The sequence below is a fragment of the Roseibium suaedae genome (genome assembly GCF_900142725.1).
GTDB classification, from domain to species: domain Bacteria; phylum Pseudomonadota; class Alphaproteobacteria; order Rhizobiales; family Stappiaceae; genus Roseibium; species Roseibium suaedae.
Genome location: NZ_FRBW01000005.1, coordinates 57672 through 114343, shown reverse-complemented (window position 1 = coordinate 114343; position 56672 = coordinate 57672). Strand labels below are relative to the sequence as shown.

The following is a 56672-nucleotide window of genomic DNA, read 5'->3' as shown; positions in this document are numbered from 1 at the left end:
GATCAGTCCTTTGTCGGCAAGGGCGCGCAGACCTTCGCGGGCCGGGCGATGATCGTTGCAGAGCGGCTCGCGCTGATCCCAGAGCTGGAGTTCACACCCCCAGACGGCGCCTTCTATGCCTTCATCGGCGTCAGAAAACTGCTGGGCTACAAGACTGCTGCAGGCGAGGTTCTGGCAGATGATCCGGCCTTCGCCTCTCATCTTCTGACGGAATTCGGCCTGTCCAGTGTTCCAGGCCTCGCATTCGGAGCGCCCGGCTTCATTCGCCTGTCGATTGCTGCTTCCGACCAGGAGCTGGAGGCGGCCTGTGCCCGGATCGCCCGGATGGTGAACTCTCTCAAGCCCTGATCTCTCACTTCAAGACCAACATCAGCAGTCAGGGCAGCACCTTGTCTGCGCAAAGGAGGATAACTGAAATGAAAACCGAAGATCTGAAACACGCCCTTGGCGCTGGCCTCTTGTCGTTCCCCGTCACGCATTTTGATGCGGAAGGGAACTTCAACGCCAATAGTTACGCTGACCATGTGAACTGGCTGTCCGGCTTCGAGGCCGCGACCTTGTTTGCCGCAGGTGGCACCGGCGAATTCTTTTCCCTTGAACCGCAGGAGATCCCGCAGATCGTCCGCGTTGCAAAGGAAGCTGCTGGCAAGACGCCGATTGTCTCTGGCTGTGGCTATGGCACGCGGACAGCCGTCTCGATCGCAAAGGCCGTCGAGAAGGCTGGGGCGGACGGTATTCTCCTTCTGCCGCACTACCTGATCGATGCGCCGCAGGAAGGCCTTTACCGTCATATCAAGGCAGTGTGTCAGGCAACGGGTATGGGCGTGATGGTCTATAACCGGGATAATTCGGTGCTTCAGGCCGACACTCTGGCAAGGCTGTGCGACGAGTGTCCCAATCTGGTCGGCTTCAAGGACGGAACAGGCGACATCGGGCTGGTGCGGCAGATCACGGCAAAGATGGGCGACCGGCTGACCTATCTGGGCGGCATGCCGACTGCCGAGCTTTTTGCCGAAGCCTATCTCGGTGCAGGCTTCACCACCTATTCCTCTGCCGTGTTCAACTTCGTGCCGGCTCTTGCCGTCGAGTTCTACAAGGCGCTGCGGGCGGGTGAGCGCTCCAGGTGCGAGACGATCCTGAAGGACTTCTTCTATCCCTTCATGGCGATCCGCAACCGGGCCAAGGGCTATGCGGTCTCTGCGATCAAGGCCGGGGTCCGCCTGCAAGGATTTGATGCCGGTCCCGTCCGGTCTCCGCTGCAGGATCTGACCCCGGAAGAAATGAAGATGATGGAAGTGCTCATCGGTGCGCACAAGCGCTGAGCCTGACTTCTTGCCCGCGCGGCTTATGTCGCGTGGGCATGTTCAAAAATGAGGCCGGAGCCCAAAACGCGTATTTGCATAGCATGTTATGAATTGGACGTTTGAGATGACGTTGCGTCCTGCTGCCCGGGCATTTTGCTGCACCTGCGTCATGGATATTTGGTTTCTATGTAATTGAAAAATTTGAAACTTCCAGAATCTAGGTGGTATAAGTATTTTCTTTTGCTTTACACCACAATAATCTCGTTTGCGCACCCATGATTACTGGCGGAATATCGCTAGATAACTCACATAATGAGGGGAAAAATCATGGACTGGATTGCAAAAGGAATTTCTACTGCAATTGTTGGGGTTACCCTTGCTGCCCTGCCGGGTTCTGCCATGGCGAGTGATCAGGAATACAAACTCGTCCTGACTTCCGAAGCCGGAGACCGTGACTCTCCGCTCGGCAAGTCCATGCAGGACTGGGCTGCCCAGATCGAGGAGAAGTCTGGCGGCCGCATGAAGGTGAACGTGTTCTATCAGGGCGAACTGGGTGGCCAGCAGGAACTGTTCGACCAGCTGGTGAAGGGCAATGTTCACATGATGATCACCTGGCCGCAGACGTCCTATGACGAGCGCGTCGGTGTCAATTACATCCCCTATCTGGTTCTCGACTGGGACGACGCTATCCGCTCCTATGGCAAGGACGGCTGGCTGCGTGAAGTTGTCGAGCCGGTCTATACCGACATGGGCCTGAAGTACTTTGGCCCCTATCCGGAAGGTTTCGGCGGCATCGCGACCAAGGGCCGTTATGCGCTGAGCAAGGAAGAAGCTGGCGGCATGAAGGTCCGTTCTCAGCCAATCTTCCCGCTGCCGCAGACCATTCAGGCCATGGGCTTCGAAGCGACCCCGATTGATTGGGCGGAAGTCTATACGGCTCTGCAGGTCGGCGTTGTCGAGGGCGACTCCTCCAACGTGATCTATTGGGACTACGAATATTTCCGAGATCAGCTGGACTACTTCGTCCAGTCCTCTCACAATTTTTCGTCTTATGCTCTGCTGATGAACGGCGGAACCTGGCAAAAGATGGATGAAGAGGATCGTGAGATCATCAGCTCCACGGCTCAGGCAATCATCGACAAGCAGTTCAAGGACGCCAAGTCCGAAGACGACAAGTGGATCGCCGCGGCCAAGGAAGCCGGCATGGAATACATCGTGCCGTCTGCCGAGCAGAAGCTCGCCTGGATCAACGAAGTCCGCGCAACTGTCTGGCCGCAAATTGAAGAGAAGCTCGGCGCAGACATCATGAACAAGGTGCGCGAGAACGCATCCCTCCCGAAGTGACCGCATAGATTTCGGCCGGGTGATCATCACCCGGCCGGGTTCATATTCGGCAACACGGGGAGGCTATGTTGTTTATTCTGAAAACCATCGACCGGATGGTCGTGACACTCTTTCAACCCATCATAATCCTGTCGGGCCTTGCGGTTGCGCTCATTATGGTGGTCGGGGTTTTTTCCCGCGCAATCCTCGGCAAGCCGATCTTCGGTCTCGAGGAAGTAATGCTTCTGGCAGTGATGTGGTTCTACATGCTCGGCGCCGTGATGGCGTCGCGTGACCGGTCCCATCTTGCCGCAGACTTCGTGAATGTGATCACGAGAAGCCCGCGCGTGCATCGCTGGGCCGCGATCCTGTCGACGCTGATTTCACTCTGTGTCGCGCTGATGGTCGTGACCTGGACCTATGATCTTGCCGCCTGGGGCTTCCAGAAGGGCCAGTCGACGCCTGTCTTTGCTGTGCCGTGGGTTGTCTCCCAGTCGAGCCTCTTCGTCGCATCGATCTTCTTCGTGATCTATCTCGTTCGTGACCTTTTCCTTGAGATCAAGGGTCTGGGTGCGTCCGCGAAGTCTGCACCTGTTGACGTGGAGTAATGTAAGATGGGTGCTTTGCTCGCCATTGTTGCTGTTGTTGTGCTGATGATGCTCGGCGTTCCCGTCGTGTTTTCCTTCGCCGCGATGACCCTGATCCTGTCCATTCTCTATGACGTGGACATTTCCTCTCTCATGACGACCGGCTTCTGGTCGGTAAACTCGGTCATTCTCGTTGCGCTGCCGCTGTTCGTGATGACCGGTTATCTGATGCAATCCGGTGGCATCGCTCACCGGCTGGTGGCCTTCGTCGAGGCGCTGGTGGGCAAGTCGCGCAGTGGCATGGGCACTTCCATGGTGGTGGCCTGCGGTGTTTTCGGCGCGATCTCCGGAACGGCGTCTGCAGCGGTCGCCTCGATCGGGTCGATCATGATCGAACCGATGGAACGGCATGGCTACAATCGGGGCTACACCAGTGCGCTGCTCGGGGTGTCCTCTCTGCTTGGCCTTCTGATCCCGCCAAGCATTACGATGATCCTCTACGCCGTGGTCACTCGTCAGTCGGTTGCTGCCTGCTTTCTGGCAACAATCGGCCCGGGCATCCTGCTGATGATCCTGCTGGCCATCCTGAACTCCATCCATGTGCGCCGCCATCTTGGTGGCAATGATGAAAAGATGCCGCTTGGCGAGCGTATGCGGGAAACCGGCAAGACGGGGTTCTATGCCATTCCGGCCCTGATGCTGCCCGTGATCATTCTCGGTGGTATCTATGGCGGTGTCTTCACACCGACGGAAGCGGCAGCGGTTGCCTTCGTCTATGCGGTTCCGGTCGGTCTCTTCGTCTACCGCGAGCTGGACATGGCCAAGATCGCTCGGGCTGTGATTGATGCAGCGACCACGACGGGTGTGATCATGGTGATCCTGGTCTTCTCCTTCGTCGCCAGCCGTATCTTCACCCTGGAGCGCGTGCCTCAGGAGCTGACCGACATTCTCCTGGACACGTTCAAGAGCCCGATCCTGATCCTGCTGATGGTCAACATCTTCCTGATCCTGGTTGGCATGATCATGGATGACGTCAGTGTCATTGCCATCCTGAGCCCGCTGATGGTTCCGGTCATGGCGAAGATTGGCGTTGATCCGATCCACTTCGCGGCCATCATCGGCACCAGCGTGGTGATCGGTGCAAACAGCCCACCCATGGCACCGATCCTGTTCATGGCTTGCCGGGTCGGTAAGGTCGGCATGTCCCAGGTGATCGGACCGGCGCTCTACTTCATGGTCTTCGCCGCTTTCCCGGTGATGCTGGTCACGACCTACTGGTCTCCGCTGGCGCTGTTCCTCCCGCGTCTACTGGGGTTCATGTAGCCGGGTGATGACAAGACGCCCGGCCGGTTGATCCCGCAGGGGCGGGGCAGCCCGCCGGGCCTCCCAAGACAAGAATACATTTCAACAGCGAGACACGAGACATGTCACCTCGGTTCAAATTGGAGGGTATTTATACCCCCGTCGTCACACCCATGACCAACGCTGGTGAGTTTGACCTGGATGCTCTGTCCGACCTGATCGAGCATCTGGTCAGCTCCGGCGTCCATGGTCTCATCTCCGGCGGCTCCACGGGCGAAAACTATGCGCAGACGGTCGAGGAGCGGCTTGCCCTTGCCAAGTTCACCCATGAACGGCTGAATGGCCGTCTGCCGCTTTTCATCGGCACAGGGGCTATGCGTACGCCGGATTCCATTGCGCTTGCCCAAGGGGCGAAGGAGTTGGGGGCGAGCGGCCTTCTGCTTGGCACGCCGCCTTATTCCGTTCCCACGGAACAGGAAAATGCGCTGAACGCGCTGGCCATCGACCGGGCCGCCGACCTGCCGATCATCCTCTACAACTATCCGGGCCGTATGGGCGTGGAGATGGGCGTGGAGTTCCTGAACCGGGTCGGCAAGTCGCGCAATGTCATCGGCATCAAGGAAAGCTCCGGCGATATTAACCGGGTCCATCTGCTCGCCCGTGACTATCCGCACATTCAGATGTCCTGCGGCATGGACGATCAGGCACTCGAGTTCTTTGCCTGGGGCGCACGGAGCTGGATCTGCGCTGGCTCGAACTTCCTGCCGGAAGAGCATGTCTATCTCTATGAGACCTGCGTTCTCAACGGTGATTTTGCCAAGGGCCGCCGGATCATGTCGGCCATGATGCCGCTCATGCGCGTACTGGAACAGGGCGGCAAGTTCATTCAGTGCGTCAAGCACGGGGTTGAAGTGACGGGTCTGCGCACCGGTCCGCTCCGTCCGCCGCTCAAGGGCCTCAACAAAGACGAAAAACGCGAGCTTGAGCAGGTCATCCGCACGCTCAAGACGACCATTTCAGCGATCAAGGCAGGAAACTGAACCATGTCCGATCTTTTGACCCGCGAAGAATATGAAGCGATCGCGGCCAGCCTGGTGCTGCCGCAGAACGCCTTCATCGATGGACGGTTCCGTCCCGCCATGTCCGGCGACACGTTCGAGACGACCAACCCGGCCACCGGCAAGGTTCTGACCACAATTGCGGCCTGCGGCCCGGAGGATGTCGATCTGGCGGTCGAGAAGGCCCGCGAGGCATTTGAAGATGGCCGCTGGTCCAGGTTGCACCCGGGTGAGCGCAAGGAAGTCCTCATCCGTTTCTGCAAGCTGCTGGAGCGCAACAGCCGCGAACTGGCGGTTCTGGAAAGCATCGATTCCGGCAAGACCATCTATGACTGTGAAACCGTCGACGTTCCGGAGACCATTCACTGCATCAAATGGCATGCCGAACTGATCGACAAGATCTACGATCAGGTCGCCCCCGCTTCCGACAACCACATTGCCATGATCGTGCGTGAGCCGGTCGGTGTCGTCGGTCTGGTTCTGCCCTGGAACTTCCCGCTGCTGATGCTGGCCTGGAAGATCGGTCCTTCGCTGGCTGCTGGCTGCTCCCTGGTGATCAAGCCCGCCGCAGAAACCACGTTGACGGCGCTGCGTGTTGCCGAGCTTGCCTCCCAGGCAGGCCTTCCGGACGGCGTGCTCAATATCGTCACTGGCAGCGGCTCCAAGGTGGGCGAACCTCTTGGCCGCCATCCGGACGTTGACATGGTGTCCTTCACCGGTTCCACGGCAACCGGCCGCCGGTTTCTCAACTATTCTTCCGAGACCAATCTCAAGGAAGTGGTCCTGGAAATGGGCGGCAAGAACCCCTGCATTGTCATGGATGATGCCGAGGACCTGGACGTGACGGCTGCTCATGTCGTGAATGGCGCCTTCTGGAACATGGGCGAGAACTGCTCTGCCGCATCGCGTCTGATCGTCCACAAGGACGTCAAGGACGCGCTGCTGGAGCGTGTCATGGCTCATGCGCGGGAATGGAATGTCGGCGATCCGCTGGATCCGTCCATCCGCGTCGGAGCGCTCGTGTCGAAGTCTCATTTCGACAAGGTCAGCAGCTATCTCGAGAAGGTGGATGGCGGCAAGGTCATCCTCGGCGGCAAGACCGTCGAAGGGGCTTTCGTCGAGCCGACCATCGTCGATGTCCCGGGCAACAATCACCTGCTCGCCAAGGAAGAGATCTTCGGTCCGATCCTGACCGTGATCACCGTCTCTTCCTTCGAAGAGGCAATTGCCGTTGCCAATGACACCGAATACGGCCTTGCGGCGTCGATTTTCACCAGCAACGTCAAGCGGGCCATCCGTGGTGCGCGTGCGCTGCGGGCGGGAACCGTCACCGTCAACAGCTTCGGGGAAGGCGATATCTCGACCCCGTTCGGTGGCTACAAGCAGTCCGGTTTCGGCGGCCGCGACAACTCGATCCACGCCCACGATCAATACACCCAGCTGAAGACCATCTGGCTGGATCTGAGCGATCCGGTGGATCAGACCGTCGGCTGAGCCGCTCGACAAAAGCAAAAGACCCAACAGTCTGCGATGCGAAGACAGGCCGGGGCCTATGTGGCTCCGGTCCCCCTCGGCGCACCGCAAGATTGGCTCGAAAACCGCGATCCTGTGTGCATCGCTTTTTAAGGATCTGGCTGCATGAACAAGCACGTAGCCCGGCGTCTTCCTGTGCATCAAGGACCGGCAGGCTGGTCCGCCATTCTTCCCAATTCCCGTGTGCCCCTGCCGATCGATAGGGACACCAACGTGGATATCGCAATCGTAGGCGGCGGCTTCGCCGGTCTGACGGCTGCCCATTGGCTCCATCGCCATGACCCGTCGATCAAGATTGCCGTTTTAGAAGCGGGGCGGGTCGGCGAAGGCTCTGCTGGCCGCAACTCTGGCTTCATGATTGATTTGCCTCATGAACTCACGTCCGAGGATTACGCAGGCGACGAGGCGCAGCGGGACCGTGTGCTAACCACGCTTAACCGCCAGGCAATCGAATTCGCCGGGTCGATTGTGAGCGGCTACGGCATGAGCCCGCATTTCTTCGACCGTTGCGGCAAGATCAACGGCGCGGTTTCCGAAAACGCGCACAAGTCGAACCTGAGCTATGGCGAGCACCTTGCGCATCTCGGCGAGCACAGCGAGCTGCTGGATGCAAAGGCCATGCATGAGCTGACAGGATCGCGCCACTATTTCTCCGGCCTGTACACGCCGGGCACCGTGCTGATCCAGCCGGCAGGCTATGTCCGGGGATTTGCCGCCGGTCTTGAACGGGACGGTGTTCGCATTGCCGAGGAAAGCCCGGTCCGCAGCCTCGAGAAGGAAAGCGGGTCCTGGCGTCTTGAAACCCCGGGCGGCACGGTTCGTGCCGGCAAGGTCATTCTGGCAACCAACGGCCATCTGGAGAGTTTCGGCTTCAAGCGTGGACGCCTGATGCACATCTTCCTCTTTGCCGCCATGAGCGCGGAGATGGATGCGGATGCTTTGGCCCGGCTGGGCGGCAAGCCGCGCTGGGGCATCACGCCAGCCGACCCGATGGGCACGACCATGCGCCGCATCGACAGCGGGCAGGGAGGCAATCGAATGGTCACACGCTCCTTTGCCGTCTATCGGCCGGACATGGAGCCGCTGGAGAGCCAGTTCAACCGCGCCCGTCGCGTCATGCGGCAGAAGTTCGACGAGCGCTATCCGCAACTGACGGGCTTCCCGATGCAGTATGAATGGTCGGGTCATCTGTGCCTGTCGTCCAACGGCGTGTCCGTTGTTCAGGAGCTGGAGCCGGGCCTGTTCTCTGCTTGCGTCCAGAACGGCCTGGGCACGACCCGCGGCACGCTTGCCGGGATCGCGGCGGCAGAAATGGCCATGGACAAGACCAGTGAAGTCACGGCCTTTTTCGCGGCAGAGGCAGAACCGCGCCGTCTGCCGCCGGAGCCTTTCGGCAGCCTCGGCGCCAATGCCTATCTGTGCTGGCGCGAACACAAGGCTTCGCGCGAATAAGAACTCGTAAGATCTTGTTCTCGTGAAGGAAATCTTCGAGATGGCGAACTGGTTTCCGTTCGTCTGGCCAATTGTCCCCGGACGCGTATAGTGGGGTTATTCATCAACCTTCCACCTTGGCGAAGACTTGTAAGGGCGCGATGACTAAGCGTAGACGGCTTCCTTCCTTCGGATCTCTGGCAACCTTCGAGGTTGCGGCAAAGCACTTGAGTTTCACCAAGGCTTCAAGCGAGCTGAATGTCACTCAGGCTGCCGTCAGCCAGCACATCCGGCTGCTGGAGCAGAGCCTGTCCTGCAAGCTGTTTCATCGCAACACCGAAGGCCTGGAACTGACCTGGGAGGGGGAATATCTTCTTCACTCGGTAGCGCAAGGTCTGGATGTCCTCAGCAACTCCATCGAGGCCCTGACCGGCACCCAGTCACGCGACACCATCACGATCTCGGCGACTACCGGTGTTGCTTCCCTCTTCTTGCTGCCGATCATCTCCAGCTTTCAGGAGCAGGCGCCGGAAGTCGAGGTCATAGTTCTGGCTTCGGATGAAGACGACTCCTTGCGCAAATACGAGAACGTTGATTTTGCCTTCGTCTGCGGCAATGAGCGGTCTGAAGTCGGCAGCAAGATCTATTCCCTGTTTCCGGAAATCGTCCAGCCGGTTTGCAGCCCTTCTTATTACGAGCAGAACGGCCCCTTTCCTGAAGCCGCTGATCTGAACCGGGCCCAGCTTATCCACCTCCACGAAAAACACTGGAGTTCCAAGGCAATCGGCTGGTTGCCCTTGGCTTGGGGCAACTGGTTCAAGGCCAATGGAGCAGAGCTTGAGCGCCAGGCTGGCGGCATGCAGTCGAACAGCTATCCGCTGCTTGTGGATGCAGCCGTTTCCGGCAAAGGCGTTATTCTCGGCTGGAAGCACCTGGTGGCAGGGCATTTGAAGGACGGGTCCCTTTGCTATGCAAGTCCACATGCCTTGCGGGTTGACCGCATGAACTATGTGGAACTCGGAAGCCGCGAAGTTGCGCGCCCCTGGCTGCAACTTTTCCTCGATCTTGTGCTTGCCGAAGCCGAAAAGATCAATGACGGTGAGCCGGGAAGGCCCCCTGTTGGCGCCTCCGGCACGGTCCTTCATACCTATAATCTGACCGGGAAATCCTGATTTCCTCGGTGCCGAAGCTTGATCGCCCTAATCGGCGTCCTGCGAAGTGCTGCGCCTGGCCGCTCTGTAGGCCGCAGGTGCCATTCCCTCCAGTTTTGAAAAGGTCCGGCTGAAATGAGCGGCATCGCTGAAGCCGGTCGTGTGGGCGATATCGGTGATGGTCCGGTCTGTTCTCTCGATCAGGGATTTGGCCCGGGCAAGCCGGATCCGTTGAGCCGTTGCAGAGGGTGACAGTTTCAGGGCTGACTGGAAATGCCGCTCGAGACTGCGGCTGCTGACCCCGAGGGATTTTGCCAATTCGCTGGTTGAATAGGGGTTCTGGAGACGCTGTTGAATCCGGAGCAAAGCCTTGCGCACGATCGGATCCTGGGTGCGCAACTCAAGCGGAAGTCCTGGCTGCGGGTTCTCGGCAACCTGAGCCTCATCGATGATCATGATATGCAGGCTTTTTTGCGCTGCCGCCCGGCCGAGATGCCGGTCGACAAGAAAGGCTGCCAGATGGGAGGAACTGGCTCCTCCGGCGCAGGTCAGCCTGTCTCTGTCGGCGACGAAGATCTGGTCCGAGATTGGTGTAAGCCCCTCGAATTGCTCCAGAAAATCTTCATGATGGAACCAGCTCACGCAGCACTTGTAGCCATCCAGGAGACCTGCTTCGTGCAGCAGGAAGACGCCGGTGCACAGACCGACGAGCGGAACACCGCTTTCGGCAGCCAATCTGAGGAAATCCATGTATTCCGGGCCGATCCGGGATTGCTCGTTCAGGAGGCCGCCAACCAGAACGATGTAATCGTAGTCTTTCGGGCGGCTCAAAGGGGCGTCTGGGCGTATCTCGATCCCCGAGCTGGAGCGGGCCGGATGGCCAGTATCGGACAGGACCTGCCATTGGCATCTGATCGGCCGCGACCTGTCATCATCGTCTGCCGCCAGGCGCAGAATATCGACAAAATTGGCGAAGGCCGAGAGCGTGAATCTCGGGGCAAGAATGAAACCGACGCGAAGCTTGGGTATCCTTGGGGCCTTCATGGTCTGCATTCTCTGCCGATGGCGCAAAATTACAAGATGAATGACGCATATATACAATAGGTTTTTCTGGAAAGATTTTTAATGGGCTAAAGAAGACATCTTGTGGGGTCGCGTGCCATGACGCATTTTTCCGCCTGGTCCTTGTTGAAGAACGCCCTCTCCGGGCACAAAAACTGGTCTGAGCAATGGCCCGACAGTGAGCCCAAGGCCGAGTATGACGTGATCATTGTCGGTGCGGGCGGACATGGCCTGGGGGCCGCGCATTATCTGGCCAAGGAACATGGGATCACCAATGTTGCGGTCATCGACAAGGGATGGCTGGGCGGCGGCAATACGGGCCGCAACACCACCATCATCCGCTCCAACTATCTTTATGACGAGAGCGCGCGGCTCTACGACCATGCTTTGGATCTGTGGGAAGACCTCAGCCAGGAGTTGAACTACAACGTCATGTATTCCCGTCGTGGCGTCATGATGCTGGCGCATACGGTTCATGACGTTCAGAGCTTCCAGCGGCATATCCATGCCAACCGGCTGAACGGCGTCGACAACAAGTGGCTGACCAAGGAAGAAGCCAAGGAATTCTGTCCGCCGCTGAATATCTCCCCGGAAGCACGCTATCCGGTAATGGGTGCCGCACTTCAGATGCGTGCTGGCACGGCCCGTCATGATGCGGTGGCCTGGGGCTTTGCCCGCTCCGCTGCCAAGCGCGGCGTGGACATCATTCAGAACTGCCCGGTTCTCGCGATCCGCCGTGGTCCTGACGGGGCGGTCGAAGGTGTTGAAACCGCCAAGGGGTTCATCCGCGCCAAGAAGGTGGCGGTGTCTGCGGCCGGCCACACCAGCGTGGTGATGGAAACGGCGGGCCTGCGCATGCCGCTGGAAAGCTATCCGTTGCAGGCGCTTGTGTCCGAACCGGTCAAGCCGATCTTCCCTTGCGTCGTCATGTCCAACTCGGTGCATGCCTATATCAGCCAGTCCGACAAGGGCGAGCTGGTGATCGGCTCCGGCACTGACCAGTACACGAGCTATTCCCAGCGGGGTGGTTTGCCCCTGATTGAGCATACTGTGGCGGCCATCACCGAGATCTTCCCGATCTTCAACCGCATGCGGATGCTGCGCAAGTGGGGCGGCATCGTGGATGTGACCCCGGATCGCTCGGCCATTCTCGGCAAGACCCCGGTCAAGGGGCTCTATGTGAACTGCGGATGGGGGACCGGCGGCTTCAAGGTAACACCTGGTGCGGCCCACACTCTTGCCTGGACCATCGCCAAAGACGAGCCGCACCCGATCAACGCGCCTTTCACGCTGGATAGGTTCACGACCGGCCGGCTGATTGACGAAGCGGCTGCCGCCGCCGTTGCGCACTGAGGAGGAACCGATGCTTCTCATCCGATGCCCTTACTGTGAAGAAACCTTGCCCGAAATGGAATTCACCTATGCCGGTGAAGCTCATATCGTGCGGCCGGAAAACCCCTCGGACATGTCCGACGAAGCCTGGCGGGATTTTCTGTTCATCCGCAGCAACGTGAAGGGACCGCATTTCGAGCGCTGGCGCCACAGCCATGGCTGCGCGCGCTTCTTCAACGCAGTGCGCGACACTGTGTCGGATCGTTTCCTGACGACCTACAAGGCCGGTGAGCCTCGTCCGGATCTTGCTTCCCTGCTCAGCGCGGCTGGCCAGTCGGAGTCTGAAAAATGACCAATTTCCGCGTTCCGGGCCGTGGCCGGGTTCAGCACGGCAAGCCCGTGACCTTCACCTTCGACAGCAAAACCTTCCGCGGTCTTGAAGGGGATACGGTCGCCTCTGCACTGCTGGCCAACGGCGTTCACCTGATGGGCCGCTCGTTCAAGTATCACCGTCCGCGTGGTCCCGTCTCTGCCGGATCCGAAGAGCCGAACGCGCTCGTTGGCACGCGCCGTGGCAAGGGGCAGTTCGAGCCGAACACCCGTGCGACCGTGCAGGAGATCTGGAACGGTCTTCAGGTCAACAGCCAGAATAAGTATCCCAGCCTCAAGTTCGACATTGGCGCGGTCAATGACCGGGCGTATATGCTCTTTTCCGCAGGCTTCTACTACAAGACCTTCATGTGGCCGAAGTCCTTCTGGGACAAGGTCTATGAGCCGTTCATCCGCTCTGCGGCAGGCCTTGGCGTGTCTCCGAGCGAGCCGGATCCGGATCATTATGCCTCCCGCTACCTGCACACGGATGTGCTGGTCGTCGGCGCGGGCCCTGCCGGACTTGCTGCGGCCCGCAGCGCGGCATCTGCCGGTCTGCGTGTGACCCTCGTGGATGAGAACGCCGAAGCCGGTGGCACGCTGCTCAGCGAGCCGCAGGTCGAGATCAATGGTCAGCCGGCCTGGACCTGGCTTGCAAGTGAACTGGCGGAGCTGGAAAAGCTCGGCGTTCGGATCATGACGCGCACCACGGCCATCGGCTATTACCATCAGAACATGGTCGGCCTGTGCCAGAAGCTCACCGATCATCTGAAGACGCCTGATGCGGCCACGCCGCGCGAGCGCCTGTGGCGGGTTCGCGCCGGTCAGGTCATCCTGGCTCAGGGCGCATTGGAAAAGCCGCTGGTGTTCGATGGCAACGACCGTCCGGGCGTCATGCTTGCAGGGGCTGCACAGACCTATCTCAACCGCTACGGCGTGCGTGTCGGCAGCCGTGCAGTCGTCGCGACCAGCCACGACAGCGCCTGGTACGCCGCATTTGATCTGGCGGAAGCGGGCACATTTGTCGAAGCGATCGTCGACACACGGCAGGAACCGCGCAGCGATCTGGTGACTGAAGCCAAGCGGCGTGGCATCACGGTGCTTGCCGGTTATACTGTGACCGGAACCTCAGGCCGTCTGCGCGTCAGCAGCGTAAGGGTCAACAAGGTTCAGAACGGCAAGGTGCTGGAAGCGGAAACGCTGACCTGTGATTGCCTGCTGATGTGCGGCGGCTGGACACCCTCCCTGCATCTCTTCTCCCATACCAAGGGCAGCCTGCAGTGGGATCCGGAAGCACAGACCTTCCTGCCGGACCGCAAGACCGAAGACTGCCAGATTGCCGGTGCTGGCCGCGGGCTCTGGGGCATTGAGGCGGCTCTGACCGACGGCCGGGACATGGGCGCTGCCTGTGCCAAGGCGCTCGGCAAGTCCCCGGCGGTGGCCTCCGTTTCTGTCGGCAACGACCGTCCGGGTACGGGTGTCAGCCATACCGAACTGCCGACCGACCTGAACCCGGGCAAGGCCCGCGCCTTTGTCGACTATCAGAATGATGTCACCGCGAAGGATCTGCGTCTCGCCGTGCGCGAAGGCATGCGGTCGATAGAGCATGTGAAGCGCTACACCACCAATGGTATGGCGACCGATCAGGGCAAGATGTCCAACATCAACGGTCTGAACATTGCCGCCGATGCCCTCGGAAAGCCTCAGCCGCAGGTGGGTCTGACGACCTTCCGTCCGCCCTACACGCCGACGACTTTCGGGGCTCTGGCCGGATATCACCGCGGCGATCATTTCGAGGTAACCCGCAAGACGCCGATCGATGGCTGGGCTGAGGCCCATGGCGCGGTCTTCGAGCCGGTCTCCCAGTGGCGCCGTGCCTGGTACTTCCCGAAGCCCGGTGAAGACATGGAAGAGGCGGTTTCCCGCGAATGCCGCGCCACCCGTGCGTCGCTCGGCATCTTTGATGCTTCCACCCTCGGCAAGATCGAAGTGGTTGGTCCGGATGCGGTCGAGTTCATGAACCGCATGTACACCAACCCCTGGACAAAGCTGGCACCGGGCCGGACCCGCTATGGCCTGCTTCTGGGCGATGACGGTTTCATCCGCGATGACGGTGTCATCGGCCGCCTGACCAATGACCGTTTCCACATCACCACGACGACCGGCGGTGCCGCGCGCGTGCTGAACATGATGGAAGACTATCTGCAGACGGAATGGCCGGATCTGAAGGTCTGGCTGACCTCTACCACTGAACAGTGGTCGACCATTGCGCTCAATGGCCCGAACGCCCGCAATCTTCTGGAGCCTTTCGTGGAAGGTCTGGATCTGTCGGACGAAGCCTTCCCGCACATGTCGATCGCCGAATGCACGGTGGCAGGCTTCCCGTCCCGTCTGTTCCGTGTCAGCTTCACCGGCGAGCTTGGCTTCGAAGTCAACGTTCCGGCCCGCTATGGCCGGGCGCTCTGGGAAAAGCTGTTCGAGGCAGGCCAGAAATACGACATCTGCCCTTATGGCACGGAAACCATGCACGTTCTGCGCGCCGAAAAGGGATACATTATTGTCGGCCAGGACACGGACGGCACGGTGACCCCCTATGACGCCGGCCAGGGCTGGGCAGTCGGCAAGACCAAGCCGGACTTTGTCGGCAAGCGCGGTCTGGCCCGTCCGGATCTTGCCGCCGAAGGCCGCAAGCAGCTGGTTGGCCTTCTGACCAAGGATGGCAAGACCAAGCTTGAGGAAGGGGCTCAGATCGTCTTCGATCCGAACCAGCCCATTCCGATGAAGATGGTCGGTCACGTCACGTCCTCCTATCACAGCGTTGCGGCAGGACGGCCGATTGCCATGGCGCTCGTTGAGGGCGGCTATAGCCGGATGGGCGAGACCGTCTACATCCCGATGCCTTTCGGCACCGTCGAAGCGACCATCACCGGGACCGTGTTCTACGATCCTGAAGGTGAACGCCTGAAACTCTGACCTTAGCTGCGGAAACACTGCGATGACTGCACATATCAACCTGTCACAGGCTGGAGTTCTGGCAAAAAGTCTGGCCGCTTCCGTGACGCTTCTCGAGCCTGTGGCGCGGTTTTCCCTGCGCACCGGGGCCGCCGGCCAGGCAAAGCTCTCCGCGGCGCTTGGGCTGACCCTTCCCACGAAGGTTGGCCAGCGTACACAGGCTGGCCAGACTGAAGTTCTGTGTCTGGGGCCAGATGAATGGATGCTTCACACCAGCGAAAGCCTGGCGGGAACCATTCTGCAAGCCTGTGAGAGCGTCTATGCGGACGCTCCCCACAGTCTGACCGAGATTTCCGACCGGGAAGTGACCGTCCGGATCGAAGGCCCGAAGGCGTCAGAATTGCTGACGCTCGGCTGCCCGAGGGATCTGGACAAATTGCCGGTCGGTGAAGCGCGCCGGACCGTCTTTGATGGGGCAACCATCATTCTGTGGCGCGACGCGGCTGAGACCTACCGCATCGATGTCTGGCGCTCCTTTGCGCCGCACCTGATTTCGCTACTTCAGACCGGTTGCGGAGAACTTGCAGCCGAATGATGTGACCGGATAGCTCGAGCCGGCCCTGACTGCCGGGCTCCATTTAGGGACTTATGTTGCATGACTGATCGTATTTCTTCTTCAGCCATCTCCGACGCCGCAGTCGCCAAGGCCGTGGCTCTCGAACTGGAGCGCCAGCAGAACCAGATCGAGCTGATCGCCTCTGAAAACATCGTCTCCAAGGACGTGCTTCTGGCTCAAGGCTCGGTCTTGACCAACAAATATGCCGAAGGCTATCCGGGCCGCCGCTACTATGGTGGCTGCGAGCATGTCGATGAAGTCGAGACGATTGCCATCGAGCGGCTGAAGGAGCTGTTCGGCGCGGGCTTTGCCAATGTGCAGCCCCATTCCGGCGCACAGGCAAACCAGGCGGTTTTCCTGGCTCTGCTGCAGCCGGGCGACCGCATCATGGGCATGTCGCTGGCACACGGTGGCCATCTCACCCACGGATCTCCGGTCACCATGTCGGGTAAGTGGTTTGACGTGGTCTCCTATGAAGTGCGTGAAGACAACCACCTGATCGACATGGAAGCTGTCCGCAAGGTGGCGCTGGAAACCAAGCCGAAGCTGATCGTTGCAGGGGCTTCTGCCTACCCGCGTCACATCGACTTCGCCGGGTTCCGTGCGATTGCCGATGAAGTTGGTGCCTATCTGATGGTCGACATGGCCCACTATGCCGGCCTGGTGGCAGCGGGTCACTATCCGAACCCGGTTCCGCATGCCCATGTGGTGACCTCCACGACCCACAAGACCCTGCGTGGTCCGCGCGGCGGCATCATTCTCACCAATGATGAAGCCCTCGCAAAGAAGTTCAATTCCGCTGTCTTCCCGGGCAACCAGGGCGGACCGCTGATGCATGTGATTGCCGCCAAGGCTGTCGCCTTTGGGGAAGCCCTGCAGCCCTCCTTCAAGGACTACGCTGCCCAGGTCATCACCAATGCCCGTGCGCTTTCCGCTGTCCTGATCGAAGGCGGTCTCGGCATTGTTTCCGGTGGCACCGACTGCCACATGGTTCTGGTCGATCTGCGCCCGAAGGGCGTGACCGGCAAGGCTGCGGAAGCGGCTCTTGAGCGGGCTGGACTGACCTGCAACAAGAACGCCATTCCGTTTGACCCGGAAAAGCCGTTCGTGACCTCCGGCATCCGTCTCGGCACCTCTGCCGGCACGACCCGCGGCTTTGGTGAAGCTGAATTCCGCAAGGTCGGGGAACTGGTTCTGCGGGTGATCGATGCCTTGTCTGCGGATGCGGACGGCAATGCAGATGTCGAGGCAGCCGTACTCGGTGAAGTGCGCGCCCTGTGCGCCGCTCATCCGATCTACGCCTGATCACGCCCATGTTCCTGTCGGTTTTCGACATATTCAAGATCGGCATTGGCCCGTCATCTTCCCATACCATGGGGCCGATGACGGCTGCTGCCCGCTTCCTTGATGCATTGCGGAGCGGGACACAAGGCTATCCGGAGGCCGGGGAACCGGCGTCGGTTACAGTTTCGCTCCATGGCTCCCTTGCCTTCACGGGCAAGGGGCACGCCACGGACCGGGCTGTCATTCTGGGCCTGATCGGCCTGCTGCCGGACACGCTTGATCCGGACGAGGCCGAGCGGCTGGAGTCAGAAGTGCATGCCCGTTGCACCATCGCGCCTCAGGGGCTTGGAACCCTGCAGTTCAATCCGGCAACCGACCTGATTTTCGACTATGGCCCGCCTCTGGAACTCCATGCCAACGGTATGATCTTCCGGGCCTTCGATGCGGCAGGAACCCTCTGCCACGAGGAAACCTATTATTCGATTGGCGGTGGCTTCGTGCTGTCCCATGCTGAGCTTCTCAGTGACCGGGAGGGGAGGCCTAACTCTCTACGGGATGAAAAGGAAGCCAAGCAGTTTCCTTTCCCATTCGGCACGGCGAAGGAAATGCTGGAGATGGGCGCTGCCTCTGGCAAGTCCATCGCAGAGATGAAGCGCGCCAATGAGCAGGTCATTCATGGCGAGGATCTGGAAGCCAAGCTGAAGCTGGTTCTGGAGGCCATGGACGGATGTGTCGAGCGCGGCCTGCGCTGTGACGGCATTCTGCCCGGCGGTCTCAAGGTGCGCCGGCGCGCCAAGGCCATCTTCGCGCAACTGACCGACGAGCGCGGTCATAATTTCGGTCAGCCGCATGTGGTCAATGATTGGCTGAGCGTTTACGCCATGGCGGTCAACGAGGAAAACGCGGCTGGCGGCCGGGTTGTCACCTCGCCGACCAATGGCGCCGCCGGGGTCGTGCCTGCTGTGCTCCGCTATTACCGCGACCATTGCAGGGGGGCGAATTCAGCCGGGGAGCGGGATCTTCTGCTCGTTGCTGCCGCCGTCGGGGGGCTGATCAAGCACAATGCCTCGATTTCAGGAGCCGAAGTTGGCTGCCAGGGGGAGGTAGGGTCGGCCTCAGCCATGGCAGCGGCCGGGCTTTGCGCTGCTCTCGGTGGATCCAATGAGCAGATTGAAAATGCGGCGGAAATTGCTCTCGAACATCACCTGGGCATGACCTGCGATCCGGCAGCGGGCCTCGTTCAGGTTCCCTGTATCGAACGCAATGCGCTTGGCGCCATCAAGGCCGTATCTGCGGCGAGCCTGGCGCTGCGCGGTGACGGGCAGCATTTCATGCCGCTGGACAATTGCATCGAGGTGATGCGCCAGACCGGCCATGACATGAACCTGAAATACAAGGAAACCTCGACCGGCGGCATAGCGGTCAACATTCCGGAGTGCTGACGCGTGATCTCAGATTGGTTCGAAAGGCCCTGGAGGAGCATCCTCCAGGGCCTTTTGCGTTTGGGCGAGATCCATCCGGGCCAAACTCACGTCTTTGGGTTGCGCGGGCGCGGAGCACGTTGCTGTCACCAAACATTCATGGCTGATTTAAGAAACTGTCGCTTCAAATTGCTAAGTCGATCTCGTTGCAATTTTGTTTGCAAAGGAGATGCAGATGTCCCGGAAATTCCAGAGCGCGATTGCAGCCAGCGTTCTTTCTCTCGTCGCCAGCGTGGGCGCGGCCGATGCCGCGACGACGGTCAAGTTCTGGCACAGCTTCAACAAGACGAATGGCGCGGCAATCGACAAGATCATTGCCAATTTCGAAGCCGCCAATCCCGATATCGACATCGAAGCCGAGTTCATCGGCAACTACAACGATATCATCGCAAAGCTGCAGGCCGCCATTCCGGCTCGCCGGGCACCGGATGCGGTCATTCTGGAAGTCACCCGTTATGGCCTCTTTGCCAACAACGGCATTCTCACGGATCTGACGCCCTATTTCGATGCGGATCCGCTAAAGGACGACCTCTACGACTATGCCAAGGAAGTCGGGGTGATCGACGGCAAGAACTATATCGTGCCGTTCAACTCTTCCACGCCGGTCCTTTATTTCAACAAGGACATTTTCACCCGCGCCGGGCTGTCCGAAGACACGCCGCTCGTCACGTTTGACGAGATCCTGAGCGCTGCCAAGACCATCAACGGCAAGCTGGGCGCGGAAGGTATTTCCGGTATTGCTGCCCCCGGTCAGTTTGCCCGCTGGGGCCTGGTCATGGCCAATGACAGCGAGTTGGTCGATCCGATGTCCGGTGAGATCCTGCTCGACAAGCCGAACACCATTGAAGCCTACCAGTGGATGGCGTCCCTGGTACATGCGGAGAAGGTTGCATCTCCCGATGGCGTAACCGACGAGGATGCAGGCCGCGATGCGTTCCTGGCCGGCAAGGTTGGCATTCAGATGAATTCCACCGGCGGCTATGGTTCGACCAAGAAGGCTCTCGGCGACAATCTGGCTGTTCGTCCGATGCCGTGCAACAAGGCCTGCTCGGTGCCGATCGGCGGCGCAGGGATCGGCATCATGGCCTCTTCCCCCAAGGACGTTCAGGATGCTGCCTACAAGTTCGTGAGCTACGCCTCTTCTCCGGAAGCCAATGCAATCTGGTTTGCTGCCACCGGCTACCTGCCAATCAACAAGAAGAGTGCCGATCTTCCGGTCGCCAAGGAAGCTCTGGCCACCAAGCCGGGCATTGATGTTGCCATCGAGTCCCTGCCGAATGCCCATGGCCGTGCCCGCACCACCGTCGTGACCTGGATGCGGACCACGGAATACAAGATGTGGCAGGCCATGGCTCTGGGCCAGCGCGATGCCGCAGAGACCCTGAAAGACTTCGCCGAGCAGACCCGCTCCGAAGAAACGCGTCTCAGCAACTGATCCTTTTCAAAGGGTGCCGGCGGGCGGGTTTGCGCCCGCACCGCCGGTACGATCCACGGTCATGCTTCGCAAACTCACCCCCTATTTCTTCGTGGCGCCGTTGATGATCTCCATCGCGGTGTTCACCTACATCCCCATTCTGTCGAGTCTCAACCTGAGTGTTCGCGAATGGAATTTCCTGTCGCCGGACATGCCTTTCGTCGGCTTGCGCAATTATGAGCAATTGCTGGCTTCGCACGACTTCTGGAACTCGCTTTGGGTCACCACCGTTTTTGCAGTTCTGTCCGTGCCGCTCAGGCTCGGCCTTGCCCTGGTGATCGCGAGTTACCTGACCCGCGAAACCCTCCATTCACGGCTCTTGCGCGGCGCGCTGTTTCTGCCTTCGGTGACGTCTGCCGTTTCGATTGCGGTTGTCTTCTCCTGGATCTTCTCGACCGACTACGGCATGGTCAACGCGTTGTTTGCTGCCGTCGGCATCGGCAAGGTGCATTGGCTGCAGGACCCGTTTCTGGCGCTCTGGGTTCTGATCTTCGTCAACACCTGGAAGCAGCTCGGCTATGACATCGTGATCTATATCGCGGGTCTGCAGGCCATTCCGGGCGAGCTTTATGACGCGGCTTCCGTCGACGGTGGCCGCCGCCTGCATGTGTTCCGGCGCGTTACGCTGCCTCTGGTGATGCCGACGACCTATTTCCTGCTCGTCATTTCCGTCATCGAGGCCTTTCAGGTCTTCACCATCGTCAATGTCATGACCCGCGGCGGCCCGGCCGGGGCAACGGACATGCTGGTCAATCAGCTCTACGAGATCGGCTTCGTGCTGTTCGATATCGGCAGAGGCTCCGCGCTGGCGGTGATCCTGTTCGTGCTGCTGGTCGCTCTGGCCATCCTCAAGTCCCGCATCATCGGCAGGAAGGTCCATTATGAAGCGTGACAATCCCTTTCTCGTAGGCCTTGCAGCCATCGCCGGTCTGCTCTTCCTGTCTCCGGTTCTCTATTCGATCTGGATCTCCTTCCAGACGGCGGATGCCTATTACACGGGCGGGACGGCGTTCACGCTCGACAATTATGGCCGGGCAATCGGGCAGTATGATTTTGCCCGCTATCTCCTCAACAGCCTGTTCGTGTCCGGCATGGTGACCCTGCTCGGCATTTCCTTCGCGACCATGGCCGCCTACGCCTTTGCCCGCTTTTCCTTCAGGGGCGGGAACCTCTTGTTCGGAGCGACCATTGCCACGCTGATGATCCCCAGCCACATCAGCCTGATCCCGAACTATCTGTCTCTGGCAAAGGTCGGGCTGCTCGACACCTATGCCGGCCTGATCCTGCCGGCGATCTCTAACGGCTTTGCCGCCTTCTTCCTGCGGCAGTATATCCGGGGCATCCCGAAGTCCCTGGATGAAGCGGCCTATATGGATGGAGCCCGCCCGCTGACCGTGCTGTGGCGGATCATTGTGCCCCTGTCCCGCCCGGCGATCGCGTCCATGGCGCTCTACATCTTCATGACCGAGTGGAACAGTTACATCTGGCCGCTCGTGGCTGTCGGGGACAAGGACCTCTACACCCTGCAGGTCGGCCTTGCGCGTCTCTACCGCATCAATCCCGGTGAAGGTCTCGTCGACTGGCCGCTCGTCATGGCTGCCTCGACCATCACCATCCTGCCAGTTCTCCTGGGCTTTCTCCTGGTGGAGCGCCATCTCGTGCGCGGCATCACCATGGGCGCCGTGAAATAAATCAAGGAAATCCTTTCAATGACACGCATTGCATCCCATCGCGGCGGCACTCTGGAATTTGGAGACAGCACCCTGCAGGGCTTCCGGGCCACCGCGCAGATGGCGCTGGAAGAAGTCGAGTTCGATGTCCATCCGACCGCAGATGGCGCCATTGTGGTTCATCATGACGCCACGCTGGACGCCACCACCGACACAACCGGCGTGATTGCGCAGATGCTTCTGGCCGACATCAAGAACGCAGAAATCCGCTACGGCGCAGGCAGCAATCCGCTGACGCTGGAAGAACTCTGCGCTCTTTATCAGGACAGTACGGTGGGCTTCCGCTGTGAAATCAAGCCGGGCGCAGACGGCCTTGCCTATGCCGGTTTTGTACCCAGAGTCATGGCCGTCCTGAAGCAGCATGGCATGCTGGAGCGGACGGTCTTTTCCTCGTTCCTGGTTGCCAGCATGGACGAGATCGCGGCCGCCACTGACCGGCCTTGCCTCTGGCTGGTGAGCCCCGCCGTCCTGCGCCAGCTAGGCCCCGGCGCGGTGATCGAAGTGGCAAAGACACACGGCATCAAGGAAGTCGGCGTTCACATCTCGACGGCGGACAAGGCCCTGAAGGACCAGTTCGAGGCGGCGGGGATCGCATTCGGTTGCTGGGCGGCCCACACGCCGGACCAGATCGGCCTCGCGCTTGATCTCGGGGTCAAGGTGTTCACCACCGACCGGCCCACCCTTGCAATCACCATCCGCAACAGCCGCAAGGAAGGATCGAGGCCGTGAGCAGCATCCAGCTTCAGGACATCCGCAAATCCTATCCCAATGGCCCGCAGATTCTTCATGGGGTTTCCCTCGACATCAGGCCGGGCGAGTTTGTCGTCATCGTCGGCCCGTCAGGCTGCGGCAAGTCCACCTTGTTGCGTCTGATCGCGGGTCTGGACCGTTGTGAGGAGGGGCGGATCGAGATCGGCGGCAAGCTGGCCAATGATCTGGCCCCGCAAGATCGTGACATTGCGATGATCTTTCAGAATTACGCGCTCTATCCGCATATGAGCGTGCGTGACAACATCGCCTTCGGCCTGGAGCTACGGGGTGTTCCCAAGACTGAGCGGAACGAGCGCGCAAGAGAAGTCGCAAAAACCTTGCAGCTTGACGCCTATCTCGACCGCAAGCCGGCGGCGCTCTCCGGAGGTCAGCGTCAGCGCGTTGCCATGGGGCGGGCGATGGCCCGCAATGCCTCGATCTTCCTCATGGATGAGCCGTTGTCCAATCTGGACAACGCCTTGCGCATCACCATGCGCACGGAGATCAAGGAGCTGCACCGGCAACTCGGCGCGACGATTGTCTATGTCACCCACGATCAGACCGAGGCGCTTTCCCTGGCCGACCGGGTGGCCGTGATGAAGGATGGCCATCTGCTGCAGTTTGACCGGCCTGATGTGATCTACGACCAGCCGCGCAACCGCTTCGTTGCCAGCTTCCTGGGCACGCCGCCGATCAATTTTGTTGATGCCGAAGCTTTGCCTTGCTGGCAGGGACCCAAGGGCCTGACGGCAGGCCTGCGTCCGGATATGCTGACAGTCCACGGAGAAAACCCCGGAGGAGCCTTGCCAGCGCGAATTATCCTGTCGGAAATGACGGGCTCCGAAATGCTGCTTCACTGCGAAACGCCGGCGGGCCGGTTGACGGTGACGGCAGCGCGGCGGGACATGCCCTCGGGGACGGACGGTCTCTGGATTTCCTATGATCTGGACCGGGCCCTTTATTTCGATAGCCAGACTGGCGACAGGATCGATCTGGAAAGTCATGAGCGGAAACATGCGCGACACGGATAGGGAAGGCGAGACGGCCGGAGAAGATGCGCCTTTGGCCCTGAGCGATCTGATCAGCCGCCATTCCTCCCGTCTCACGGATGCGGACACGCGGCTTCTGGATGTTCTGATCCAGGATCCGATCCGGGCGGCCCTGGAAAACGGCAAGGATGTCTCTTCCCGCGCCGGTGTGCATCCGGCCTCTGCCGTGCGGCTCGCCCGCCGTCTGGGGTTCAAGGGCTATCCGGAATTCAGGAGCTTCCTGCAATCCAGCTTGACGGAAGGCGGCAACGACTTTGAAAGCCCTGCGGCCCGCATGGCCGCCCGGCTGGTGAAGGCAGAAGGGGACGGGCTGCTGGCCTCGGTGCTGGACAGTGAGATTGCAGCGCTCCAACAGGCTCGCAACAGCGTCTCGGATGCGGATATCCGTGCGTTTTCAGAAACGCTGTGCGGCAGCCGGAGGATTTTCGTCTTCGGCCGGGGGCACTTTGCCTCCCTCTGCTCGCTCATCGCGCTTCGCCTCGGCCGGTCGGGCTATGATGCAGTTGATCTCGGCAGTCAGATCCATCTGCTGCCGGAACTGCTGACAGGCCTGACCCAGGATGACGTCGTCTGGATGCTGGCCTTCCGCAAGGCGCCGCCGCTTCTGGAGGAAGTGCGTGATGTGGCCGCGCGCGCCGGAGCCAGGACACTGGCGATTACCGATGTTGGTGGAACCCGGATCGATCCGGCGCCCGATCATCAGATCCTCGTGTCCCGAGGCGAACCGGGAGAGTCCCAGTCTCTCGTCGTGCCGATGACCATCGCCAACGCGATCATTCTGGATCTGGCATCCATCGACAATGGCAAGTCGATCAATGCGCTCAATCAGTTCCGCAGTTTCCGGGCGTCTTCACGTCTGACTGGCGGCTGATTTTTGGAAATAGCCTGCGGCCGTCAAGCTGGCGTGAAACGCTGGCTCAACGGCCGCAAGTGCTGAATTTAAAGGTCAGCCGACGGCAATGACGGCTTCGATTTCGACCTTCGCGCCCTTTGGCAGGGCCTTGACCTCATAGCAGGCGCGCGCCGGGAAGGGCTCCTTGAAGAAGCCTGCATAGACCCGGTTCACTTCGGCAAAGTCTCCCAGATCGGTCAGAAGCACGGTGGTTTTCACGGTGTTCGACAGGTCCGTGCCGGCGGCCTTGGCGATGGCTGCGAGGTTCTTCAGGCATTGGTCTGCCTGTTCGACCGCATTGGCCGAGTTGAATTCTCCCGTCGCAGGATCAATAGGCAGCTGGCCGGAAACAAAGAGCAGGTTGCCGGTCTGGATGGCCTGGGAATAGGGACCAACGGCGCCTGGTGCGTCCTTGGTGTCGATTTGCTTGATCATTGAAAATCCTCCTTCTGAATTTGATAGCGTATGCCGGTCAGGCGTAGCGGCTGACCGCAAGGTCTGTTGCGTCAATTTCGGGCGCGCGGCCGGACACGAGATCGGCGATCACGCGGGCCGAGCCGGTGCTCATGGTCCAGCCGAGGGTGCCGTGGCCGGTGTTGAGGAAGAGGCCCTTGATCCTGGTCGGTCCGATGACTGGGGTTCCATCTGGCGTCATTGGCCGCAATCCGGACCAGAAGCTGGCCTCACTCATGTTGCCGCCCGGGAAAAGGTCGGTGACGGAATGTTCCAGCGTGCGGCGGCGCGCCGGGCCAAGGTCGTTCGTGTAGCCCGAGATTTCCGCCATGCCGCCAACGCGGATCCGGTCGCCAAGGCGTGTGATCGCAATCTTGTAGGTCTCATCCATAACGGTGGATTCCGGTGCGCGCGATGCGTCCGTGATCGGCAGGGTCAGGGAATAGCCCTTCACCGGATAGACCGGCAGCTTGATGCCATAGCGCTTCATCAGCAACGGCGAGTAGCTGCCAAGGGCGACGACAATCGCATCAGCTGTTTGCTTCCCTTTGTCCGTCACAACGCCGCGCACCTGACCGCCTTCGACATCCAGGTCCTTCACGGATGTGTTCCACTGGAAGGTCACGCCCATGTCTTCTGCGATGCGGGCCAGTGCATTGGTGAACTTGAAACAGTCGCCGGTTTCGTCCTTGGGGGTCAGCAGGCCGCCGACAATCTTGTCCCGGACATGGGCAAGGGCCGGTTCGGCGCCCACGCAGCCATCCCGATCCAGAACTTCAAACGGGATGCCATCGGCGGCCAGTGCCTTGACGTCCTTGGCCGAGGCATCGAGCTGCGCCTGCGTTCTGAATAGCTGAAGCGTTCCCTGCATGCGCTCGTCATAGGAAATGCCGGTTTCAGATCGCAAGGTGGCGAGGGACACGCGGCTGTAGTCGGCCAGTTGCAGCATCCGGCTCTTGTTGAGGGCATAGCGCTCAGAGGTGCAGTTGCGCAGCATCCGCAGGAGCCAGCTCAGCATCGCCGTGTCCACCTTCAGACGCAGGATCAGCGGTGCGTGCTCCATCAGTAGCCACTTCAAGGCCTTCATCGGAATGCCAGGCGCTGCCCAAGGCGAGCAATAGCCGAAGGAAACCTCTCCGGCATTGGCAAAGCTGGTTTCCAGCGCCGGCCCGGGCTGACGGTCGATAACCGTCACCTCATGTCCAGCCTTGGCCAGTTGATAGGCGGAGGTAACGCCGATGATGCCGGCACCCAGAACGATGACTTTCATTTTGAGCCTCGAAAGACGAGCAGGAGAGTTGATTGAACAGTCAGACGTATCGGCGCTGATAACGGTGGCCGAGACTTGTCAGGATTTCATAGGAAATGGTTCCGGCATCCCGGGCGACATCTTCAAGCGTCTGGTTGGGACCCAGCACCTCGACACGGCTGCCAAGGGTCAGGGTGCCTTCAGGCAAGGCGCTGATGTCGACGGTCATGCTGTCCATGGAGACCCGTCCCACGATCGGCAGCCGGACCCCGTTGAAATAGACAGCGCCACGGCTGCTCAGGGCGCGGCTCAGTCCGTCCGCATAGCCTGCGGCAATCGTGGCAAGGCGGGTTTCCTTGTCCGTGACCTGGGATCCGCCATAGCCAACCTTCGTGCCTGCCGGAACCGTGCGTGTCTGCACCACGGCGATGTCGAGACGGACAACCGGCTCCATGGGATTGGCGGACGTGCCGACCGGAGAACCGCCATAGAGCGCGATACCCGGCCGCACGAGGGCGCCGTGGTAGGGCTTGCCGAGGAAAACGCCGCCGGAGTTGGCCAGGCAATGTGGCACGCCGGGAAACGCTTCGGCCACTTTCAGCATCTCGGACAGCTGATCGTCATTCTGTTCGTTTTCCGGCTCGTCCGCACAGGCCAGATGGCTCATGACGAACAGAACGTCCACGTGCTGGCTGGCCTTTATCAGGCTTTCCATGTCGGCACGGTGGTCGAAGGCAACGCCGAGGCGGGACATGCCTGTGTCGAACTGGACGGCAGCGGGCAGGCGGCGGTTCAAGATTCTGGCGGTCTCGTCCCACCGGTCCCATTGCTCGACGGAATTGATCACGGGAATGATGCCGTCACTGGCGCAACGCTCTTCTGCACCAGGCTGCAAGCCATTGAGGACGAAGAGACGGGCGTCAGAGGGAAGAACAGGCTTGAGCTTGAGCGCTTCGCCGAACTGGGCGACGAAGAAATTGCGGCAGCCCTTGGAGGCAAGTGTCTTTGCGACTTGTACGGCGCCGAGCCCATAAGCATCAGCCTTGACGACAGCTGCGGTGGTGGCGGGCGCGGCAAGAGCGGCCAGCTTGGCGTAGTTTCGGCCAAGAGCACCAAGGTCAATCGTCAGGAAACCGGTTGCTCCCGGGATGTCCTCTGCAAGGGGGTTCTGCATCTCTGCAATGGTGCCGCTCATGGTCGATCCTTTGTCTCAAGTCCATGAGGATATGAAACAATGAACGAAATTGCGTGTCTTTTTCTGATCGATTAGTGTGCAAAGCGAAAAATATCTGCATTCTGTGCGAAGAATTGGAATAATCGAGCATGGCGGCTTTGGACCCGATCGACCGCAACATTCTCCGGCTCCTGCGTCTCAACGCCCGGATGAGCAATGCCAAGCTGGCCGCAGAGGTGGGACTGTCTCCTTCCGCCTGCCTGCGGCGGATCAAGATCCTGGAAAAAACGGGGGTGATCAGGGGCTACACGGCCCTCGTCGACAGCTCGACTGGAGAAGCGTCCATTGCGGTGATCATCAACATCACGCTGGATCGGCAGACGGAAGATTACCTCGACAAGTTCGAGGCGGCGGTCCGCAAGCATCCGGAAATCCGGGAGTGTTACCTGATGACTGGCGGCTCGGACTATATGCTGCGTGTCGATGTGGAGAACGCTGGGGAGTTCGAGCGGATCCACAAGGAGATCCTCGCGAAGTTACCGGGGGTCTCGCGCATCCACTCGAGCTTCTCGATCCGCTCCGTTCTCGGCCAGAAGCGTAATTTCTCGCGCTAGGTCGAGAAGCCGGGGCGGGATCTTTATTGTTTTTTAGAAATGGCCAGCCCGTTTTGGAGGACGGGCTGGCCATGTTTTCAGGCGGCTTCCTGGGTCTCAGGTTCGCCGTGCTGGATCAAAGGGCGGTTTCCCGCAAGCCGCCGGATCAGCACATAGAAGACCGGCGTCATGAAGATGCCGAAGAAGGTGACGCCGATCATACCGGAGAAGACGGCGACCCCCATGGCGACACGCATTTCTGCACCCGCGCCAGTCGAATAGACCAGTGGCACGACGCCCATGATGAAGGCCAGGGACGTCATCAGGATCGGACGCAGTCTTAATCGGCTGGCTTCGATGGCTGCCTCGACCGGTGAGCGGCCGGCGAACTCCAGTTCCCGCGCAAATTCCACGATCAGGATCGCGTTCTTTGCCGAAAGCCCCACAAGCACCACCAACCCGATCTGGGTGAAGATGTTGTTGTCTCCCGCGGTCAGCCACACTCCGGCGAGGGCGGCAAGCACGCTCATCGGAACGATCATGATGATCGCGATCGGCAAGGTCAGGCTTTCATACTGGGCAGCCAGAACCAGATAGACCAGAAGCAAGGCAAGGGGGAAGACCAGCACGCCGGAGCTGCCCGCCAGGATCTGCTGATAGGTCAGATCCGTCCATTCGAAGCTGATCCCCTTTGGCAGGGTCTCGGCCGCGATCTGCTCCACCGCTGCCTGGGCCTGTCCTGAGGAAAAGCCCGGTGCCGGCCCGCCATTCACATCGGCTGCCAGGAAACCGTTGTAGCGGGTTGCCCGTTCCGGACCGGTGGTGGCATCGACCTTCATCAGGGCCGAGAGCGGGATCATCTGGCCGGAACTGGAACGCACCTTCAACCGCCCGATATCCTCCGGTCTTGCCCGGAACGCCGCATCCGCCTGGACGCGCACACTGTAGGTGCGGCCGAAGGCGTTGAAGTCGTTAACATACAGCGAGCCGAGATAGATCTGCAGCGTTTCAAAGACGTCTGTGACCGACACGCCGAGCTGTTCTGCCTTTGTCCGGTCCAGATCCGCATAAAGCTGCGGCACGTTGATCTGGAAACTGGAGAACAAGCCAGCCAGTTCGGGGGTCTGATAGGCCTTGGTCAGGAAGGCGGTCTTGGCGGCATCCAGAGCCGGATAGCCGAGGCCTGCCCGGTCCTCGATCTGCAGCTTGAAGCCACCGGTCGTGCCCAGGCCCTGCACCGGGGGCGGGGAGAACATGGCGATGAATGCGTCCTGGATGGCGCCGAACTTCTGGTTCAGCTGCATCGCAATGGCATCCCCGGAGAGGTCCGGCGTGCGGCGCTCCTCGAAGTCTGCCAGCGAGGCAAAGACGATGCCCGCGTTGGAGGAGTTGGTAAAGCCGTTGATCGACAGCCCGGGGAAGGCAATGGCGTGTTCGACGCCTGGCTGTTCCATGGCAATGTCGCTCATGCGCTTGATGACATCCTCGGTCCGGTCAAGCGTTGCCCCGTCTGGGAGCTGGGCGAAGCCGATCAGATACTGCTTGTCCTGTGCGGGAACGAAGCCGCCCGGTACCGTGGTGAACAGCACATAGGTTGCGCCTGCCAGAACCAGATAGACGGCCATGACGAGGCTCTTGCGCGACAGAAGTCCGCCCACGCCGCGGCCATAGGCATTCGATCCGCTGCCGAAGGCCCGGTTGAAGCCTCTGAAGAACCAGCCGAACACCCGGTCCATGCCACGGGTCAGGGCATCCTTGGGGGCATGGTGTCCCTTCAGGAGCAAGGCGGCGAGAGCAGGAGACAGGGTCAGGGAGTTGATCGCGGAGATCACCGTCGAGATGGCGATGGTCAGCGCGAACTGGCGGTAGAACTGGCCGGAGAGACCGGTGATAAAGGCCAGTGGCACGAACACTGCGACCAGAACCAGCGCGATGGCGATGATCGGTCCGGAGACCTCCTTCATGGCCTGATAGGTGGCGTTGCGCGGGTTGAGACCGTTCTCGATGTTTCGCTCGACGTTTTCGACCACAACGATGGCGTCATCGACCACGATGCCGATTGCCAGAACGAGGCCGAACAGGCTGAGGGCATTGATGGAGAAGCCGAAGACATACATCACCCCAAAGGTACCGATGATCGATACGGGAACGGCGATGAGCGGGATGATCGAGGCACGCCAGGTCTGCAGGAACAGGATGACCACGATGACAACGAGCAGGATGGCCTCCAGCAGCGTATCCACCACCTTTTCGATCGAGGCACGGACGAACTTGGTGGTGTCGTAGACGATCTCGTACTTCACCCCTTCCGGCATGGCTTCCTGCAATTCGTTCATGGTCTCGACGACCGCGTCCGAAATGGCGATGGCGTTCGAGCCGGGAGCCTGGAACACCGGAACGGCGACGGCAGGCTTGCCATCCAGCAGGGAGCGCAGGGAATAGTCGGCAGCCCCCAGTTCCACGCGTGCAACATCCCGCAGACGGGTGACCTGTCCGCTTTCTCCGGTCTTGACGATGATGTTGCCGAACTCTTCCGGTGTCTGCAGACGGCCTTGCGCATTCACGCTCAGCTGCATGTCGACACTGGAAAGGTTCGGCGAAGCACCGATGATCCCGGCGGCGGCCTGGACGTTCTGCTGCCGGATGGCGGTCGTGATGTCGCTGGCCGCCAGATTGTGCTCTGCCGCCTTCTGGGGATCGACCCAGATCCGCATGGAATAATCGCCGGAACCGAAGACCTGAACCTGCCCGACACCCTGTATTCGGGCCAACCGGTCCTTGATGTTGAGGACCGCATAATTCCGCAGGTAGGTGATGTCATAGCGGTCATTGGGGGAGGTGAGGTTGACCACCATCATCAGGTCCGGCGAGCTCTTGACCGTCGTGATGCCGAGGCTGCGCACTTCAGCGGGCAGTCGCGGTTCGGCCTGTGACACGCGGTTCTGGACGAGCTGCTGGGCCTGGTCCGGATCCGTGCCAAGCTGGAAGGTGACCGTTAGGGTCATGACGCCGTCGGACGTCGCCTGGCTGGACATGTACAGCATGCCTTCGACCCCGTTGATCTGTTCTTCCAGCGGGGTGGCGACGGTTTCGGCAATGACCTTCGGGTTCGCGCCCGGATAGGTGGCTCGAACGACGATGGAGGGCGGAACGACTTCCGGATATTCGGAGATCGGGAGGGACACGAGGCCAATCAGGCCAGCGACCAGAATGAGGACCGATAGCACCCCGGCAAACACCGGGCGGTCGACGAAGAAACGTGAAATATTCATTGCAAGCCCCTCTTTCGGGCAGTGGCCGGGATGCAGGATCCCGTTCCGGCGGAATGTCCGCCGGTTGCAGATGTGTCAGTTTTTGGGTGCCGGGCAGGAGGACGGCCGCTGTCGGAAACAGCCGTTCCCCTCTCATGCTGTTACTGGGCGGCGGCGACCTTGCCTTCCGGCTGCGGCAGGACGGTTGCGCCGGACCGGATCCGCTGCAGGCCGTTCACGACAATTGTCTCGCCAGCCATCAGGCCGCTGCTGACGATCTGTTCGCCATCGGCGGATTGTCCCAGTTCGACGGCGCGGTAGGCCACCTTGTTGTCAGCGTCGACCACATAGACGAACTTCTTGTCCTGGTCGGTGCCGATGGCCCTTTCGCTGATCAGGATCTTCTCCATCGGGTTCGGTTCGCCCATGCGGATGCGAACGAACTGGCCGGGGATCAGGCGCTGGCCGGGATTGTCGAAGACAGCCCGGACGTTGATCGTGCCGCTGGCCGCATCCACCTGGTTGTCGATCAGCTGAAGCTTGCCCTTGATCGGGGTGCCTTCATCTGCCGAGGTTCCGATCTCGACCGGAATATCCTCGATCGGGGCGAGGGCACCGATGGAAGAGGGCAGTTCAGACAAGGCCTTGGCGACCGTGTCTTCGCTGACATTGAAGCTGGCATAGATCGGGTCTACCGACACTAGGCTCGTCAGGACCGGCGAGGAAAGGCCTGCGGCCACCAGGTTGCCTGTTGTGACTTCGATCTTGCCGACCCGGCCGCTCACGGGCGCCTTGATCTGCGTGTAGTCCAGCTCGAGCTTTGCCGAATTGAGGGAGGCTTCTGCCGTCTGCATGTTGGCAAGAGCTTCGTCGAAGGCGTTGAGGCGCTGATCGAGGGTGCTTTGTGAAATGGCCCGTGCCCCGATCAGTTTGCTGCCGCGGTCCAGCTCGGTCTTTGCGAGCTTGAGCTGGGCCTGTGCGGAGGCAACCTGACCTTCCCGCTGGGCGACCGTTGCCTCATAGGGGGCAGGGTCGATGGTGAAGAGCAGATCGCCTGCCTTCACCAGGGCGCCCTCGCGGAAGTGAACAGACTGGATCGCGCCCGTCACGCGAGAGCGCACCTGCACCCGTTCGACAGCTTCCAGACGGCCGGAGAATTCCTGCCAGATGGTGATGGCCCGGCTGTCGACCTTGGCGACCGTCACGGGAATGGCGGGGGGCGCTTCTTGTCCGCTGGCGGCGGACGCAGGCGCACTGAAGGGCTGGTTCAATAGATAGACTGCTGTTGTTGCAGACAATACGAAGCCGATGCCGGCGCCCAGCAGGACGCGGCGTGTTGCAGTTGATGCCATTTTCGTCTCCTTGAGCGTCCGGGAGGAGGGCTCAATCGCTGAGGTGTTGTGTTTCCGTCACTGAATGGTGACCGACTTCACAAAGCTCTCGAATTGCTCTGTGAGGCCAGCTTGCCAATTTGCGGCCATGGGGCATTTTGCGCCGTAGATCGAAGGCCAGCTTGCGCCTTCGGAAAAGAGATGTTCCTGGACCCTTACCCCCGAAGCGGCCAGCTTGCGGGAATAGCCCAGGGTTTCGTCGCGCAGAGGATCATCCTCCGAGGTTACAATGAGTGCAGGTGCCAGACCTGCCAGCCGCGAGCAGGTGCAGGGGGCTGCATAGGGGTGGCAGACACCCCCGCTGAGATAATGGCTCCAGCCTTCCGACCACCGGTCTCTCATGCCGGCGGCCGCTGCCTTCTGCATCGACGCCGATCCCATGAACGGGTCCAGCAGCGGGGACAGAAGGATCTGGCCGTCCAGTTCGTTTGCCCGGTAATCCCGGGCCTTGTGGGCAATGGCCGCTGCCAGGTTGCCACCGCATTCGGCCCCGCCGAGCAGAAGCAGGGACTTGCGATTGCCAAGGCCAGCCCGCTTTTGCGCAAGGTAACTGAAGATGGAGAACCCCACTTCAAGCGGCTTCGGAAAGACGCCCCCGAGGGGAGCATTGACATTCGGGATCACGACGATGGCCCCGGTCTGCGCCAGTGTCGTTGCGACTTCACTGTCCATCCGGTCTTCCTCGCGAAAGGCCCCGGAGTGGAAATAGATCAGCACGGGTGGTGACTTCTCGTAGTCAGCGCCTTGAAAGACACGCACTTCGACCGGGCCGATCTCGACCTTGTCGAATGTCATGTCCTTGATTTGCACTGCGGAGGTCATCGTCATTGATCCTGAATTGAAGCGAAAAGAATAGATACACCCCTGCCACTTCATGGGCACACATATGTCTATTCATGGTGTGGAATAAGAGCTGCATTTTTGGTAACACTATTCGAAATTTCGAATAATAATCCAACCAATTTTCAGGGAAGGGAGATGGAATGGATCAGCTGACGGCCATGCGTGCCTTTCTCCGGGTGGTGGAAACCGGAAATTTCGTCCGGGCCTCCGAGTCCTTGCGCATTCCACGGGCAACGCTCACCAATCTGATTCAGAACCTTGAAGCGCATCTGCAGACGAAACTGTTCAACCGCACCACGCGGCGGGTGATCGTGACCACCGATGGGGCGCTTTATTATGAGCGCGCCGCCAAGATCGTTGCGGAGCTTGAGGAACTGGACAGCAGCCTGCTGCATCTGCAGGCGAACCCGACAGGCCGCATGCGGGTGGAAATGTCCGGCGCCTTTTCCGACTGGATTGTCATTCCGGCCCTTTGCGAGTTCTACAAGTCCTACCCGGACATCCGGATCGATCTGGGCGTCGGGGACCGGACGGTCGACTACCTTCTGGAGAATGTCGATTGTGCCCTTCGGGCCGGAACGCCAGGGGATCCCTCGCTCATCGCGCGCCGGGTGTGCGAAATCAAGATGATCACCTGCGCCGCCAAGCCCTATATCGATCGCTTCGGCATGCCCTCCCATCCGGAGGATCTGCGCACGGACCACAATTGCGTCAGCTATTTCTCTCCCCAGTCCGGTCAGCTGTTTCCCTTCAGCTTTCAGCGTGGCAAGGAAACGCTGGAAATCGAGGCGCGATCGCATTTCTCGGTCAATGATGCGCGCAGCTATGTGACGGCGGCCCTTGCTGGGCACGGCATAGCCCAACTGCCCCGCTTCATGGCAAACGAGGAAATTCGCAAAGGCGCTCTGGTCCCGCTGCTGGAAGACTGGGAGCCTGAGACGCTGCCTCTCTTCATTGTTTATCCGCCCAACCGGCACCTCAGCAACAAAGTCCGCGTCTTCGTGGACTGGCTGGTCAAGCTTCTGGCCGAGCTTGATCAGTCTTGAAGTGGCCTCTTGCTAAGACCCTTTCCGGTTCCTGGACAAAAGACCCCGTAGAAAGCTGTCCGGTTCGAAAGCAGATGCACTGGAAGGTTTTGCATAGATTGCCTGGTCGAGGTCCCGGGTCGATCCGTCCGCGACCGGCAGGCCGAGGGTTCGTTTTCGGTTCAGGTGACCTTCGACTGCGGAGCGAAGAGCCATCAGGTCTCTCTGACGGGCTGCGATCCGCATGGGACTGCGGGTGGGATCGAACGGCAGGAGGCGTCTTAGGCGTTGGATGAGGTTCTGTCCGAGACGCAAACCACTTGCCCAAAAGGCTGCCGCGAGACCGGTCAGAAGCCCAGTCAGGAGAACGCCAATGGCGATCAGGACCTGCGATGAGGCAAGTTGGTCCGATCCTGTCCGGTTTTTCGAAAAGCTGGCATAGCCAAAGGGGATCGCAGGGATCTCGGCGGTTTTCATTTCGCGCGAGACCGTGTCGAACCACGGAATTGAAACCGGTGGCAGCACTGCTGGCTCCCCTGTTTTCGGGCGCAAATGCCATTCCCAAACCACGGTCGTTTCCGGACCTGCCGGGGTTGGTTTCATCTTCCGCACCTCCGGCGCCGTGAAGCTGATCAGCCAGGGTGCCCGTATCTCCGGGCGCGGCGGCACAAGATGCGGCAAGGTATCATCCGCACGCAGGACCACGCGCCGGATCAAGGTCTCACCGTCACGCAAGGTGCCAGGATCACTGGACAATTCGTCCACTACCGTCAGCGCACTGGAGGCGAGCGGAACGCTGCTGGCTGGAAAGGGCGCCACCTGGATGGTCACAGGCTCCGCCCGCACCTCTCGAACCTCGCGCCCTCCCTTGCCCGCAACGACCGTGAGGCGGTGAACAACCGGACCGATCCTGAGCGGGCCGGCATGGCGCGGGAAAAGAGCAATGTGGCGCTCAAAGACCTTGGCCATCAGTCCATCGACCCGCTCATCCGTCCAGCTGTCGCGCGCCAACTGGACCCAGTCATAAGCGTCTGAATCCGGAAAGGTGAGCGTCTCCAGCGCAATGCGCTCCCGGTATTCACCGCGGATCGTGAACCTGATCATTTCCCCGGTGACCGGGTGGGTGTCAGGCAAGATAAACCTCAGGCTTTCCGCCTGAGCGCCACTTGTCAGAAGAATGAGCAGAAGGAGGATGCGGGTCACCATGGAGTTCCCTCTTCTGGCCGGATCAGGCCAAGGCCGGCGCGGCGTTCATATTCCTTTTCAAGGCGCAGCCGCAGGAATTCGCCCGGGTCGTCGGACAGGGTGTCGAGCCATTCCTCGGATGCGGCAAGGCCTTGCGCGGTTACCTTGCGCTGCCATTCAGGATCCGGGGTTCCGGGCCATCCCCAACGGGGCTTTTCTTCCTGGCTGGAGATCCCCCCATGTCCGGGCAACCGTCCGGGAGCTATGCTCTCGCCTCGGGTCTTCGGGGCCATCCCCCAAACCAGAGCCCTAAGGCGGCTCGCCTCTGCATCCGCTGGATTTGAAAACAGCACTGCGTCGAAATAAGCCGTTGAAAGAGCGTAGTTTCCTGTCGCAGCAAGGGTCAGTGCCCGGTTGAAAGTCTGGCCCCGGCCAGCTTCTTCCAGAAGCCTGTCTGCGGCCTCGAAATCACCAGCCCTGTACTGCGCTAATCCCTTGGCGGCATTGGTATTCAGAAAGACGCTTGCCCCGGGCAGGCCGGACCAGAATGCCAGGCGTCCCCAGGCTGCGGGGCCAGAAACGGCAACGCAGGCGACTCCGATCAGCACTCCAAGCATCACTCGCTTCATGCCGCCCTCCGGAACAGGGAAAGGAGAGGGAACATGGCAAGAATGCAGAGGAAGGGTCCGAGGTCGAGGAAGCGCAAAGATGCTGCCACCGGGTCTGTGCGCCCTAGGAACGGAGCTGACAGCTTTTGCAGTACTGGTCCTGGGGCGTCTGCCGCTACGATGGTCGCATAGATTTCCAGTTTTTCCAGCGCATCTGGCGGAACAGTGGGACCGGCAGAACCAGAGACTGTGAGCACAAGAAGCCGGACGCCGCTGCCGGTCAGGCGCTCCGCTTCGGCAATCGCAGCGGTATCGATGCCTCCACCATCCGTGATCAATACCAGATCGTTGTCTGGACTATTGGAAAGCATGTCCCTTGCAAGTGCGAATGCGGCGGCGGGACGGCTGCCCTGTCCGGGCATGGTTTCTGGCGAGAGAACCGCAATCTGGGTTTCCAAAGTGGAGGGGTCGAGGGTGGGGGCGGCAATGTCATAGGCTTCGCCATTGAACAGGATCAGCCCGACGGGGCGTCCGTTTGCGGCGGCCAGCACCTGTGCTGCTGCCGTCTGCGCATCTGCCAGCGCCGTGCCTTCGGTGATGGAGCGAGACATGTCGAGGGCAATCAGGATTGCCCCGCTTCCGGCCACAACCGGTGCATCCTCACGGGGAACGGATGGTCCGGAAAGGCCGGTCGCCAGGACTGCGGCTGCAAACAGACAGGAGAGCCGCGCTGCGCCTGTGCCACGATCCAGGTGCCCGAGCCTCTGCATGGCCTCCAGCATCACCGGCGGCATGATCTTCTGCCAGCCGCCCGCGTGTGCCCCACGCCGCCAGGACAATAGGCCGAGCATCGCCAGAAGTGGCCAGGCTGCGAGCCACCAGGGTCTGAGCAGGACCAGTTCCGTCATGACGGCCGCCTCACCGCGAAGAGAACCAGCAGGAAGAAGGCAAGTCCCGCAGGCCAGATCCAGAGGGATCGCCAATAGGTCAGGGGAGGGCGATTCATGGGGCTTGGTTCGAGCTTGTCCAGCGTCGCAGCCATCTCTTCAAGATCAGCCATCGTCTTGACCCGGAAGCTTGTGCCGCCGCCGGTTTCGGCCATGGCCCTGAGGGCAGCCGCATCCACTGCGTCCCGGGATTTTGGCTGGTTCGCTAGGTCTTCAGGACCAAGCGCAATGGTATGCACCCGGATCCCATGCCGTTGCGCCAGACCTGCCACATCGTTGGCACGCACCTTCCCGGAGGTGTCGACACCGTCGGACAGGAGAACGGCGACCTTTGTTGCGGCTGGACTGTCTTTCAACCGGTTGACGGCGAGCCCGAGGCCATCGGCAATGGCGGTGGCGCGCCCTGAGATGCCGATCTGTGCCGTTTCAATGGACCTTGCGACCGAGGCGACATCAAAGGTCGGTGGTTGGGCGACATAGGGACGTTCTCCGAAGATGACCAGTCCGATCCGGTCTCCCCTGCGAGCGGAAACGAAACCGGAGGCAACCTTCTTGACCGCATCCAGTCTCGACAGCGGTTTGCCGTCCAGAACGAAATCTTCCTTGACCATGCTGCCGGAGAGATCGAGGACCAGCATGATTTCCCGGCCGGAGAACGGCAGAAGATCGGTCTTCTGCGAGACCCTTGGTCCGGCCAGTGCCAGGACAAGGGCACACCAGGCCAAAATCAGGAGCAATGTGTCCCAACGGCTCCCCTGACCAGTGGCCGTTTGGGCCGTTTCGAAGAGGTCGGAGGGAACCGACAGCGCCGCTTTGGGGGCTGAAGGTTTCACTAGGAACCTGTAGACGAGCCAGGGCAGCGGCAGCAGCACAAACGCGGCAGGAAAGGCAAAGCTCATGGGCCCAAAGTTCCGTTCGTTTGGATGAGACGTCGGGAGCCATGGCTGGCGGCGCGCTTTGAGTGCGCCTTGAGGTTTTTCAGAGCTGCCCGCTCAATGGCGTCATCTGTGGGCGGGGGCCCACTCTGATAAGCGGCGAGGCGAAGCTCTTCCGGCAAATGGCCAAGGATACGGGCGATCGCCAGCAGTCTCTCTTCAGGCGGAAGCGGCCGGGTTGCCTTGATCAATTCCTTCCTGGACGGACGGCGGGCCGTGAACGGAAGAATGAGCAGCGCAACGAGAGAGGCGAGGATCAGGCCCAGCCCGAACAGCGCCAGGAGATCAAGGGGATGGAGCGTCATCAGTTCCGGTGGCAGCCTCCCTTCGGGCAAGGCGGCGATCAATTCAGCTTGGGTCATCCGGAAGGGCCTCCAGTGACACGTTCAAGGCCCGCATCCTTGCTTCCAGGGGCCCTGCGTCGAACGGGCGGAGCAATGCAGAGCGGCTCAATGGCCCATGCCGGATTGGCAAGGCCCGGGACGGGGGCGTGGTCTCGGCAGGATCCAGAGGATAGAGCAAGGTTATCCGCCTGCGCCGTGACAGCCGGTTGAGCGCGGCCTCGTCTTCCTTTTCAAGTGCCTGGAGGTCACTCGCCAGCCAGATCCTTGCACCAGCCGGAACCAGCCTGGCCGCCCGGACCAGCGCTGCCGCGAGGGGCAGCGATCCCTCGCGCATGTCCAGCGCCTTGTCATGCTCATGCGCAAGCACCTGTGCAATCGCAGTCATGTGCTGGACGCCTGAACGGGCGGGAAGGGCAGCGACGCCAGAAGACGTGATGGTCAGAACAGCCAGGGCCGCTCCTTCACCGATGGCTTCCCACCCGCGCTGCGCAAGAAGCTTTGCGGCCCGCACCGAGCGCAGGGAGGAAGATGTGCCCCAAAGCATTCCCGGTCTGAAATCCGCAATCAGAAGGGCGGTGTTGTCCCTGTCTTCATGAAAGCTGCGGACGTGCGGACGGCCGGTGCGGGCGGTCGCCGCCGGGTCGATCCGGCGGGTGTCATCGCCTTCGCAATAGGCGCGGATTTCCCGCAAATCCATGCCGGCCCCCGGCAGTCGCGCGGGCATGGCCCCAGGCCGCCGCGTTGCGGGCCGGTGCCTTGCGGTTCCGCCGGGTTGCTGACGCAGTGCCAGCAAGTCTTCGAGCTTCAGACGAATTCCGGGATGGTCCAGAACAGGCGCTACCATGGTTGAACCTGCTTCAGGATGTCATCGACCAGACTGCGCCCAGACCGCCCTTCGCTCACAGCTGACCAGTTCGGGATGAGACGGTGGGCCAGAACATCTTGCGCCAGCATCTGCGCGTCCTCCGGCAAGCCATAGTCCCGGCCGTGAAGCCAGGCTCTTGCCCTGACCGAGGCGGCCAAAGCCAAGGTCCCGCGCGGGGACACCGGGTGCTCGACCCATTCAGCGACCGCGCCGCCGGATCGGGTTGCCATCACCAGCCGCACGATAAAGTCCTTCAGCGCGGGCGACAGATGCACTCGCGCAACTTCGGACTGGGCAAGCTTCAAATCCTCGGAGGACATCGGCAGCGTTGGGGACAATGTCCTTGCAATATCTTCTGCTTCGACAAGATCCAGGATCTGCCGTTCCTGATCCGCCTGCGGCATGTCCAGCGACAGATGCAGGAGGAAACGGTCCATCTGCGCCTCAGGCAAGGGGAAGGTTCCCTCATGTTCGATCGGGTTCTGTGTGGCCACGACCATGAACGGATCCGGCAACGGTCGCGTTACTCCCGATGTCGTCACCTGCCGCTCTGCCATCGCCTCAAGCAAGGCCGACTGCACCTTCGGCGGCGCCCGGTTGATCTCGTCGACCAGCACCAGCGAATGAAACAGTGGCCCCGGCAGGAATTCGAAGCTGCCGGTTTCCGGCCGGAAAATCTGGGTGCCGGTCAGATCGGAGGGAAGCAGATCGGGCGTACACTGGACGCGGCCCTGGCTCCCGGGCAAATGCGCCGCCAGAAGCTTGACGGTCCGGGTCTTGGCGACACCGGGCGGTCCCTCGATCAGCACATGGCCCCCGGCAAGCAAGGCAATCAGCAGCCGCTCGACCATGTTCTGATGCCCGATCAGACCGGCAGAAACTTCACTCTGCAGCCGCGAAATCGGATGACTCATATCGTCCATGCGCTTCCTCCTCCCTTCTGAGGATGAGGGTGATCGCTCATGCGCGCCAGAGAGGTCTTCCCGCAAGGACCGGGAAGATATCCCGGATTAGAGGGAAAGATGGACGCTGGCTCTCATCCCGGCCTGACAAGGCGACAGGTCGAACGTGCCGCCGAGAGCACTGACCCTTTCGCGAATGCCCAGAAGGCCGAGACCCTCAGCGTCAGGCGCGTCCTTGCGCACTCCTCCATCATCAGACACTGTCAGTTCGATCTTTTCACCGGCCTTCAGCGAGACCCTTACGGTCGATGGCGCTCCATGCCGGATCGCGTTGGTCAGGCATTCCTGCGTGATGCGATAGAAGCTGAGGGCGAGATCGTCGGTGATGGTGTCCGGATCGCCGGTCAGTTCCAGCACAAAGCGGACATTCGGCAGCCGTCCCCGCCAACCGGCCACAAGGCGCTCAAGGGCCGCATCCAGCCCAAGTTCATCCAGATCCGGGGGACGCAAGCGCGACAGTTCCCCGCGCAGGCTTTGCATCATCTGGCCCGAGATTTCCGCGATCCGGGACCCATCCTGGGCCGTCGTCTCCCCTGATTGCGCCACCGCCGTCGCAAGAGCCCGCGTCGCGGTCAAACATTGCCCGAATTCGTCATGAAGCTCCCGTGCCAAGGCTCGCCGCTCGCTCTCCTGCACGGTGAACAGCCGTCTGGTCAGTTCGCTTCTGGCATCCAGTGCTTCCTGCAAGGCCCCGGCGGTTTCGTTGAGCGCCAGGCTCAGCCGGTCGAATTCGGCTACTCGCTGACGCGGTTGCCGCCTCGTGAAGTCACCGCCTTGCAAGCGCTCGATGCCACTGAGAATGGTTTGAAACGGCGAGAGCAGCCGCGCGACCAGAAGACCAGTCAGGAGTGCTCCGCCAAGGGCCATCCCGAGGGCCATGCGCATCAGATCCGTGGTGCGCTCCCAGGCCCCGGCCAGAATGACGCCCCTGTCCGCAAAGGCAGTAACCTGGGCATTGCTGGCGTAGCGCGTGCGCACGGGCAGGGTTATGGGAGCGGGCACAAGACCGATCCTGTCTGCGATAAACGCAAACCACTCGGGTGGTTCCGTGTCGGTCGCCACATAGGAGCCGCACCGGCGGTGATCGGGACGCTCATCCGCACCGAACTCGACGCAGATGCCCGGGGCAATCAGGGTCCATCTCGGAAAATCCTGCCAGTCGCGGAAGGCAGGTACGGGGGCAACACCGCCAAAGGCCAGCCCCATGAAGTCCGGACGGGCCGCGATTGCCTCTGCCACGCGCTCGGCGGTGATCCGCGCATCTTCGCGGGCAGCATCGGCGGTCACCCAGAAAACCCATGCAGCGCCCAGGAAGACCGAGACCAGCCCGGCTGCGAGCACCCTGAGAACCAGCTGAGGCAGAAGCCCTCGCATCAGCCGGCTTGTGTCAGGCCTGCCCGTTGCGCCTTCAGCACCAGGTCGGCATCGCAGGAGGCCTCGAGCTTGGCCCGAACCAGAGACAGGTTGTTCTGAATGGTTTTTGCCGAAAGCCCCAGATTTCTGGCGATGGCTCTGCCGCTCATGCCTCGGGCCAGAAGCTGCAGGATCTCCAGTTCCCTGCGGGTCAAGGCATCGACATCACCGGTTCCAAGCGATGTCTGGGCGAGTTCCTGTGCCATGTCCGAGGAAAGGGCCCGCCGTCCGGACATGACCCGGGATATGACGCTGACCAGTTCTTCCGGAGGACTGCTCTTGGAAACGAACCCGCGGGCACCGGCCGCCATGGCCTTTTGCGCGAAGATGGCACCCTGATGCATCGAAACGACGATCACACGCGCATGCGGATCGCGGGACACTATGGCCTCGACCGCCGCCAGACCGCCTGCTCCGGGCATGGACAGATCCATCAGGACGATGTCGGGAGAATGGGCGAGAAAGGCTTCGAGCGCCGCCTCGCCGTCACAAGCCTCGGCGATCACGCAGAGCCCTGGCTGCCGCTCGAGCAGACGAAGATAGCCCTCGCGCACAATGGGATGGTCATCGGCCAGCAGAATACGGATCGGTTCCATGTGCATATTCTACCGTGCGTCCAATCACCCGCTCAATGCATCCTTTCGGCGCGGGAGGTAGTTGGGTTTCCTCGTTTCCTTCTGCTCAGAAAGGCCATCTCCATCATGGTTCACATCATGTCGAAGTGTGGGGTGACTGCGTAAGATCGCGAAGGTGTGTGGCCGATTGAATTATTCCAAAAAGTTATGCTTTCTCTCATTCAAAGAAATTTTACATATGTCTTTTTAGGCGGCAATCTCGCATGACATGCTTGAGGGAGGACAAAGCTTGTGAACGGTCTGTGCCCTGTCCGGTTTATTCTACCGGTCAAAACGTCGGCGGCATCCTGCTGGCTGAGGCGGTGTTGAAGCGAAATCTTTGCAAAAGCTTGGACAATCGCTTTTGACTGTCATTGCATATGGGCCGTTTTCCCTGAGCATATCTGTTTCAAAGCCCCCGGATCCGAGTGTCTGTCTGGGGGAGGGCTACAGATTGCGTTGTCTTGAGGAGAGGCCGCGCAATTCATGAAAGTTTCAATGGGAGGAAGACTATGAAGCTCAGATCTATCTTTGCAGGTGCCCTGTTGGCTTTGACCGCGATCAGTGGTCCGGCGTTGGCGGAATATCCGGAACGCACGATTGAGAGCATCCTGCCAGCCGGAGCAGGTCCCGCACTCTCGGTCAGCCAGATCATTGCCGAAGCGATGAGCAAGGAGCTTGGCGTTCCGCTGACTGTGCTGGCAACGCCCGGAGCTGGTGGCATCAAGGCATTTCAGACGGGTTTGAACAAACCCGCAGATGGCTACACCATCATCGATGGGTACGTTGCACCACTGGTGCTGCAGCCTATCCTCAAGAAGGCAGATTGGAACTTCGAGGACTTCATTCCTCTTCATGCAGCTGCGTCGAATGCCTTTGCCATTGGCTGGCGGACAGACGAGACCCGTTGGTCCAGCTTTGAAGAGATGATGGCGTGGGGCAGGGAAAATCCCGGCAAGCTGCGGTATTCCTCCGGCCAGCGCAACAATCTGCCTCATCTCGTCATGGCAAGGGTTTTGCAATCCTATCAGGTCGTCGCGCAGAACGTGCCCTACAAGTCTCCGCCTGCGGCCAACAACGACGTGAAGAGCGGCATTCTTGATTTCGCCTTCGTCAATGTCGGCAATTACAAGCAGGATCCTGAGGCGCTCAAGATCGGGCTTGTCCTGTCGGAACAGCCAGCTGCCAAGGCAGCCTTTGGAGGCGCCCCTTCAATCGCGGAAATCGACGCGGATCTTGGGATCAGCGGGCTTGCTCCAATGGGGTGGGACTGGTGGCTCGTGAAGAAAGACACCCCTGCCGATCGTGTGGAGACATTGCGCGCGGCCATGGGCAAGGCGATGAATGATCCCGATGTGCGGGCAAAGATCGAGCGGATGGGCTTTGTGCCGCTGGATTGGGATCATACCAATTACGTTGAAATCGTCTCGGGTGTCCGTGATCAGCTTTCGACCATGGCTGATGCCATCAAGTGGGAAGAAGATGCCTTGAAGGCTGTGAAATGATTGGTTCGCTTAAAGTCGGACGACGCTTTGCCGAATGGTGTGCCGCAGCGCTCATGCTTGTCCTGGTGGCTCTGGTCTTCCAGCAGATCCGAGACGTGCTCGCGCCAGCCGGAATGGCGGAAGGGGGGCCGTATGACAATGCGGCCGCCTATCCCCGCGGGGTGGCGATGGTTCTGCTTGGTCTGGTGGCCTTGCAGATCGTCGTTCAACTCGTGTCACGCGGGTCTCTGAATGAGCGTGGCTTCAGGCTGGACCGGTTCACCCGCCCTGCCGTGATCATCCTGATCTTCGGTCTCTATCTGGGACTACTGGGGACCCTCGGCTACCACGTCGCTTCTGCGCCCATGCTGTTTGCGATCATGGCTGCCTGCGGGTCGCGGCAATGGGGGCAGATGATCGCGTTCAGCCTCGGAATTTCCTTTGGCCTTGCCTGGTTCTTTGAAAGCCAGCTCGACGTCGTCCTACCCGGCGGCATCTTCAATCTGAATATTCCTTGGTGACCTGATGTTCGACATGCTTTTGAACGGGCTGGGGCTTGTGGCGAGCCTTTCCACGGTGATACTGGTCGGCGCAGGCCTGGTCATCGGGCTGCTCGTTGGGGCCCTGCCGGGGCTCGGGCCGCTGATGGGCATCATCCTGCTGCTTCCCTACGCGATCACCTTTCCCCCTGTGCAGGCCATGGGCTTCCTGATCGCAATCTATGTCGGCGGTTCGTGCGGCGGGGCAATTTCCGCCATCCTGCTCAGGATCCCCGGTACGCCGCTCGCCGCCGCAACGCTGTTCGACGGTTACCCGATGGCGCAAAAGGGACGGGCTGCAGATGCGATCGGAATTGCCATCTCCGCGTCGGCAATTGGTGGCGCGTTTGGTGGTCTGATCCTGATCCTGTTCTCGCCCTCGCTGGCCGCTTTTGCGGCAGGGTTCGGGCCGCCCGAATATGCGCTGCTTGCGATCACCGGGCTGACCGCAATTGCTGCCGTATCGGACCAGTCCATGCTCAAGGGACTGATTGCCGGAGCCGCAGGCCTGTTGCTCGCCACGATCGGCACTGACGAGTTCACGGCGGCGGAACGCTTTACCTTTGGCCTCTTCGAATTGTCCAATGGCTTCAATATCGTGGCCATTGTGGTGGGGCTTTTCGCGATCTCCGAAATGAGCAGCTTGCTGACTGGTGATGACCTGCTGAAGCGCCCGGAACTGTCCGTTGCCCGGCCCGGGTTCCGCAGTGCTTTTCTGGTCCTGAAACGCTGGCCCAACTTGCTGCGCTCTTCAACGATTGGCGCATGCGTTGGTGCTCTGCCGGGAGCCGGTGGCGTGATCTCGTCCTTCACCGCCTATGCTGTCGCCAAGACATTCGCCAAGCCGGAGGAGCGCTACGGTGAAGGTGCAGAGGGAGGAATTGTCGCTTCGGAAAGCGCGAACAATGCTACGGCTGGCGGCGCCTTGGTGCCGACCCTTGCTCTCGGAATTCCCGGCGATGCGGCCACTGCCGTCCTGATCGGCGCACTTTTGATCCTGGGCGTCTTTCCGGGACCCACTCTGTTTGCCCAGCATTCGGACATCGTCGGCGGGATCTTCCTCGTTTATATGCTTGCGAATGTGGCGCTGTTCGTCGTCGGCATCCTCATGACACCGCTGTTCGTCTATGTCTTGCGGCTGCGCAAGGTTATTCTGATCCCGACCGTGCTCCTGTTGTGCGCCATCGGCACCTTTGCGGTGGGCAGTTCGATCTTTGATCTTTGGGTGATGTTCGCCTTTGGCTTCGTCGGGCTGATCCTGCGGGCTGGGGGCTACCCGCTCGCGCCAATGGTCATTGGAGTCATCCTTGGGCCGCTGCTTGAGAACAACGTCAGGCGGAGCCTTCTTCTGTCGAATGACGGGCTGCAGATCTTCATCGAACGCCCCGTGTCCGCAACACTGCTCTTCATCAACGTGGCGCTTCTGATCTGTGTTGCCGTGTTCGCCCTGCGCCGTCTGACGGCGGGACGAAAGCCGGACATCCTCCAGGGCAGCGCATGACCATAGGAAGAGCGCGCGGCCGGTGAGTTCCTTGCCCCGGGCTCTCTATGTCTGAATGGGCGTTGCGCCGGTGATCCGGCGCAATTCTTCGATCATGGCCTGAACTGCGGGGATCCCTTGTGAGCTTTCCCGCAAGTAGATGCCGGCGGCCGAGCGTCCGAGCGGAGGCGAGACCGGGACGACAGACACATCCGAGTGGTTGACGACCGGCTGGATTTGCAGCGGCACCTGCATTGCAAGGTTGGAATGCCGGATGAGATGCAGTCCCGCCGTGAAGGAGGTCGTCTGGGCGGCAAACCTCGGAATACCGAGCTGATGCTGTGCGAAATAGCGCGTCAGCAGCTCTCGGCTGCCTGGAACCTGACTGTAGCTCACCCAGTCCATGTCCATCAGATCGGAAGGCGAAAGCACTTCCTTTGCAGCGCATGGCATGTCTTTGGCCAGGGCAACCGCTTGCTCGACTTCGAGCAGCGGAATGACATGCAGCAGATATTCCGAAGCCAGCGGTTCGATCGTGCCAAGAACGAGATCCAGTTCGCCTGCCACGAGCAAGGGCAGGGTCTCGGCGTTGTTGCGGGCCAGAAGGTCGAGACGCAGCATTGGAAAACTCGTGCGGACCGCCGAAAAGGCCTGGGCAACATAGCGCAAATGGAAAAGCGGACCAGCGCCTATTCGCAGGGTCTCCATTCCGGCATTCTCGAGAATTCCGATCTCTTCGCTCGCCTGTCGGTACTCCTGCTCGATGCGGCTCGCATGGCGCAGGTAAATTCTCCCCGCCGCCGTAAGCTCCATCCCGCGCGGCTTCCTGTCGAACAGGCTGACATTCAGGCGCTCTTCAAGGGTCACGAGCCGCTTGGTGAGTGCGGGCTGGGTGAGGTTGAGCTGCTGCGCCGCCAGGGTGAGATTGCCGAGCCTGGCTACTGTGAGGAAGGCCGCGAGTTGCCGGTCCATAATTCATTCCAAAAAGTTATCTAAGATCAGATTTAAAGCAATTTTACATATACCTGATGCGGTGACAAGGTCCCCTCCACAGACATGAAGGAGGACGATGTTTGCGCAAGAATTCAGCCATTTCCGATCTGTTTCGACAGTCGCTGCCGGGAGGTCTGACCGATGTCAGAGGGGCCGCTTTTGCCGGGGCGGATGAGCTCAGCACAGGCGTGACCGCACCTTGCAGGCATCGCTTCGGGATGGGGTCTTCTTGCTCCGCAAGAGCCGTTCGCAGCCAGCCCCATAGGCTGTCCAGTCTCCTGTCAATGACCGCCTGATCCGGGGTGCAAACATGAAAACTGTATTTGTTCTGTTCGACAGCCTGAACCGGCACATGCTTGGATGTTACGGCGGCACCCGGGTTCCGACGCCGAATTTCGATCGCCTGGCAGCGCGTGCCCAGGTCTTTGAGAAGCACTATGTCGGCTCGCTGCCCTGTATGCCTGCCCGGCGGGACATGCTGACCGGGCATCTCAGTTTCCTTCACCGGTCGTGGGGACCGCTTGAGCCCTTTGACAACGCCTTTCCCGAGTTGCTCAAGGCCGAGGGCGTTCACAGCCATCTGGTGACGGACCACTATCACTATTGGGAGGACGGCGGGGCGACCTATCACAATCGCTACAGCACGTTCGAGTTCATTCGCGGACAGGAAAGCGATACCTGGAAGGCCCTTGTGCAACCGCCGTGGGAGCGTCTGCGCGAGAAGTACCACGCCAGTCAGCTGGAATTCATCGACAACGTTCCAAAGCACAAGGCAAATATCATCAATCGCGAATATATCCGTGAGGAGAAGGACTTCCCCTCGGTCCAGTGTTTTCAGGCGGGGTTTGAATTTCTCGAGGCGAACCGGGAAGCTGACAATTGGCTGCTGCAGATTGAGACCTTTGACCCTCATGAGCCCTTCCATGCTCCGGACCGCTTCAAGGAACCGTTTGATACGGGCTGGAAAGAGGGAATTCTGGACTGGCCGCGTTATGGCCGGGTGGAAGAGCTTCCTGAAGAAGCCGAGGAGCTTCGTGCCAACTACTACGCGGTTGTGTCCCTCTGCGATGACCTTCTGGGCCGCTTGCTGGACGAATTCGATGCCCATGACATGTGGAAGGACACAGCGCTTGTGGTCACGACCGATCATGGCTTCTTGCTGGGCGAGCATGATTTCTGGGCCAAGAACCGCATGAACATGTACGAGGAAATCGCGCATATTCCGCTGATCGTGCATGATCCGCGCGATCCGGGCGGAAGGCGGATTGACCGGTTGAGCCAATCCACGGATCTGGCCCCGACGTTCCTTGATTTCTGGGGCATCGAGGCTCCCGCCGAAATGCAGGGGCAATCCTTGCTTCGGGAAAAGGAACGTGAGGCGGTCATCTTCGGCTATTTCGGCGGCGCAATTAATGTGACGGACGGCTGTCACAGCTATCACCGCTTTCCCGCCGATCTCGCTGCCCAGGAGATCAATCAGTACACCTTGATGCCGACTCATATCACGTCGCGTTTTTCCACGCAGGAACTCGAACACGCGACGCTGGCGCCACCTTTCGACTGGACCAAGAATGTCCCGCTTCTGAAGGTGCCGGTCACCGAACGGTCGCCCATGTATTACAACTATGGGCCCGGATGTCTGATTGAGAATGAGACCCGTCTTTATGATCTCGTGGCAGACCCGGGACAGGAGCGGCCGGTATCCGATCCCGTCCAGGAGCAGGTGATGGTGGCAAAGATGCTCCATCAGATGCGTGCCAATGACGCCCCGCGTGAGGCCTATGACCGGCTGGATCTGCTGGTTGAGGCCGAAGAGGCCTGCTAGCTCGCACGGCAGAGAAAAGGACTGACCTTCAAGGTCGCATAGCGAAATCGCAGGGAGCTTCTGCGAGCCCGGATGTCAGGGAAGATGTCAGGGGACTGGTGGCGTTGGACCAGATACGGCGCCAATTTTCCCTGACATCACCATGCCTTTGCCCATTGCCCCGAAAATCTGAAGATGAGCATGACTATGTGGTCTCGCACGCCTCATTGGTGGCAAACGATTGATACGGACTCACTGCGCAGCGATTTTTTCGCAGCGATCACGGGGGCTGCAATCGTTCTTCCGCAAGCGATTGCCTTTGCCTCCATTGCAGGCCTTCCGCCGGCATATGGTCTCTACTCGGCGATGATCACGCCTGTGGTCGCTGCCTTGTGCGGCTCGTCCAGTATCGTGGTTTCAGGTCCGACGACGGCGGTTTCCGCACTCATATTCGCAGCACTTGCTCCGCGCTACGCGGTTGGCTCGACTGAATGGATCGGTGCGGCACTGGTCTTGACGCTGCTGGTGGGTGCGATCCAGCTGGCGATCGGACTGGCGCGCTTGGGACGGTTCCTTACCTTTGTCTCGTCTCCGGTCATCAACGGGTTCAGTGCCGGTGCCGCAATCCTGATTGCCATGAGCCAGCTTGGTGACGTCCTCGGGGTTGCACTGCCGCATCTTGGGGCGCCTGAAGCGTTCTTGTCTGAACTGATTGCCTCCCTTCCCGGAGCTTCGGCAGCTGCGATCATCGTCGCAGGCGTGACCTTCTCTGTCGCTCTGGCCTTGCGTTTTTGCGCGCCTGGCTTGCCGGGCTATCTGGTGGCGCTTGGCGTCGGTGGCCTGGTGAACTGGGGATTTGAGCTTGGAACACATACAGTTGGCTCAATTCCCTCGATCTTCCCGACACCGGCAGTGCCCAGTATTTCTCTGGCTAACGTGATGTCGCTTGCCCAGCCGGCTCTTGCCATCGCCATCGTCGGACTGATGCAATCGGTGACCGTTGCACGGCTTTATGCCCATCGCCGGGACGAGACCCTGGATGGCAATCGCGAAATCATCGGACAGGGCTTGTCCAACCTGATCGGACCGTTCTTCTCGGCCTATGCCGGTTCGGGTTCGCTGACACGGACCGCAGTCAATCACGAGGCCGGTGCCCGCACACGCCTTGCCGCCGTCTTTGCGTCAGGCGCGCTGATCGCGATCCTGTTTCTTGTCGCGCCGCTCTTCAGCGCCTTGCCCATTCCGGCAATGGCGGCCGTGATCATCCTGGTGGCATGGCGTCAGATAGGCTTTACGGAGTTCTTCCGTCTGGTGCGGCAATCGCAGCGCGATGCCCTCACGTTTCTGATCACCTTTGTCGCGGCTCTTGTTGTCGGCCTGGAGTTCTCGGTCTTTGCGGGAGTGTTGCTCAGTCTCGCCCTGTTCTTGAACGAGTCCATCAATGCGGAGCTTGAACTGACGGTGCCGGATCAGAACCGGCCCAATCATTCCTTTCACAATGTTCGCCATGGCGGTCCGGAATGTCCGCAATTGCTATTCGGCCGGCTCAACGGGCCGCTCTATTTCGGGGTCGTCGAGAAACTGCGCCAGACCCTCCGCTGGATTGAGCGCGAAAGGCCCGACCAGAAGAACCTTGTGCTCAAGCTGACCGGGATCGGACAGCTTGACCTCGCGGGCGCTGAGCTTTTGATTGAGGAAGGTCGCCGGAGACGCGCGCGGGGTGGGCGGTTGTATCTGACGTCGCGCTACGTGCCGCTTCTGGATAAGATGACGCAATATGGTGTGGTTGATGCCCTGGGAGACGAGAATATTTTCAGCCACCGCCATGACGCAATCGCGGCTATCGTTCCCGAAGAACTTAATTCCGACACCTGCGCCAAGTGTAGAGCGCGGATCTTCAGCGAGTGCCCGTCGCAGTCCGTGTCCAATAAAATCAATAGTCTAGAGAGGATCCCAGAGTGAGCCAGATTTCCAAAGAACATGTTTCCCGTGCAGTCATGCCAAACGAGGGGAGGACAGGCGGTTCGATGCCCGCAACCTCGCTTGGTGTGGCGCTGATTGGAACGGGGTTCATGGGCAAGTGCCACGCGATGGCCTGGCGCAACGTGGCGACGGTGTTTGGTGGCGCTCATCCCCGGCTTGAGGTGCTGTGCGATACGCCCCTCGACAAGGCAGAAGCCTTTGCGGCGCAGTTCGGCTTTGCGCGCGCCAGTGCGGATTGGCAAGCGGTCGTGCGGGATCCGAGCGTTGATGTCGTGTCGATCACGGCTCCCAATGGGTTGCACCGTCCTATGGCTGAGGCCGCGCTTGCCGCCGGAAAGCATGTCTGGCTGGAAAAGCCGATGGCGCTGACCCTGGAGGATGCTAAGGCGATGGCCGCTCTGGCCAGCGAGCATCCCGAACAGGTCACGATCCTGGGCTATAATTATCTGCGCTCGCCAGCGTTCCAGGCAGCCCGCGACATGATCGCGAAGGGTGAAATTGGAACCCCTCGCGCATTCCGGGGTGTTTACGATGAGGATTATTGTGCGGATCCGGATCTTCCGTGGACGTGGCGCATGACCCACGAGGGGGGGGGACTGGGCGCCCTGGGAGATCTGGGCTGCCATCTCGTCAGTCACATGACCGCCCTGATGGGACCTGTGACCGAGCTGAGCGCGATCACACACATTGCCATTCCCGAGCGTGCATCTGCTGAAGGTCCAAAGGCCGTTGAGAATGAAGACAGCGCGATGGCGCTCTTGAAGTTCGCAAGTGGTGCGCAGGGGTCCTTTGCGACCTCGCGGGTGGCGCGCGGGCGCAAATGCCGCCTGCAGTGGGAAGTTCACGGATCGGAAGGGACCATCGTCTTCGATCAGGAAAACATGAACGAGCTTTGGGTGCACCGGAACGGTGAAGCTGGCTTTACGCGCCATCTGACTGGCCCCGCTCAGCCGGACTTTACCCAGTTCTGTCCTGCGCCCGGCCATAATTTCGGCTTCAATGAGCAGAAGATCATCGAGGCACGCGACCTGCTGGTGGCCATCGCAGGCGGGGCAAATGCAGGCCCTGATTTCGCAGCGGGTCTGGAAATCGAACGGATCATCCACGCCATGGCGGCTTCGGGTGGGGCTGTCGTGAAACTGTGAACTGAGATGCTGCCGCAGCGGGTGTGATGATAGCCATCTCGCCCATCATGCATTCGCAGCGGCCATTCAAATCCAAAGGTGGTGAGCAGAAGTGTCTGCCGTTGGATCTGCGGCTCCTCATCTCAGAGGCGGTGGAAACCGCCTCTGGAAGGCCTCAAGCGGCCCTGACCTGTGACATCCATTCTCCGAAACTCGTCACCATGCCGTCGTGAGAGGAGCGACCCTCGAGCCAGGCAGAACGTGCCTCTCCCGGGTTAAAGCCATAGCGCTTGTGGAACAGGCGGTAGAAGGACGACAGGCTGGTAAAGCCATGGTCGAATGCGATCGAGCTGATCATCTTCCTGGTATCGCCACGGGTCAGAGCGGCGTAGCAGGCAGCGAGGCGCCGGTTCTTGATGTAATTGGCAACGCCATCGTGTCTTTCAAAGAGATAATAGAGCTGGCGCCGTGAAACGCCGAGGTGCGTGCACAGCATATCGGGACCAAGATCTGGAGAGTGAAGATTCTCGCCGATGAACCGCCGGGCCATGTCGAACTGAACCGCTGTAATGGGCTGGCGCGCAGCTTCGAACATCTCCCCCGTCTGGTGCACCATTGCTTTCAGCAAGGCCGTGAAAGCGTCGTTGACCGAATGAATGTCGGCGGTGGTGAGCGTCTTCGCATGAGACCCGAGGGAAATGACGAACTCGCGCAATATGAGGGACATGGGTCCATCGATCGGCCGGCGTGAGGCTCTCTCGAGTTGATCAGAGATTTGCCAGTGCTCATCGCGCGGGAAATAGAGATTGATGAGGGCGACATCTTCGGACCGTCCGACAAGGGGCGCGGCCAGGCTGTTGAGCAGAACAGAACCGGCGGCACCGGCGTTGTCGGTATCGTCCGTTGCAAGCTTGAGACGACCGCCGGTCAAAGCCATGATGGTCCAATGGTCGAAGCCGGATTTATTGACATGGTTCCTGTTGCGGCAAAACAAGCTCGAACCGAATTCGAACCGCGTCAATTGAAGGGGCCCAAGATCGACTATTTCCAGGCTGCCACGAAAGCCCGCCTCTGGCTTGTCTATCGGCTGAGTTTCAACAATGTCGCTTGTGATGTGGCGCCAAAGATCGAATTGCTCGGCAGGGGCGACATGATCTGTCGAGAGCTTGATACTGTGGACCCGCTGCTCACGCGCTGCGCCTTCGCCGCTTCTATGCACGAGACCTCAACTCCTGGAATTCATGCTTGATGGAAGGAGCTGGCGGAAAAGACCGCTGCGCCAGCAGGAGCCCCTCATTTCGGCTTTCGCTTCTGCTGGTTTTGTCCATTGTTGCAAAGAGTGTTTGCGCTTGGAAAAACCTGCCAGATCACAACTTAGGCCGCTCGGATGCGGTTTTCCAAATACCCTAGTTTTCTCAATGGTATACTGGCTGAAATTCTAAGAGGAGATCCACATCGCGTCAAGCATGAACACCGCAAGTCTACCCTCTTTTACATCTCTGGGTAGGCTTCTTGAAGAGATGCAGCATCAAATGGTATTTTGAGGCTTTGGGCAGGGTTCATGGATTTGAGTTAAGTTGCTCCCGATGAGGTTGGCGCGTGCCATATGGAGGATGCCAAAGCGTATAAGAACAGTACTGTCGGGATGCGATTGTGCCAGGCAAGCCGCGACTGCGGCTTGCCTGAATTCGAGAGTGCCTGTGCGGATTTGATTACCAGGAATTGTAGCCCAGGTATTTGCCGGACATTTCGATCTTGACGCGATCACCCTTTGGATGTGCCACGCGTGTCACGTTCATGTCGAAGTCGATCGCCGACATGATCCCGTCGCCGAATTCCTCATGGATGAGCGCCTTGATGGTCGGGCCGTAGACACCGACGATTTCGTAAAGCCGGTAGACGCAAGGATCGGTCGGGACAGTCTGCTGCCACACCTTGGTGGGGCTTTCCGCTAGGACATCAATGACTTCCTGCGGAAGCCCGAGCACCTGCACCAGCGCCTTGGCCTTGTCCTCAGGCATCGCGTTCATGCCAACGCAGGCAGAATGGGTCCAGACGGCCGACATGCTGATTTTGTCGGCGATTTCTTCCCAGGTCATTCCGGACTTCTTTTTCGCAGCCAGAATAACCAGCGCAACGTCATCCTTGCTCAGGACCTGGGGAATTTCTATCGTCATGATCTCTTTCCTTTTCACTATTCGTTGACTGCGCGCAGGGACGTCGCTTGCGCCGGGTCTTCACTCTCAGTGGCGGTTTCCTCCATCCGGTCGAGACGAATTGTTTGTGGCCTGTTGCTTCCCTGGCCCGTGCGCTGGCCGGAGAGCACCTTCGAACGGGTGCCCAGGAAGTGCAGCAGGTGGTTGCGGATGAGGTAGTAATTCGGATGTTCGATGATCTCTTCGCGCTTGCGCGGACGGGGAATCGTGATCTCGACGGACTCGGCCACGCGGGCATATGGCCCGTTGGTCATCAGCAAGATGCGGTCGGCGAGCAGGATTGCCTCATCCACGTCATGAGTGATCATGAAGACCGTTTGTTCGGTGCCACCCCATATCTTCAGAAGCTCGTCCTGAATGGTCCCGCGCGTCAGCGCATCCAGCGCTCCGAACGGTTCGTCGAGCAACAGCAATTTCGGATGATTGGCAAACGCACGGGCAATCGAAACACGCTGCCGCATGCCGCCCGACAGTTGCGCTGGCTTGCGGTGGATCGCGTCTCCCTGCAACCCGACCATGGCGAGATACTGGGTGGAATGTTCGACGACCTTTGCCTTGCTCCATCTGGGATAGCGTGCGGCGACTGCGAAGGTGACGTTCTTCAAGGCCGAGAGCCACGGCATCAGGGAATAGTTCTGGAACACCACTCCCCGATCAAGGCTCGGGCCCGATACCTCCTTGCCGTCCATCAGCACGACGCCGGACGTGGGCTCCGCCAACCCGGCAAGGATATTCATGATCGTCGACTTGCCGCAGCCGGAATGGCCCAGAATGCAGACGAATTCGCCTTTTTCGATGCCGAAGCTGGCGTCTTCAAAGACCGTCAGGTCTTCGCCTTTCCCGGACGCAAAGCGTTGGGTGAGGTTCTCAATGGAAAGGAAAGAATGAGCCAAGTGTCACCTCCTATTCGGCGTAGGCAACGGCGCGCTGCACTGCGCCGAATGCAGCATCCAGCGCCATGCCGACAACGCCGATGACGAGGATCGAAAAGATCACGGAGGTCAGATCGAGATTGTTCCACTCGTTCCAGACGTAGTAGCCAATTCCAGTTCCCCCTACGAGCATCTCCGCCGCCACAATGACCAGCCAGGCAATGCCGATCGAGATCCGCATGCCGGTCACAATCGTTGGTGCGGCCGCCGGCAGGATGACGGTCAGCGCCGTCTTGACTGGCCCGAGTTCGTGAGTTCGGGCAACATTGATCCAGTCCTTGCGAACTCCGGCGACCCCGAAGGCCGTGTTGATCAGCATCGGCCAGATGGAGCAGATGAAGATGACGAAGATCGCCGAGGCGTTCGAATCCTGAATGATGAACAGGGCCAGGGGCATCCAGGCCAGGGGTGAGATTGGCCGCAGAACCTGTATGAAAGGGTTCAGGGCCTTGTAGGCGACCGGGCTCATGCCGATCAGGAAGCCCACAGGTATGGCGATGAGTGCCGCAAGAAAATAGCCGGTCAGTACCCGGTAGAGGGAATAGGCGACCTGGATCCCGATGCCCTTGTCGTTTGGCCCGGCATCATAGAACGGATCGGATAACTGCTCCCAGGCTTTGACGAGGACCTGGCTTGGCGGTGGAACACCTGCCTTGGGTGCTCCGGCACCTGTCAGTTTTTCATATTCCGTCAGCTCGGATGCGGCCTTCTGCGCCGGGATCGCGGCCTCCCAGAGGAAGAGGCCGCCCACCAGCAAAAGGAAGGACAAAACAAGCGCGCGCTGGTTCGTCGAAAGCTGCTGCATTGTGCTCAGCCCCGTTTGATCGCGAAGCTGTCGACATAGGCTTGCGGTTCTGCCGGGTCGAATGTCTTGCCCATGATCGTGTAACTCTCATAGGTGACATCAGGGGCCGAATAGCCGAGGTCTTCCATGATCTTCTTGCAATCTGCGGCAAGATAAACCTCTTCGGCGACCTTCTTGTAGTCGACATCGCCCTCGATATAGCCCCAGCGTTTCATCTGGGTGAGGATCCATACGCCCATGGAGTGCCAGGGGAAGGGATCGAAATCGATCCGGTCCGGGATCTTCTGAACTTCACCCAGGCCATCTGCAAAGGTCCCGGTGAGAACTTGTTCGACGACGGGAACCGGCTGGTTCAAATAATTGGCCGGCGCGATGGCTTCGGAGATTTCCTTGCGGTTTTCCGGATTGCGGGCGTACTGGGTGGCATCGACAATCGACTTCAGCAGGGCGCCATAAGTGTTCGGAAGCTGTTGGGCAAAGGACAGCGGGCAGGCGAAGGCACAGCATGGATGGCCTTCCCAGATGTTCTTCGTCAGTGTGTGAATGAAGCCGATCCCTTCCCAGACCGCACGCTGGTTGAACGGATCTGGCGAGAGATAGCCGTCCAGATTGCCCGCACGCAGGTTCGCGACCATTTCCGGGGGCGGAACCACGCGGATCTGAATGTCGGTGTCGGGATCGAGGCCGTATTCGGCAACGTAGTACCGCAGAAGGAAGTTGTGCATCGAGTATTCGAAGGGGACGCCGAAGGTGAAGCCTTTCCAGTCCTTCGGATCGCGC

52 protein-coding genes (2 of these 52 cut by a window edge) are annotated in these 56672 nt (G+C 60.2%); 30 read left to right on the top strand and 22 right to left on the bottom strand.

Going from position 1 to position 56672, the window contains the following annotated elements; genetic code table 11:
* The 9 genes from BUA94_RS19375 to BUA94_RS19335 form a co-directional block, all read left to right on the top strand.
* Positions 1-348, top strand: partial view of a pyridoxal phosphate-dependent aminotransferase gene (locus BUA94_RS19375; protein ID WP_073015015.1) — the 3' end only. The gene continues 858 nt to the left of window position 1, outside the view; only the last 348 of its 1206 coding nucleotides appear in the window; its start codon lies beyond the left edge, outside the window; the stop codon is at positions 346-348.
* Positions 349-416: 68 nt separating this feature from the next.
* Entirely contained in the window at positions 417-1322 is a 906-nt protein-coding gene (kdgD, locus tag BUA94_RS19370) for a 5-dehydro-4-deoxyglucarate dehydratase (RefSeq protein ID WP_073015014.1), read from the top strand.
* 309 nt (positions 1323-1631) lie between these two features.
* On the top strand, positions 1632-2648 hold the full coding sequence (gene dctP, locus BUA94_RS19365) for a TRAP transporter substrate-binding protein DctP (protein WP_208980175.1): 1017 nt from the start codon (positions 1632-1634) through the stop codon (positions 2646-2648).
* Between the two features lie 68 nt (positions 2649-2716).
* Positions 2717-3235 (top strand): TRAP transporter small permease, encoded by a 519-nt coding sequence (locus BUA94_RS19360; protein WP_175558087.1) that lies wholly within the window; start codon positions 2717-2719, stop codon positions 3233-3235.
* A gap of 6 nt (positions 3236-3241) precedes the next feature.
* On the top strand, positions 3242-4537 hold the full coding sequence (locus BUA94_RS19355) for a TRAP transporter large permease (RefSeq protein ID WP_073015012.1): 1296 nt from the start codon (positions 3242-3244) through the stop codon (positions 4535-4537).
* Positions 4538-4638: 101 nt separating this feature from the next.
* Positions 4639-5556: a dihydrodipicolinate synthase family protein gene (locus BUA94_RS19350; protein WP_073015011.1), complete on the top strand. Its 918-nt coding sequence runs from the start codon at positions 4639-4641 to the stop codon at positions 5554-5556.
* A 3-nt stretch (positions 5557-5559) separates the two neighbouring features.
* A complete protein-coding gene (locus BUA94_RS19345; protein WP_073015010.1) occupies positions 5560-7068 on the top strand; it encodes an aldehyde dehydrogenase in 1509 nt (502 codons plus the stop codon).
* Between the two features lie 144 nt (positions 7069-7212).
* Positions 7213-8559 carry an NAD(P)/FAD-dependent oxidoreductase gene (locus BUA94_RS19340; protein ID WP_073015009.1) on the top strand — a complete coding sequence of 449 codons (1347 nt, stop codon included), beginning with the start codon at positions 7213-7215 and terminating at the stop codon, positions 8557-8559.
* A 140-nt stretch (positions 8560-8699) separates the two neighbouring features.
* Positions 8700-9710, top strand: coding sequence for a LysR substrate-binding domain-containing protein (locus BUA94_RS19335; RefSeq protein ID WP_073015008.1), 1011 nt, complete (start codon positions 8700-8702; stop codon positions 9708-9710).
* Positions 9711-9737: 27 nt separating this feature from the next.
* On the opposite strand, the gene BUA94_RS19330 is transcribed toward BUA94_RS19335, so the two are convergent.
* Positions 9738-10733: a GlxA family transcriptional regulator gene (locus BUA94_RS19330; protein WP_073015216.1), complete on the bottom strand. Its 996-nt coding sequence runs from the start codon at positions 10731-10733 to the stop codon at positions 9738-9740.
* Positions 10734-10850: 117 nt separating this feature from the next.
* Here BUA94_RS19330 and BUA94_RS19325 point away from each other — a divergent pair, with 117 nt between their 5' ends.
* From BUA94_RS19325 to BUA94_RS19270, 12 genes are all read left to right on the top strand, one after another.
* On the top strand, positions 10851-12104 hold the full coding sequence (locus tag BUA94_RS19325) for a sarcosine oxidase subunit beta family protein (RefSeq protein WP_073015007.1): 1254 nt from the start codon (positions 10851-10853) through the stop codon (positions 12102-12104).
* A gap of 10 nt (positions 12105-12114) precedes the next feature.
* The gene (locus BUA94_RS19320; protein WP_073015006.1) at positions 12115-12435 is read left to right on the top strand and encodes a sarcosine oxidase subunit delta; all 321 of its coding nucleotides are present in this window, start codon (positions 12115-12117) and stop codon (positions 12433-12435) included.
* Complete coding sequence (locus tag BUA94_RS19315; protein WP_073015005.1) at positions 12432-15425, top strand: sarcosine oxidase subunit alpha; 2994 nt, start codon at positions 12432-12434, stop codon at positions 15423-15425. The genes BUA94_RS19320 and BUA94_RS19315 overlap by 4 nt, the downstream gene beginning before the upstream one ends.
* Before the next feature lie 22 nt (positions 15426-15447).
* Complete coding sequence (locus BUA94_RS19310; protein ID WP_073015004.1) at positions 15448-15999, top strand: sarcosine oxidase subunit gamma; 552 nt, start codon at positions 15448-15450, stop codon at positions 15997-15999.
* Between the two features lie 60 nt (positions 16000-16059).
* A complete protein-coding gene (gene glyA / locus BUA94_RS19305) occupies positions 16060-17325 on the top strand; it encodes a serine hydroxymethyltransferase (RefSeq protein ID WP_073015003.1) in 1266 nt (421 codons plus the stop codon).
* An 8-nt stretch (positions 17326-17333) separates the two neighbouring features.
* Positions 17334-18746 (top strand): L-serine ammonia-lyase, encoded by a 1413-nt coding sequence (locus tag BUA94_RS19300; RefSeq protein ID WP_073015002.1) that lies wholly within the window; start codon positions 17334-17336, stop codon positions 18744-18746.
* Between the two features lie 214 nt (positions 18747-18960).
* A complete protein-coding gene (locus BUA94_RS19295) occupies positions 18961-20220 on the top strand; it encodes an ABC transporter substrate-binding protein (protein WP_073015215.1) in 1260 nt (419 codons plus the stop codon).
* A 61-nt stretch (positions 20221-20281) separates the two neighbouring features.
* Positions 20282-21151, top strand: coding sequence for a carbohydrate ABC transporter permease (locus BUA94_RS19290; protein WP_073015001.1), 870 nt, complete (start codon positions 20282-20284; stop codon positions 21149-21151).
* Positions 21141-21950, top strand: a complete 810-nt coding sequence (locus BUA94_RS19285; protein WP_073015000.1) for a carbohydrate ABC transporter permease — start codon at positions 21141-21143, stop codon at positions 21948-21950. The genes BUA94_RS19290 and BUA94_RS19285 overlap by 11 nt, the downstream gene beginning before the upstream one ends.
* An 18-nt stretch (positions 21951-21968) precedes the next feature.
* Positions 21969-22718, top strand: a complete 750-nt coding sequence (locus BUA94_RS19280) for a glycerophosphodiester phosphodiesterase family protein (RefSeq protein ID WP_073014999.1) — start codon at positions 21969-21971, stop codon at positions 22716-22718.
* The gene (locus tag BUA94_RS19275; protein WP_073014998.1) at positions 22715-23770 is read left to right on the top strand and encodes an ABC transporter ATP-binding protein; all 1056 of its coding nucleotides are present in this window, start codon (positions 22715-22717) and stop codon (positions 23768-23770) included. Before BUA94_RS19280 ends, BUA94_RS19275 begins: the two co-directional genes overlap by 4 nt.
* The gene (locus BUA94_RS19270) at positions 23742-24659 is read left to right on the top strand and encodes a MurR/RpiR family transcriptional regulator (RefSeq protein ID WP_328586309.1); all 918 of its coding nucleotides are present in this window, start codon (positions 23742-23744) and stop codon (positions 24657-24659) included. Before BUA94_RS19275 ends, BUA94_RS19270 begins: the two co-directional genes overlap by 29 nt.
* Before the next feature lie 75 nt (positions 24660-24734).
* Here BUA94_RS19270 and BUA94_RS19265 read toward each other — a convergent pair whose 3' ends face one another.
* The 3 genes from BUA94_RS19265 to alr are packed head-to-tail and all read right to left on the bottom strand — an operon-like array spanning position 24735 to position 27577.
* A complete protein-coding gene (locus BUA94_RS19265; RefSeq protein WP_073014996.1) occupies positions 24735-25115 on the bottom strand; it encodes a RidA family protein in 381 nt (126 codons plus the stop codon).
* 37 nt (positions 25116-25152) lie between these two features.
* Positions 25153-26403 carry a D-amino acid dehydrogenase gene (locus tag BUA94_RS19260; protein WP_073014995.1) on the bottom strand — a complete coding sequence of 417 codons (1251 nt, stop codon included), beginning with the start codon at positions 26401-26403 and terminating at the stop codon, positions 25153-25155.
* 40 nt (positions 26404-26443) lie between these two features.
* Positions 26444-27577 carry an alanine racemase gene (gene alr, locus BUA94_RS19255; RefSeq protein ID WP_073014994.1) on the bottom strand — a complete coding sequence of 378 codons (1134 nt, stop codon included), beginning with the start codon at positions 27575-27577 and terminating at the stop codon, positions 26444-26446.
* Between the two features lie 128 nt (positions 27578-27705).
* Between alr and BUA94_RS19250 the strand changes: the two genes are divergently transcribed.
* On the top strand, positions 27706-28170 hold the full coding sequence (locus tag BUA94_RS19250) for an Lrp/AsnC family transcriptional regulator (protein ID WP_073014993.1): 465 nt from the start codon (positions 27706-27708) through the stop codon (positions 28168-28170).
* Between the two features lie 77 nt (positions 28171-28247).
* On the opposite strand, the gene BUA94_RS19245 is transcribed toward BUA94_RS19250, so the two are convergent.
* The 3 genes from BUA94_RS19245 to BUA94_RS19235 all read right to left on the bottom strand — a co-directional run bounded on the left by BUA94_RS19245 (position 28248) and on the right by BUA94_RS19235 (position 33613).
* The gene (locus BUA94_RS19245; RefSeq protein ID WP_073014992.1) at positions 28248-31421 is read right to left on the bottom strand and encodes an efflux RND transporter permease subunit; all 3174 of its coding nucleotides are present in this window, start codon (positions 31419-31421) and stop codon (positions 28248-28250) included.
* Between the two features lie 140 nt (positions 31422-31561).
* A complete protein-coding gene (locus BUA94_RS19240; RefSeq protein WP_073014991.1) occupies positions 31562-32752 on the bottom strand; it encodes an efflux RND transporter periplasmic adaptor subunit in 1191 nt (396 codons plus the stop codon).
* Between the two features lie 57 nt (positions 32753-32809).
* Positions 32810-33613 carry an alpha/beta hydrolase fold domain-containing protein gene (locus tag BUA94_RS19235; protein ID WP_073015214.1) on the bottom strand — a complete coding sequence of 268 codons (804 nt, stop codon included), beginning with the start codon at positions 33611-33613 and terminating at the stop codon, positions 32810-32812.
* A gap of 161 nt (positions 33614-33774) precedes the next feature.
* Between BUA94_RS19235 and BUA94_RS19230 the strand changes: the two genes are divergently transcribed.
* Entirely contained in the window at positions 33775-34680 is a 906-nt protein-coding gene (locus tag BUA94_RS19230) for a LysR family transcriptional regulator (protein WP_073014990.1), read from the top strand.
* Positions 34681-34692: 12 nt separating this feature from the next.
* Here BUA94_RS19230 and BUA94_RS19225 read toward each other — a convergent pair whose 3' ends face one another.
* From BUA94_RS19225 to BUA94_RS19185, 9 genes are all read right to left on the bottom strand, one after another.
* The gene (locus BUA94_RS19225) at positions 34693-35865 is read right to left on the bottom strand and encodes a BatD family protein (RefSeq protein ID WP_073014989.1); all 1173 of its coding nucleotides are present in this window, start codon (positions 35863-35865) and stop codon (positions 34693-34695) included.
* The gene (locus tag BUA94_RS19220) at positions 35859-36473 is read right to left on the bottom strand and encodes a hypothetical protein (protein ID WP_073014988.1); all 615 of its coding nucleotides are present in this window, start codon (positions 36471-36473) and stop codon (positions 35859-35861) included. Before BUA94_RS19220 ends, BUA94_RS19225 begins: the two co-directional genes overlap by 7 nt.
* Complete coding sequence (locus BUA94_RS19215) at positions 36470-37360, bottom strand: VWA domain-containing protein (RefSeq protein WP_073014987.1); 891 nt, start codon at positions 37358-37360, stop codon at positions 36470-36472. The genes BUA94_RS19220 and BUA94_RS19215 overlap by 4 nt, the downstream gene beginning before the upstream one ends.
* Complete coding sequence (locus BUA94_RS19210; RefSeq protein ID WP_073014986.1) at positions 37357-38298, bottom strand: vWA domain-containing protein; 942 nt, start codon at positions 38296-38298, stop codon at positions 37357-37359. Before BUA94_RS19210 ends, BUA94_RS19215 begins: the two co-directional genes overlap by 4 nt.
* Positions 38295-38696 (bottom strand): hypothetical protein, encoded by a 402-nt coding sequence (locus BUA94_RS19205; RefSeq protein ID WP_208980174.1) that lies wholly within the window; start codon positions 38694-38696, stop codon positions 38295-38297. The genes BUA94_RS19210 and BUA94_RS19205 overlap by 4 nt, the downstream gene beginning before the upstream one ends.
* Positions 38683-39522, bottom strand: coding sequence for a DUF58 domain-containing protein (locus tag BUA94_RS19200; RefSeq protein WP_084082136.1), 840 nt, complete (start codon positions 39520-39522; stop codon positions 38683-38685). The genes BUA94_RS19205 and BUA94_RS19200 overlap by 14 nt, the downstream gene beginning before the upstream one ends.
* Entirely contained in the window at positions 39516-40466 is a 951-nt protein-coding gene (locus BUA94_RS19195) for an AAA family ATPase (protein WP_073014983.1), read from the bottom strand. The genes BUA94_RS19200 and BUA94_RS19195 overlap by 7 nt, the downstream gene beginning before the upstream one ends.
* A gap of 87 nt (positions 40467-40553) precedes the next feature.
* Entirely contained in the window at positions 40554-41879 is a 1326-nt protein-coding gene (locus BUA94_RS19190; protein ID WP_073014982.1) for a histidine kinase, read from the bottom strand.
* Positions 41879-42514: a response regulator gene (locus BUA94_RS19185; RefSeq protein ID WP_073015213.1), complete on the bottom strand. Its 636-nt coding sequence runs from the start codon at positions 42512-42514 to the stop codon at positions 41879-41881. The genes BUA94_RS19190 and BUA94_RS19185 overlap by 1 nt, the downstream gene beginning before the upstream one ends.
* A 530-nt stretch (positions 42515-43044) precedes the next feature.
* Here BUA94_RS19185 and BUA94_RS19180 point away from each other — a divergent pair.
* Genes BUA94_RS19180 through BUA94_RS19170 form a run of 3 tightly spaced genes read left to right on the top strand, consistent with a single transcriptional unit; the run spans position 43045 to position 46056 of the window.
* The gene (locus BUA94_RS19180) at positions 43045-44037 is read left to right on the top strand and encodes a Bug family tripartite tricarboxylate transporter substrate binding protein (RefSeq protein WP_073014981.1); all 993 of its coding nucleotides are present in this window, start codon (positions 43045-43047) and stop codon (positions 44035-44037) included.
* Positions 44034-44537 carry a tripartite tricarboxylate transporter TctB family protein gene (locus BUA94_RS19175; RefSeq protein WP_073014980.1) on the top strand — a complete coding sequence of 168 codons (504 nt, stop codon included), beginning with the start codon at positions 44034-44036 and terminating at the stop codon, positions 44535-44537. The genes BUA94_RS19180 and BUA94_RS19175 overlap by 4 nt, the downstream gene beginning before the upstream one ends.
* A 4-nt stretch (positions 44538-44541) precedes the next feature.
* Positions 44542-46056 carry a tripartite tricarboxylate transporter permease gene (locus BUA94_RS19170; RefSeq protein ID WP_073014979.1) on the top strand — a complete coding sequence of 505 codons (1515 nt, stop codon included), beginning with the start codon at positions 44542-44544 and terminating at the stop codon, positions 46054-46056.
* A gap of 45 nt (positions 46057-46101) precedes the next feature.
* On the opposite strand, the gene BUA94_RS19165 is transcribed toward BUA94_RS19170, so the two are convergent.
* Positions 46102-47007: a LysR family transcriptional regulator gene (locus BUA94_RS19165; protein ID WP_073014978.1), complete on the bottom strand. Its 906-nt coding sequence runs from the start codon at positions 47005-47007 to the stop codon at positions 46102-46104.
* A gap of 331 nt (positions 47008-47338) precedes the next feature.
* Here BUA94_RS19165 and BUA94_RS19160 point away from each other — a divergent pair, with 331 nt between their 5' ends.
* The 3 genes from BUA94_RS19160 (at position 47339) to BUA94_RS19150 (ending at position 51960) form a co-directional block, all read left to right on the top strand.
* Positions 47339-48853 (top strand): sulfatase, encoded by a 1515-nt coding sequence (locus BUA94_RS19160; RefSeq protein ID WP_073014977.1) that lies wholly within the window; start codon positions 47339-47341, stop codon positions 48851-48853.
* A gap of 180 nt (positions 48854-49033) precedes the next feature.
* A complete protein-coding gene (locus BUA94_RS19155; RefSeq protein ID WP_175558086.1) occupies positions 49034-50794 on the top strand; it encodes a SulP family inorganic anion transporter in 1761 nt (586 codons plus the stop codon).
* Positions 50795-50859: 65 nt separating this feature from the next.
* Entirely contained in the window at positions 50860-51960 is a 1101-nt protein-coding gene (locus BUA94_RS19150) for a Gfo/Idh/MocA family protein (RefSeq protein WP_073014975.1), read from the top strand.
* 154 nt (positions 51961-52114) lie between these two features.
* Here BUA94_RS19150 and BUA94_RS23960 read toward each other — a convergent pair whose 3' ends face one another.
* A complete protein-coding gene (locus BUA94_RS23960) occupies positions 52115-52666 on the bottom strand; it encodes a helix-turn-helix domain-containing protein (protein ID WP_328586308.1) in 552 nt (183 codons plus the stop codon).
* Between the two features lie 54 nt (positions 52667-52720).
* Between BUA94_RS23960 and BUA94_RS23955 the strand changes: the two genes are divergently transcribed.
* Positions 52721-53188, top strand: coding sequence for a hypothetical protein (locus BUA94_RS23955; protein ID WP_328586307.1), 468 nt, complete (start codon positions 52721-52723; stop codon positions 53186-53188).
* 463 nt (positions 53189-53651) lie between these two features.
* On the opposite strand, the gene cynS is transcribed toward BUA94_RS23955, so the two are convergent.
* The 4 genes in view from cynS to BUA94_RS19125 are tightly spaced (at most 17 nt apart) and all read right to left on the bottom strand, a layout consistent with a single transcriptional unit that may run on beyond the window.
* Positions 53652-54116 (bottom strand): cyanase, encoded by a 465-nt coding sequence (gene cynS / locus BUA94_RS19140; RefSeq protein ID WP_073014973.1) that lies wholly within the window; start codon positions 54114-54116, stop codon positions 53652-53654.
* A gap of 17 nt (positions 54117-54133) precedes the next feature.
* On the bottom strand, positions 54134-55048 hold the full coding sequence (locus BUA94_RS19135) for an ABC transporter ATP-binding protein (RefSeq protein ID WP_073014972.1): 915 nt from the start codon (positions 55046-55048) through the stop codon (positions 54134-54136).
* 10 nt (positions 55049-55058) lie between these two features.
* On the bottom strand, positions 55059-55892 hold the full coding sequence (gene ntrB, locus BUA94_RS19130; protein ID WP_073014971.1) for a nitrate ABC transporter permease: 834 nt from the start codon (positions 55890-55892) through the stop codon (positions 55059-55061).
* A gap of 5 nt (positions 55893-55897) precedes the next feature.
* Positions 55898-56672 carry the 3' portion of a CmpA/NrtA family ABC transporter substrate-binding protein gene (locus BUA94_RS19125; RefSeq protein WP_073014970.1) on the bottom strand. Its footprint extends 602 nt past the window's final position, so 775 of the gene's 1377 nt are visible here — the last part of the coding sequence; the start codon falls outside the window, past its right edge — the gene reads right to left on this strand; it ends in the stop codon at positions 55898-55900.

Excerpts from the sequence above, each read along its gene's own strand:
- BUA94_RS19245 (WP_073014992.1), bottom strand. The coding sequence starts at position 31,421 with ATGAATATTTCACGTTTCTTCGTCGACCGCCCGGTGTTTGCCGGGGTG.
- BUA94_RS19325 (WP_073015007.1), top strand. The coding sequence starts at position 10,851 with ATGACGCATTTTTCCGCCTGGTCCTTGTTGAAGAACGCCCTCTCCGGG.
- BUA94_RS19270 (WP_328586309.1), top strand. The coding sequence starts at position 23,742 with ATGAGCGGAAACATGCGCGACACGGATAGGGAAGGCGAGACGGCCGGA.
- BUA94_RS19215 (WP_073014987.1), bottom strand. The coding sequence starts at position 37,360 with ATGACGGAACTGGTCCTGCTCAGACCCTGGTGGCTCGCAGCCTGGCCA.
- BUA94_RS19290 (WP_073015001.1), top strand. The coding sequence starts at position 20,282 with ATGCTTCGCAAACTCACCCCCTATTTCTTCGTGGCGCCGTTGATGATC.
- BUA94_RS19190 (WP_073014982.1), bottom strand. The coding sequence starts at position 41,879 with ATGCGAGGGCTTCTGCCTCAGCTGGTTCTCAGGGTGCTCGCAGCCGGG.
- BUA94_RS19250 (WP_073014993.1), top strand. The coding sequence starts at position 27,706 with ATGGCGGCTTTGGACCCGATCGACCGCAACATTCTCCGGCTCCTGCGT.
- glyA (WP_073015003.1), top strand. The coding sequence starts at position 16,060 with ATGACTGATCGTATTTCTTCTTCAGCCATCTCCGACGCCGCAGTCGCC.
- BUA94_RS19300 (WP_073015002.1), top strand. The coding sequence starts at position 17,334 with ATGTTCCTGTCGGTTTTCGACATATTCAAGATCGGCATTGGCCCGTCA.
- BUA94_RS19210 (WP_073014986.1), bottom strand. The coding sequence starts at position 38,298 with ATGAGCTTTGCCTTTCCTGCCGCGTTTGTGCTGCTGCCGCTGCCCTGG.
- BUA94_RS19155 (WP_175558086.1), top strand. The coding sequence starts at position 49,034 with ATGACTATGTGGTCTCGCACGCCTCATTGGTGGCAAACGATTGATACG.
- BUA94_RS19315 (WP_073015005.1), top strand. The coding sequence starts at position 12,432 with ATGACCAATTTCCGCGTTCCGGGCCGTGGCCGGGTTCAGCACGGCAAG.
- BUA94_RS19235 (WP_073015214.1), bottom strand. The coding sequence starts at position 33,613 with ATGACCTCCGCAGTGCAAATCAAGGACATGACATTCGACAAGGTCGAG.
- BUA94_RS23960 (WP_328586308.1), bottom strand. The coding sequence starts at position 52,666 with ATGTCCCTCATATTGCGCGAGTTCGTCATTTCCCTCGGGTCTCATGCG.
- dctP (WP_208980175.1), top strand. The coding sequence starts at position 1,632 with ATGGACTGGATTGCAAAAGGAATTTCTACTGCAATTGTTGGGGTTACC.
- BUA94_RS19335 (WP_073015008.1), top strand. The coding sequence starts at position 8,700 with ATGACTAAGCGTAGACGGCTTCCTTCCTTCGGATCTCTGGCAACCTTC.
- BUA94_RS19195 (WP_073014983.1), bottom strand. The coding sequence starts at position 40,466 with ATGGACGATATGAGTCATCCGATTTCGCGGCTGCAGAGTGAAGTTTCT.
- BUA94_RS19200 (WP_084082136.1), bottom strand. The coding sequence starts at position 39,522 with ATGGTAGCGCCTGTTCTGGACCATCCCGGAATTCGTCTGAAGCTCGAA.
- BUA94_RS19260 (WP_073014995.1), bottom strand. The coding sequence starts at position 26,403 with ATGAAAGTCATCGTTCTGGGTGCCGGCATCATCGGCGTTACCTCCGCC.
- kdgD (WP_073015014.1), top strand. The coding sequence starts at position 417 with ATGAAAACCGAAGATCTGAAACACGCCCTTGGCGCTGGCCTCTTGTCG.
- BUA94_RS19170 (WP_073014979.1), top strand. The coding sequence starts at position 44,542 with ATGTTCGACATGCTTTTGAACGGGCTGGGGCTTGTGGCGAGCCTTTCC.
- BUA94_RS19185 (WP_073015213.1), bottom strand. The coding sequence starts at position 42,514 with ATGGAACCGATCCGTATTCTGCTGGCCGATGACCATCCCATTGTGCGC.
- BUA94_RS19280 (WP_073014999.1), top strand. The coding sequence starts at position 21,969 with ATGACACGCATTGCATCCCATCGCGGCGGCACTCTGGAATTTGGAGAC.
- BUA94_RS19340 (WP_073015009.1), top strand. The coding sequence starts at position 7,213 with ATGAACAAGCACGTAGCCCGGCGTCTTCCTGTGCATCAAGGACCGGCA.
- BUA94_RS19225 (WP_073014989.1), bottom strand. The coding sequence starts at position 35,865 with ATGGTGACCCGCATCCTCCTTCTGCTCATTCTTCTGACAAGTGGCGCT.
- BUA94_RS19160 (WP_073014977.1), top strand. The coding sequence starts at position 47,339 with ATGAAAACTGTATTTGTTCTGTTCGACAGCCTGAACCGGCACATGCTT.
- BUA94_RS19350 (WP_073015011.1), top strand. The coding sequence starts at position 4,639 with ATGTCACCTCGGTTCAAATTGGAGGGTATTTATACCCCCGTCGTCACA.
- BUA94_RS19320 (WP_073015006.1), top strand. The coding sequence starts at position 12,115 with ATGCTTCTCATCCGATGCCCTTACTGTGAAGAAACCTTGCCCGAAATG.
- BUA94_RS19285 (WP_073015000.1), top strand. The coding sequence starts at position 21,141 with ATGAAGCGTGACAATCCCTTTCTCGTAGGCCTTGCAGCCATCGCCGGT.
- BUA94_RS19345 (WP_073015010.1), top strand. The coding sequence starts at position 5,560 with ATGTCCGATCTTTTGACCCGCGAAGAATATGAAGCGATCGCGGCCAGC.
- BUA94_RS19295 (WP_073015215.1), top strand. The coding sequence starts at position 18,961 with ATGTCCCGGAAATTCCAGAGCGCGATTGCAGCCAGCGTTCTTTCTCTC.
- BUA94_RS19175 (WP_073014980.1), top strand. The coding sequence starts at position 44,034 with ATGATTGGTTCGCTTAAAGTCGGACGACGCTTTGCCGAATGGTGTGCC.
- BUA94_RS19330 (WP_073015216.1), bottom strand. The coding sequence starts at position 10,733 with ATGAAGGCCCCAAGGATACCCAAGCTTCGCGTCGGTTTCATTCTTGCC.
- BUA94_RS19265 (WP_073014996.1), bottom strand. The coding sequence starts at position 25,115 with ATGATCAAGCAAATCGACACCAAGGACGCACCAGGCGCCGTTGGTCCC.
- BUA94_RS19220 (WP_073014988.1), bottom strand. The coding sequence starts at position 36,473 with ATGAAGCGAGTGATGCTTGGAGTGCTGATCGGAGTCGCCTGCGTTGCC.
- BUA94_RS19230 (WP_073014990.1), top strand. The coding sequence starts at position 33,775 with ATGGATCAGCTGACGGCCATGCGTGCCTTTCTCCGGGTGGTGGAAACC.
- cynS (WP_073014973.1), bottom strand. The coding sequence starts at position 54,116 with ATGACGATAGAAATTCCCCAGGTCCTGAGCAAGGATGACGTTGCGCTG.
- BUA94_RS19355 (WP_073015012.1), top strand. The coding sequence starts at position 3,242 with ATGGGTGCTTTGCTCGCCATTGTTGCTGTTGTTGTGCTGATGATGCTC.
- BUA94_RS19150 (WP_073014975.1), top strand. The coding sequence starts at position 50,860 with ATGCCCGCAACCTCGCTTGGTGTGGCGCTGATTGGAACGGGGTTCATG.
- BUA94_RS19180 (WP_073014981.1), top strand. The coding sequence starts at position 43,045 with ATGAAGCTCAGATCTATCTTTGCAGGTGCCCTGTTGGCTTTGACCGCG.
- alr (WP_073014994.1), bottom strand. The coding sequence starts at position 27,577 with ATGAGCGGCACCATTGCAGAGATGCAGAACCCCCTTGCAGAGGACATC.
- ntrB (WP_073014971.1), bottom strand. The coding sequence starts at position 55,892 with ATGCAGCAGCTTTCGACGAACCAGCGCGCGCTTGTTTTGTCCTTCCTT.
- BUA94_RS19165 (WP_073014978.1), bottom strand. The coding sequence starts at position 47,007 with ATGGACCGGCAACTCGCGGCCTTCCTCACAGTAGCCAGGCTCGGCAAT.
- BUA94_RS19310 (WP_073015004.1), top strand. The coding sequence starts at position 15,448 with ATGACTGCACATATCAACCTGTCACAGGCTGGAGTTCTGGCAAAAAGT.
- BUA94_RS19240 (WP_073014991.1), bottom strand. The coding sequence starts at position 32,752 with ATGGCATCAACTGCAACACGCCGCGTCCTGCTGGGCGCCGGCATCGGC.
- BUA94_RS19205 (WP_208980174.1), bottom strand. The coding sequence starts at position 38,696 with ATGACCCAAGCTGAATTGATCGCCGCCTTGCCCGAAGGGAGGCTGCCA.